Origin of the sequence: Paenibacillus puldeungensis (assembly GCF_042678945.1) — a bacterium.
Lineage (GTDB): Bacteria > Bacillota > Bacilli > Paenibacillales > Paenibacillaceae > Fontibacillus > Fontibacillus puldeungensis.
The window spans coordinates 172,194-229,864 of record NZ_JBHTLM010000005.1 but is presented as its reverse complement, the minus strand read 5'-3'; the positions used below and the strand labels follow the sequence as shown (position 1 = coordinate 229,864).

General features: G+C 49.5%; 43 protein-coding genes (2 of these 43 cut by a window edge). 25 read left to right on the top strand and 18 right to left on the bottom strand.

The window, feature by feature from the left end:
* From ACFQ3W_RS09605 to ACFQ3W_RS09580, 6 genes are all read left to right on the top strand, one after another.
* Positions 1-1,783, top strand: partial view of a DHH family phosphoesterase gene (locus ACFQ3W_RS09605; protein ID WP_379319001.1) — the 3' portion only. 200 nt of this gene lie to the left of the window's left edge; only the last 1,783 of its 1,983 coding nucleotides appear in the window; the start codon falls outside the window, past its left edge; it ends in the stop codon at positions 1,781-1,783.
* A complete protein-coding gene (gene rplI / locus ACFQ3W_RS09600; protein ID WP_379319000.1) occupies positions 1,780-2,223 on the top strand; it encodes a 50S ribosomal protein L9 in 444 nt (147 codons plus the stop codon). The genes ACFQ3W_RS09605 and rplI overlap by 4 nt, the downstream gene beginning before the upstream one ends.
* Position 2,224: 1 nt before the next feature.
* Positions 2,225-3,586, top strand: coding sequence for a replicative DNA helicase (gene dnaB, locus ACFQ3W_RS09595; RefSeq protein ID WP_379318999.1), 1,362 nt, complete (start codon positions 2,225-2,227; stop codon positions 3,584-3,586).
* Between the two features lie 492 nt (positions 3,587-4,078).
* Positions 4,079-5,734: a pyridoxal phosphate-dependent decarboxylase family protein gene (locus ACFQ3W_RS09590; protein ID WP_379318998.1), complete on the top strand. Its 1,656-nt coding sequence runs from the start codon at positions 4,079-4,081 to the stop codon at positions 5,732-5,734.
* A gap of 95 nt (positions 5,735-5,829) precedes the next feature.
* The gene (locus tag ACFQ3W_RS09585) at positions 5,830-7,497 is read left to right on the top strand and encodes a methyl-accepting chemotaxis protein (RefSeq protein ID WP_379319064.1); all 1,668 of its coding nucleotides are present in this window, start codon (positions 5,830-5,832) and stop codon (positions 7,495-7,497) included.
* A 397-nt stretch (positions 7,498-7,894) separates the two neighbouring features.
* The gene (locus tag ACFQ3W_RS09580; RefSeq protein WP_379318997.1) at positions 7,895-9,181 is read left to right on the top strand and encodes an adenylosuccinate synthase; all 1,287 of its coding nucleotides are present in this window, start codon (positions 7,895-7,897) and stop codon (positions 9,179-9,181) included.
* 643 nt (positions 9,182-9,824) lie between these two features.
* On the opposite strand, the gene ACFQ3W_RS09575 is transcribed toward ACFQ3W_RS09580, so the two are convergent.
* Positions 9,825-10,457 carry a TetR/AcrR family transcriptional regulator gene (locus tag ACFQ3W_RS09575; protein WP_379318996.1) on the bottom strand — a complete coding sequence of 211 codons (633 nt, stop codon included), beginning with the start codon at positions 10,455-10,457 and terminating at the stop codon, positions 9,825-9,827.
* 158 nt (positions 10,458-10,615) lie between these two features.
* On the opposite strand from ACFQ3W_RS09575, the gene ACFQ3W_RS09570 reads away from it, so the two are divergent.
* The 3 genes from ACFQ3W_RS09570 to ACFQ3W_RS09560 all read left to right on the top strand — a co-directional run bounded on the left by ACFQ3W_RS09570 (position 10,616) and on the right by ACFQ3W_RS09560 (position 15,019).
* Positions 10,616-12,319, top strand: coding sequence for an MFS transporter (locus ACFQ3W_RS09570; protein WP_379318995.1), 1,704 nt, complete (start codon positions 10,616-10,618; stop codon positions 12,317-12,319).
* 173 nt (positions 12,320-12,492) lie between these two features.
* Positions 12,493-13,224, top strand: a complete 732-nt coding sequence (locus ACFQ3W_RS09565) for a hypothetical protein (protein WP_379318994.1) — start codon at positions 12,493-12,495, stop codon at positions 13,222-13,224.
* Positions 13,225-13,462: 238 nt separating this feature from the next.
* The gene (locus tag ACFQ3W_RS09560) at positions 13,463-15,019 is read left to right on the top strand and encodes a peptidoglycan DD-metalloendopeptidase family protein (RefSeq protein WP_379318993.1); all 1,557 of its coding nucleotides are present in this window, start codon (positions 13,463-13,465) and stop codon (positions 15,017-15,019) included.
* Positions 15,020-15,484: 465 nt separating this feature from the next.
* On the opposite strand, the gene ACFQ3W_RS09555 is transcribed toward ACFQ3W_RS09560, so the two are convergent.
* The 4 genes from ACFQ3W_RS09555 to ACFQ3W_RS09540 all read right to left on the bottom strand — a co-directional run bounded on the left by ACFQ3W_RS09555 (position 15,485) and on the right by ACFQ3W_RS09540 (position 21,768).
* Entirely contained in the window at positions 15,485-16,540 is a 1,056-nt protein-coding gene (locus ACFQ3W_RS09555) for an efflux RND transporter periplasmic adaptor subunit (RefSeq protein ID WP_379318992.1), read from the bottom strand.
* A complete protein-coding gene (locus ACFQ3W_RS09550; RefSeq protein WP_379318991.1) occupies positions 16,537-19,650 on the bottom strand; it encodes an efflux RND transporter permease subunit in 3,114 nt (1,037 codons plus the stop codon). The genes ACFQ3W_RS09555 and ACFQ3W_RS09550 overlap by 4 nt, the downstream gene beginning before the upstream one ends.
* A 70-nt stretch (positions 19,651-19,720) precedes the next feature.
* Complete coding sequence (locus ACFQ3W_RS09545) at positions 19,721-21,085, bottom strand: sensor histidine kinase (RefSeq protein WP_379318990.1); 1,365 nt, start codon at positions 21,083-21,085, stop codon at positions 19,721-19,723.
* Positions 21,082-21,768, bottom strand: coding sequence for a response regulator transcription factor (locus ACFQ3W_RS09540; RefSeq protein ID WP_379318989.1), 687 nt, complete (start codon positions 21,766-21,768; stop codon positions 21,082-21,084). The genes ACFQ3W_RS09545 and ACFQ3W_RS09540 overlap by 4 nt, the downstream gene beginning before the upstream one ends.
* 287 nt (positions 21,769-22,055) lie before the next feature.
* On the opposite strand from ACFQ3W_RS09540, the gene yycF reads away from it, so the two are divergent.
* From yycF to ACFQ3W_RS09515, 5 genes are all read left to right on the top strand, one after another.
* On the top strand, positions 22,056-22,769 hold the full coding sequence (yycF, locus tag ACFQ3W_RS09535) for a response regulator YycF (protein WP_379318988.1): 714 nt from the start codon (positions 22,056-22,058) through the stop codon (positions 22,767-22,769).
* Position 22,770: 1 nt separating this feature from the next.
* A complete protein-coding gene (walK, locus tag ACFQ3W_RS09530) occupies positions 22,771-24,603 on the top strand; it encodes a cell wall metabolism sensor histidine kinase WalK (RefSeq protein ID WP_379318987.1) in 1,833 nt (610 codons plus the stop codon).
* Positions 24,600-25,892 (top strand): YycH family regulatory protein, encoded by a 1,293-nt coding sequence (locus ACFQ3W_RS09525; protein ID WP_379318986.1) that lies wholly within the window; start codon positions 24,600-24,602, stop codon positions 25,890-25,892. Before walK ends, ACFQ3W_RS09525 begins: the two co-directional genes overlap by 4 nt.
* Before the next feature lie 309 nt (positions 25,893-26,201).
* Entirely contained in the window at positions 26,202-26,951 is a 750-nt protein-coding gene (yycI, locus tag ACFQ3W_RS09520) for a two-component system regulatory protein YycI (protein ID WP_379319063.1), read from the top strand.
* Between the two features lie 8 nt (positions 26,952-26,959).
* On the top strand, positions 26,960-27,766 hold the full coding sequence (locus ACFQ3W_RS09515) for an MBL fold metallo-hydrolase (protein ID WP_379318985.1): 807 nt from the start codon (positions 26,960-26,962) through the stop codon (positions 27,764-27,766).
* A gap of 511 nt (positions 27,767-28,277) precedes the next feature.
* Here ACFQ3W_RS09515 and ACFQ3W_RS09510 read toward each other — a convergent pair.
* The 6 genes from ACFQ3W_RS09510 to ACFQ3W_RS09485 all read right to left on the bottom strand — a co-directional run bounded on the left by ACFQ3W_RS09510 (position 28,278) and on the right by ACFQ3W_RS09485 (position 34,917).
* Entirely contained in the window at positions 28,278-29,594 is a 1,317-nt protein-coding gene (locus tag ACFQ3W_RS09510) for a 6-phospho-beta-glucosidase (RefSeq protein ID WP_379318984.1), read from the bottom strand.
* A gap of 6 nt (positions 29,595-29,600) precedes the next feature.
* Positions 29,601-30,596, bottom strand: coding sequence for an N-acetylglucosamine kinase (locus ACFQ3W_RS09505; RefSeq protein WP_379318983.1), 996 nt, complete (start codon positions 30,594-30,596; stop codon positions 29,601-29,603).
* A 6-nt stretch (positions 30,597-30,602) separates the two neighbouring features.
* A complete protein-coding gene (locus ACFQ3W_RS09500) occupies positions 30,603-31,595 on the bottom strand; it encodes a LacI family DNA-binding transcriptional regulator (RefSeq protein ID WP_379318982.1) in 993 nt (330 codons plus the stop codon).
* A gap of 97 nt (positions 31,596-31,692) precedes the next feature.
* Positions 31,693-33,081: an ABC transporter substrate-binding protein gene (locus tag ACFQ3W_RS09495; RefSeq protein WP_379318981.1), complete on the bottom strand. Its 1,389-nt coding sequence runs from the start codon at positions 33,079-33,081 to the stop codon at positions 31,693-31,695.
* A gap of 61 nt (positions 33,082-33,142) precedes the next feature.
* The gene (locus ACFQ3W_RS09490) at positions 33,143-34,030 is read right to left on the bottom strand and encodes a carbohydrate ABC transporter permease (protein ID WP_379318980.1); all 888 of its coding nucleotides are present in this window, start codon (positions 34,028-34,030) and stop codon (positions 33,143-33,145) included.
* Entirely contained in the window at positions 34,030-34,917 is an 888-nt protein-coding gene (locus ACFQ3W_RS09485; RefSeq protein ID WP_379319062.1) for a carbohydrate ABC transporter permease, read from the bottom strand. The genes ACFQ3W_RS09490 and ACFQ3W_RS09485 overlap by 1 nt, the downstream gene beginning before the upstream one ends.
* Before the next feature lie 694 nt (positions 34,918-35,611).
* On the opposite strand from ACFQ3W_RS09485, the gene ACFQ3W_RS09480 reads away from it, so the two are divergent.
* Complete coding sequence (locus ACFQ3W_RS09480) at positions 35,612-35,842, top strand: DUF5316 family protein (protein WP_379318979.1); 231 nt, start codon at positions 35,612-35,614, stop codon at positions 35,840-35,842.
* Between the two features lie 75 nt (positions 35,843-35,917).
* Here ACFQ3W_RS09480 and ACFQ3W_RS09475 read toward each other — a convergent pair whose 3' ends face one another.
* Both ACFQ3W_RS09475 and ACFQ3W_RS09470 read right to left on the bottom strand, forming a co-directional pair.
* Entirely contained in the window at positions 35,918-36,673 is a 756-nt protein-coding gene (locus ACFQ3W_RS09475) for a hypothetical protein (RefSeq protein WP_379318978.1), read from the bottom strand.
* Positions 36,674-36,843: 170 nt separating this feature from the next.
* Complete coding sequence (locus ACFQ3W_RS09470) at positions 36,844-37,050, bottom strand: hypothetical protein (protein WP_379318977.1); 207 nt, start codon at positions 37,048-37,050, stop codon at positions 36,844-36,846.
* A gap of 689 nt (positions 37,051-37,739) precedes the next feature.
* Between ACFQ3W_RS09470 and ACFQ3W_RS09465 the strand changes: the two genes are divergently transcribed.
* The 5 genes from ACFQ3W_RS09465 (at position 37,740) to ACFQ3W_RS09445 (ending at position 44,187) form a co-directional block, all read left to right on the top strand.
* Positions 37,740-39,005, top strand: a complete 1,266-nt coding sequence (locus ACFQ3W_RS09465; protein WP_379318976.1) for a S1C family serine protease — start codon at positions 37,740-37,742, stop codon at positions 39,003-39,005.
* Positions 39,006-39,135: 130 nt separating this feature from the next.
* Positions 39,136-40,815 carry a glycerol-3-phosphate dehydrogenase/oxidase gene (locus ACFQ3W_RS09460; protein WP_379318975.1) on the top strand — a complete coding sequence of 560 codons (1,680 nt, stop codon included), beginning with the start codon at positions 39,136-39,138 and terminating at the stop codon, positions 40,813-40,815.
* Positions 40,816-40,899: 84 nt separating this feature from the next.
* The gene (locus ACFQ3W_RS09455; protein WP_379318974.1) at positions 40,900-42,327 is read left to right on the top strand and encodes a CAP domain-containing protein; all 1,428 of its coding nucleotides are present in this window, start codon (positions 40,900-40,902) and stop codon (positions 42,325-42,327) included.
* Between the two features lie 167 nt (positions 42,328-42,494).
* A complete protein-coding gene (locus ACFQ3W_RS09450) occupies positions 42,495-42,662 on the top strand; it encodes a CxxH/CxxC protein (RefSeq protein WP_379318973.1) in 168 nt (55 codons plus the stop codon).
* Positions 42,663-42,798: 136 nt separating this feature from the next.
* Positions 42,799-44,187, top strand: a complete 1,389-nt coding sequence (locus ACFQ3W_RS09445) for an alpha/beta hydrolase family protein (protein ID WP_379318972.1) — start codon at positions 42,799-42,801, stop codon at positions 44,185-44,187.
* Between the two features lie 36 nt (positions 44,188-44,223).
* Here the strand turns inward: ACFQ3W_RS09445 and ACFQ3W_RS09440 are convergent, their stop codons facing one another.
* Positions 44,224-45,099, bottom strand: coding sequence for a hypothetical protein (locus tag ACFQ3W_RS09440; protein WP_379318971.1), 876 nt, complete (start codon positions 45,097-45,099; stop codon positions 44,224-44,226).
* A 41-nt stretch (positions 45,100-45,140) separates the two neighbouring features.
* Positions 45,141-45,701 (bottom strand): TetR/AcrR family transcriptional regulator, encoded by a 561-nt coding sequence (locus tag ACFQ3W_RS09435; protein ID WP_379319061.1) that lies wholly within the window; start codon positions 45,699-45,701, stop codon positions 45,141-45,143.
* 357 nt (positions 45,702-46,058) lie between these two features.
* On the opposite strand from ACFQ3W_RS09435, the gene rlmH reads away from it, so the two are divergent.
* Both rlmH and ACFQ3W_RS09425 read left to right on the top strand, forming a co-directional pair.
* Positions 46,059-46,538, top strand: coding sequence for a 23S rRNA (pseudouridine(1915)-N(3))-methyltransferase RlmH (gene rlmH / locus ACFQ3W_RS09430; RefSeq protein ID WP_379318970.1), 480 nt, complete (start codon positions 46,059-46,061; stop codon positions 46,536-46,538).
* Between the two features lie 351 nt (positions 46,539-46,889).
* Positions 46,890-50,708: a YobI family P-loop NTPase gene (locus ACFQ3W_RS09425; RefSeq protein WP_379318969.1), complete on the top strand. Its 3,819-nt coding sequence runs from the start codon at positions 46,890-46,892 to the stop codon at positions 50,706-50,708.
* Positions 50,709-51,287: 579 nt separating this feature from the next.
* Here the strand turns inward: ACFQ3W_RS09425 and ACFQ3W_RS09420 are convergent.
* Entirely contained in the window at positions 51,288-51,521 is a 234-nt protein-coding gene (locus tag ACFQ3W_RS09420; protein ID WP_379318968.1) for a hypothetical protein, read from the bottom strand.
* A 66-nt stretch (positions 51,522-51,587) separates the two neighbouring features.
* Between ACFQ3W_RS09420 and ACFQ3W_RS09415 the strand changes: the two genes are divergently transcribed.
* Together ACFQ3W_RS09415 and ACFQ3W_RS09410 are read left to right on the top strand one after the other, a co-directional pair.
* On the top strand, positions 51,588-53,831 hold the full coding sequence (locus ACFQ3W_RS09415) for a U32 family peptidase (protein WP_379318967.1): 2,244 nt from the start codon (positions 51,588-51,590) through the stop codon (positions 53,829-53,831).
* A 73-nt stretch (positions 53,832-53,904) separates the two neighbouring features.
* Entirely contained in the window at positions 53,905-55,644 is a 1,740-nt protein-coding gene (locus ACFQ3W_RS09410) for an ABC-F family ATP-binding cassette domain-containing protein (protein WP_379318966.1), read from the top strand.
* A 102-nt stretch (positions 55,645-55,746) separates the two neighbouring features.
* Here the strand turns inward: ACFQ3W_RS09410 and ACFQ3W_RS09405 are convergent, their stop codons facing one another.
* Positions 55,747-56,340, bottom strand: coding sequence for an isochorismatase family protein (locus ACFQ3W_RS09405; protein ID WP_379318965.1), 594 nt, complete (start codon positions 56,338-56,340; stop codon positions 55,747-55,749).
* A 140-nt stretch (positions 56,341-56,480) separates the two neighbouring features.
* Between ACFQ3W_RS09405 and ACFQ3W_RS09400 the strand changes: the two genes are divergently transcribed.
* The gene (locus ACFQ3W_RS09400) at positions 56,481-57,365 is read left to right on the top strand and encodes a TetR/AcrR family transcriptional regulator (RefSeq protein WP_379318964.1); all 885 of its coding nucleotides are present in this window, start codon (positions 56,481-56,483) and stop codon (positions 57,363-57,365) included.
* Between the two features lie 160 nt (positions 57,366-57,525).
* On the opposite strand, the gene ACFQ3W_RS09395 is transcribed toward ACFQ3W_RS09400, so the two are convergent.
* Positions 57,526-57,671, bottom strand: the 3' end of a protein-coding gene (locus ACFQ3W_RS09395) for an AraC family transcriptional regulator N-terminal domain-containing protein (protein WP_379318963.1). Its footprint extends 781 nt past the window's final position; the window shows 146 of its 927 coding nt (coding positions 782-927); its start codon lies beyond the right edge, outside the window — the gene reads right to left on this strand; the stop codon is at positions 57,526-57,528.

Below are 57,671 nucleotides of genomic sequence, written 5' to 3'. Positions count from 1 at the left end.
TTTAACCTACCGGGTGAAACGGGTAGAGGGTGAGGTAGTCAGCCACCTGCCGTTCGGGATTATGCTTTACAGCGAAGAACGGACGGTGGAATGGCATAACCGCTTCGTCTGCGGAATGTTTGGGCGGGACACGGTGGTGGGTCAGCCTTTGATGGAGCTGCTGCCGAGCTTGCCGCCGCTGGGACGGGATAAGAAGGATGGGACCGGCGGCAGAACGACCGTGGAGGTCACGGTGAATGATCGGCATTATGAATTAACCGTAGACCCTAACGAGCGCTTGATTCACATTCATGACATGACGGAGCTGGCGTTATTGCGGAACCGTTATGAGAATGAACGAGCCGCGCTCGGGATCGTGCTGCTGGACAATCTGGATGAAGCCGCCCAAGGCATGGACGACCAGCAGCGCACAGCGCTGATTGCCCGGGTTGCATCGGTGATCACAGAATGGGCTAAGCAGTACCGCGTTTATCTGCGGCGGCTGTCCTCTGAGCGATATCTGATGATTCTGAATCAGAAATCGCTGAACGAACTGGAGCAGAGCCGGTTCGTCATTTTGGATGAGGTCCGCGAAATGACCGCGGACCTGAAGGTGCCGATGACGCTCAGCATCGGCCTCGCTTTTGGCACCGAGCGCTTCAGCGAGCTGGGCGAACTCGCCCAGTCGAGTCTGGATATGGCGCTCGGCCGCGGGGGGGACCAGGCCGCCGTGAAGGCCGGCCAGCGGTTGTCCTTCTATGGCGGCAAGTCCGGCGCCATAGAGAAGCGGACACGCGTGCGCGCCCGCGTCATCGCGCATGCATTGCGCGATTTGATGCAGGAGAGCGACCGCGTCATCATCATGGGCCATCGCGTGCCGGACCTCGACGTGATCGGCGCCTCCATCGGCGTGCTGAAGGCCGCCGATATGTACAACGTCGAGGCCCATATCGTCCTGGATGGCCCGAACCCGGGCATCGAGCGCCTGATGGAGCGCATTCGCAAGGAAGAGTCGCTGATGCGGCGGTTTATATCGCCGGAGCAGGCGCTCGACATGATGACGCAGCATACGCTGCTCGTCCTAGTCGATACGCATAAGGCTTCCATCACCATGGAACCGCTTCTCGTTGAAGAAGCCCGGCGCGTTGTAGTGGTGGACCATCACCGCCGGGGCGAAGAATTCGTCAACGACGCTGTGCTTGTTTATCTCGAGCCATATGCTTCCTCTGCCTGCGAGCTCGTCACGGAGCTGCTGCAGTACATTCACGAGAAGGTCGAGCTAAGCCCGCTGGAGGCGACCACGCTGCTGGCAGGGATTACGATTGACACGAAGCATTTCGCGCTGCATACGGGCTCGCGGACGTTTGAGGCGGCGGCATTCCTCCGCCGCAACGGGGCGGACACGGTGATGGTGCAGCGATTGCTGAAGGAAGACCTGCAGGAGTATATCGCCAAGGCGGACATCATCAAGCATGCCCGCATGATTCATGGGCATATCGCGCTCGCCGTAACGGAGCCGAATCGCAAAATTCCGCAGCTGTTGATCGCCCAGGTGGCGGATACACTGCTGAATATGACCAATGTTAAAGCTTCGTTCGTCATCAGCGAACGGCCGGACGGCTTGATTGGCATCAGTGCTAGGTCGCTCGGGAGCATGAACGTGCAGGTGGTCATGGAGCGGCTTGGGGGCGGAGGGCATTTAACCAATGCTGCTGTTCAATTAGAGGGTACCCAGGCGGAGGCAGAGAAGAAGCTGCTCGCCGTTCTGGATGAAATAGAGAAGGAAGAGGGGTTGTTCGAATGAAGGTTATATTTTTGAAGGATGTTAAAGGTCAAGGCAAAAAAGGGGAAATTAAAGAGGTGTCCGAGGGCTATGCACAAAACTTCCTGATGCCGCGCGGACTGGTTCGTCCGGCAACAGACGGTAATGTGAAGACGCTGGAGCATCAAACTGCTGCAGAACAAAAGCGTAAGGCTCAAGAGAAGGAAGACGCTGTTCAGCTCGGCAAGAAGCTGGAGGAGATGACCGTTCAGCTTAAGGCAAAAGCCGGCGAAGGTGGACGTCTATTCGGGGCAATTACAAGCAAGCAGGTGGCAGAAGCGCTGGAGAAGGCTGGCGTAAAAATCGATAAACGTAAAATTGAAATGCATGATCCGATCCGGACGCTGGGGGTTACCCAGGTTCCTGTGAAGCTTCATCCTGAGGTGAAGTCTACGCTTAAGGTTCAAGTTACGGAGGAATAGGATGAGCGGAGATCTGTTTTTTGATCGGATCCCCCCGCAGAATTTAGAAGCTGAGCAAGCGGTGCTTGGAGCCGTGCTGCTGCAATCGGAGGCACTCATTACCGCGATGGAGCGGGTGCGGACCGAGGATTTTTATGATAAGCCCCACCAAATGATCTTTGAAGCGATGGTTCAGCTTGGTGAGGAAAATCAGCCGATTGACCTCGTAACCCTGACCGCGCGGCTCAAAGATCGCGGTGAGCTCGAGGAAATCGGCGGCGTCAGCTATTTGGCTAAGCTGGCTCATGCTGTACCGACAGCCGCCAACGTGGATTATTACGCGCGGATCATCGAAGAGAAGTCGATGCTTCGTCGTTTGATTCGTACAGCGACGCAAATCGTCAGCGATGGCTACACCGGGGGCGAAGATGTCTCAGGGATGCTGAGCGATGCGGAGCGGCGCATTCTGGAAATTTCTAATCGCGCGTCCGGTGGCGGGTTTATCGCCATCAGAGACGTGCTGATGGAAGTATTCGACCGCGTTGAGATACTTCACCAAAATCGCGGGACGACGACCGGGATTCCTTCCGGGTTCGTAGATCTGGACAAAATGACGTCCGGCTTCCAGCGTAGCGATCTTATTATCGTGGCCGCCCGGCCATCAGTTGGTAAGACGGCGTTTGCGCTAAACATTGCTCAGAATGTAGCAGTCCGCGCCAAAGAGACGGTAGCGATCTTCAGTCTGGAGATGTCCGCGCCTCAGCTCGTACAGCGGATGATTTGCGCCGAGGCCAACCTTGATGCAGGCGTCATGCGGACGGGCGATTTCAAGAGCGATGAAGATTGGTCAAAGCTGACGATGGGGATTGCCGCCTTGTCGGAAGCGGAGATATACATTGATGATACGCCGGGCATTACGGTTGCCGATATTCGGGCCAAATGCCGCCGACTTAAGAAAGAAAAAGGCCTTGGCATGATTCTTATCGATTATTTGCAGTTGATCCAAGGGCGCGGTAAAGCGGGCGAGAACCGGCAACAGGAAGTTTCCGAAATCTCTCGTACGCTGAAGCAAATTGCCCGGGAGCTGGAAGTGCCGGTCATCGCGTTGTCTCAGCTTAGCCGGGGCGTTGAGCAGCGGCAGGACAAGCGGCCGATGATGTCTGACCTTCGGGAATCGGGCTCCATCGAGCAGGACGCCGACATCGTGGCGTTTCTGTACCGGGACGATTATTACAACCAGGAAACCGAAAAGAAGAACATTATCGAAATCATCATTGCTAAGCAGCGGAACGGTCCTGTAGGGACGGTCGAGCTGGTCTTCCTCAAAAACTTTAATAAATTCGCCAATTACGAGCGAACGCATGCGGATGCGTTTGCGGGCTAGGTATAGTAGCGGAGCCGCCTTGAGAATGCCGCAAGCAAATTATATTTAATAGCTAAGAAGGGCCGACGAAAGATCGTCGGCCCTTTTTGTTTTGATTAAAGAGTTTATAAGTTTTCAGCGGAATTGAACTAATTAATCATTTTGAACAAAGTGAGGCAGGCTGTCCGTCTCCTTACTCTACTTGATTCATAGCAAACCTAAAAACCGGCAGTGGAGTGGTGGTGGGGCAAATGTTGTATTTAGTACAACAATCGCAGCGGGAGGGGGGCTAACTTTTGACAAAATAAGTCACATTCCATTTCGTGGAATATATGCCTGCTAACTATCTGTACGCCTTATGGATAACTTGTATAATTTAGAAGTGTAAGGAAATGAAAATGGCGAAAGGGGCGTTAAATGATAGCTCTCAGCTAGGCGGTCAGGTAGTTTATTCAACTGCGATATCTAAAGAGAATGAGATTCAAGTCGGAGCAGTGAGGAGAGAATGCAGAAATGAACAGTAAGCCGGATGTGAGAGACTGGTTTCCGAGCGAGGATGGAAATCCGGTCCAACGCGAACGGATGATGGAACTGATCGAGCAACTGGTTCGCGGTGTGGACGAGTTAAAAAATCCCGATGGCGTCAACCTAAAAGGGGAAAAGCAGAGGGATCCTGATTTTTACGGGCAATTGGCGGCGCAAAGCTTCATTCCCCATGAAGGGGCTCCCCTGCGGGAGGTTAATACCGAGCTGCTAAAGCTGCTGCACGGTCATCCATATCATACCAAGTATTTTTTTACGAATATATTGCCTATGGCCTCGATTCCCGGAATGCTCGGCATGCTTACCGCCATGCTGGTGAACGGGAACAATCTTTGGGATGTCTATGGCCCTGCAGGGGCCGAGGCCGAAGTTAGGGTCACTGCCATGATGTCCAAGCTGGTCGGGTATGACGCCAAGACGAGCGGCGGCTATACGACCTGGGGCGGTCAAGGGGCGGTGTTCTCCGGACTACGGATCGCGATCGCCAAATATGCCCCGGACGCGCTGAAGCGGGGGGTTCCGAACAATTTATACGCTTTTTGCTCAGAGGCGGCGCATTACAGTCTGCTCAAGTCGTTGGAAGCGACCGGAATCGGCAGCGATCATCTCATTAAAGTCAGAACGTTGCCCGACAGTTCGATGGACGTGGCGGATTTGAAACACAAAATGGAAAAGGTTGCAATGACCGGGGGCGTGCCTGTCTACATCGTGGGGACCACGGGCACCACCGATGCCATTGGAATCGACGATATCGGTCAAATTCGCGCTGCTGCGGAAGAAACCGCGGAACGGTTCGGTTTGCCATGCCCGCATATCCATGCGGATTCGGCTTTGGGCGGTTTTTTTGCCTTCTTCAATGACTATGATTTGGAGCAAAACCCGCTTGGCTTTAGCAGGGGTGTCCTTGCCATGCTGGCACCGATTCGTCAAAAGCTGCGGATGCTTTCGCTTGCCGACTCGCTATGTTTCGATTTTCAGAAGCTGGGACAAGCTCCTTACGTGTCCAGCCTGTTCCTAGTTAAAAATGCATCGGATCTCCGCCTGTTGGATTTAGGGGCGGACGAAACTCCATATGTGGGACACCGCGGTTACGGCGATTACCACACCGGCTATACGCTGGAATGCTCCCGCATGGCCAGCTCGATCAGCATGTACAGCTTGCTGCTGTCCTTTGGTGTGGAAGGTTATCAGCGGCTGCTGGCGCAATTTCTGGAGGTCAATCTGCGGTTCCGGCAAAGCATGGCCGCAGAAATTCCGCAGGCCGACATCGCGAACCCGGATAATACGGGCATTTCCACGCTGATCCGCATCTATTTGCCGGGCGGACCACGTTTTGCCGAGGAAATCGGCGGCACCTGCTCCGCCCTGGATATCGAGCGGAACAATCGTTTGAATGAGCTGTTGTTCGAGAAGCTGGGGGAACGACGTGATCGGATGTTTTTCGGAGACACCAAAAAGCATCTGCTGGTCGGAACCGCCGAAGGCCGGGAAATCCCGCTTTACGTCAGCAAATTTTTTGTTATTTCGCCGCATACCCAACCCGAGCATGTGCCGGAAATTGTGCAATATTTGAAGGAATGCGTGTCCGAGGTATGCGAAGCGTTTAGCTTATCGACGGCGAAATAAATCAGGGGCGCGCCCCAAAATTACAATCAGGAGATGAACTTGCAGTGAAGGAAAAGATCAAACGCCTGTTTTTTGGGCGTATTTCTTCGAAGATTATGATGGGTACGACAGGGTTGCTCCTTATCGCCATCTTTTGCTTTATCGGGCTGCTCATTATGGTGAATTCCACGCTGAGCGGCGAGCTTAAGAATGAACTTGATCGTCGGCTGCAGAGCAATATACGAGTCGTCCAAAGCGAGTTGGATCGGATCAAAGGCAACAAGTTGGAGATCGACGGGATGGATAATCCGCTGTACAAGGAAACCCGCAAGATGATGGATGATCTGAAAAAAAGCTACAATCTGGAAAACGTTTATGTTTTATCGAATGATGGAGGCAAGGAACACATTATCGCCCTATCTGACACGAAAGACGATTATAACACGGATTATCCGTTCTCCACGGAGATGAAGCGGGCAATCGCGGAGAACCGGGAGACCATCAGTGAAATCTATAAAGACGAGTACGGGATACATAAGTCGATTTTTGTTCCGTTGAAAAATTCGAACGGGAACCCGGCCGGCCTGTTGGGGATTGATCTCAACGCTTCCGTGATTCCCGACACCACGGCAAAGGTGCTATGGTACAGCCTGGCCATTACGCTCCTCGTTCTTGTGGTCGGCTTGCTGTTCGCCTATTGGTTGGGCCGGGTTATCGCGGGGCCGATCCAAAAGTTGATGCACGCAACTGAACGATTCGCCACGGGCGATCTGACCCAGGAGGTTCAGGTTCGGAGCCTTGACGAAGTCGGCCGCCTCACCGAGGCCTTTGGCACGATGAGCGGCAATATGAAGCGGTTGATCGGACATATTTCTACCTCCTCCCGCGAGGTATCGAGCACCAGCTCGCAGTTGATCCACGTGACCAGTGAGTCCAGCGAAAGCGCACAACAGGTGGCGATTTCGATGAACAGCATGAGCGAAGGGATCAACGAAGTGGTGGAATCGATCGGCCACAGCTCGGCCTCGGTGATGGAGATCGAGCAGCAGTTGACCGGGGTCGTCGCCGACGTGAACGAGATGCAGTCTATCGCCGAGAAGGTCAGCAATCAATCGTCCGAGGGGCAAAACATGGTCGATCAGACGCTTAGCCAGATGAATGCGATCGAGAAGGTCATGCGGCATTCGGAAGCGACGGCGGGCCAACTGGAGGAGCGTTCCAGGGAGATCGGCGAGGTCGTCGGCATGATCACGGATATCGCTCAGCAAACGAACCTGCTGGCGCTGAACGCTTCCATCGAAGCGGCACGGGTTGGTGAGATGGGCCGGGGGTTTGCCGTCGTGGCCGGCGAAGTGCGCAAGCTGGCCGAGCAGTCGGCGGAGGCCGCTGCGTCGATTACCGAACTGGTGGTTGGAACGCAGGAGAACAGCCGTCTAGTCATCGAAAGCATCAGTGAGGGCAATCGGGCGGTTGAAGAGGGTCAAAAATGGATGGGCATGACGTACCAGAGCTTCCAGGATATTTTTCAAGGAATCAGCAACTTTTCGTCACGGACCGAGCAACTGCTGAAATCGCTGCTGCTTGTGGAAAACTCTTATCAGAGCATATCCGCGTCAGTGCAGCAAATTTCCGGCGTGACGCAGGAGCAGGCTGCATCTTCCGAAGAAGTGGCGGCGGCGTCCGAGCAGCAAAGCGCGGCCATGCAGGAAATTGCTGCTGCGATCCGCCAGCTCTCATCGCTGTCTGAAGATTTGCAGAAGGCTGTGGCAATCTTTAAGCTGTAACTTGATTATTTAGAGCGGCTAGAGGGGATGTCCCTAAGAGGTCGGGGTTGGCTGTCCCGGGCCTCGGCGGGGGTATCCTCTTTTGTTCGTTTCATGTACAAGCAACAACGTTTTTTTTGAAAATGGGATAATTTCCGAACGATTGTAAAATATAATATAAAAATCGTTCGCTTTTTCATTTGACTTTAAAAATGGAGACTGGTAAACTGATATTGCTGCGTTAAAGCGGAAATGAACCGCGACTTCGCGGCGGCGCGCTTATGAGCGCGTTCAAGATGATGGAAACTGCAGGTTGTTTTTATTACACATCGGCCGGTGATTTACCGAAAGCGGATCGCAGGCTGTCTTTTGCAATGTTCAAATATAGGTGCTTGAGGCACCATGCGGGGGAATGTACATGTCAACGGTAGTCGTTGTGGGAACCCAATGGGGAGACGAAGGTAAAGGTAAAATCACGGATTTTCTGGCGGAAAACGCAGATGTGGTGGCCCGTTATCAAGGCGGCAACAACGCCGGTCACACTATACTTATCGAAGGCAAGAAGTACAAACTCACCTTGATACCGTCAGGCATCTTCAATAAAGATAAACAATGCGTCATTGGGAACGGTGTGGTCATCAACCCGGCTGCGTTAATCGAGGAAATCAACTACGTGGAAGAGAACGGGTTTAGCGCGAAGAATCTGGTCGTAAGCGACCGGGCCCACGTTATTTTGCCGTATCACCTGCTGCTGGACGCATTGGAGGAAGACCGTAAGGGCGACAATAAAATCGGGACGACTCGTAAAGGGATTGGCCCGGCTTACATGGATAAAGCGGCGCGTAACGGGATTCGGATGGCCGATTTGATGGATCCGGAAGAGTTCGAACGGAAGCTGCGCCATATTATGAAAGAGAAGAACCATCTGATCGAGAATGTCTATGGCGGGCAGCCGCTGGATGTGGAAGAGGTGCTGAAGCAGTATCTGGAATACGCGGAAATCATTCGTCCTTACGTTGCCGAAACATCGGTTATTCTAGACGACGCAATCGAAGCGGGCAAAAACGTGCTTTTCGAAGGTGCGCAAGGGGTTATGCTCGATATCGATCAAGGTACGTATCCATACGTAACGTCCTCGAACCCATCGGCCGGCGGCGTCTGCAACGGTGCGGGTGTAGGACCGACGAAGATTCACCAAATTATCGGTGTAGCTAAAGCGTACACGACTCGTGTGGGCGACGGTCCGTTCCCGACGGAATTGAAGGATGAAATCGGCGATTTCATCCGTGAAACCGGGCACGAATACGGTACGGTCACCGGCCGTCCGCGCCGCGTTGGCTGGTTCGATAGCGTCGTTGTTCGTCATACGCGCCGCGTGAGCGGACTGACCGGGCTGTCGCTGAACTCCCTGGACGTGCTCACCGGGCTGAAGACGGTGAAGATTTGCACCGGCTACAAATACCGCGGCGAAGTGATCACCCACTACCCGGCCAGCCTCAAAATGCTTGCGGAATGTGAAGCGATCTACGAAGAGCTCCCAGGCTGGACGGAGGATATTTCCGCGGCGAAAACGCTGGAGGATCTGCCGGAAACGACCCGCAATTATGTGAAGCGTGTATCCGAGCTGACCGGTGTTCCGATCGCAATTTTCTCGGTAGGCCGCAACCGCAGTCAAACGAATCAAATTATGCCGATTTACAAGTAAGTAGGATCGCAAGTAAGATCGGATGGGTTACCGTTGATTTAACTGATATTAAAAATGAGAGTTAACTAAACCAGTCATAACGAATGAAGCCGCTCAGAGGGGCAAGAATGTCTCTCTAAGCGGCTTTTTTGTGCTGATGGTTTATTTAGTGTGAATGACTATGATCGGTCATGAGTAGTCATGCGTGTTTTGTGTGACTGGGACGGTGGTCTAGAGTCGATGGTAATTGCATGGTCTGCAGTCTAGTGTCGGTTTGGCGGCAGTTGGTTGCTTGGTTAGTGATGAAAGGTCGTATGGCGGAGGATGGAGTAGGGTTGTTGTGGATGTAAATATTGGCTCCGCATGTGCGTGCAGGTGTAGACGAGGATGTAGTGATCGGCGTTAATACTAGCTGCAGTAAGATAGGGGTAAAAAATGGCCCTATTTAGCCCAAATCATCGGATTTCGACTAAATAGGGGAGTTTTGTGTACTTATTTTCGGATGAGTTAGTAAAAAGGCGGTTTTTCCGGTCAAAGCTAGTCAATAGGTACATAAAGTACCCTTATTTTTCTGGAGAGCAGGGAATTTGCTTAAATAGGGCCTAAAATTCCCCTTATTTTCTCCGAGCCACCAGCTTGAATCCAGAAAAATGACAATATATCGTCACTTCTTCGGTTCAAACAGATAGTGACTGATCATATCAACCAATTCCTTTTTCAAATGGGCGGTGTCCAGATCTTGCGATTCAAACACGATTACGTCCACGATGCGGTTAATCACTTCAAAAACGATGATCGAGGCTGCTTTGATATCCGTGACTTGTAGCTCGTCCTTCCACTCCTCCATATACGATGCGGTCAGCTCTCGGCTGTATTGGATCTGCTTGTCCGAGAATTCCTTGACTTCCGGGTCGGAATGGTACATCACTTCCAGCTCGGCGTGGAACTCCGTGAATACTTCATGAGCGTCAACCAGGCTGTCAATAAAATGGGAAATGAGCTCAACCCTATTGCCTTCCTTCAGCTTCATAGCTCCAAGTGAAGGGATCAGCCGATCATTGAACTCCTGGTGATAAAGCTTCAGCGCATCGAGAAATACCGCCCGTTTATCCACGTAATAGGAATAAAAGCTCCCCGTAGATACACCGGCCAATGCGGCAATTTCCTTAGTATTCGTTTTATGGTAACCCTTTTGCGAAAAAAGCTCCATAGCAGCTTTGAGTATCGATTGTTTTGTTTTGATGCTCCGGCTTTGTCGAGGCCGTCTTACTTTATCTTTACTGTTATCTTCGTCCACTTGAACCGCTCCTTTAATTCGATTGTAAGAAACAATGCTCTAGACGTCAAATGAAATTGAACCAAAGTTCAATTTTATCGTTGACAAAACTGAACTAAAGTTCATATACTTGCAATGTGAACTATGGTTCATATTTAGAGAAAAAGGAAGTGGAGAAGATGAGTATTCGGCTTTATCGTACATTAGCATTTACCGCCGTCATCATTGGCTTCTTTATGGCTTTGCTGGATGCGACGATTGTTAACGTAGCTTTGCCTGAGATTAGTCGGCATTTTGGAGGGGATGTCGGACAGGTCTCCTGGATTATGAATGGATATAATCTCGCCTTCGCGGTGTTTATACTAACGTCCTCGCGGCTCGCTGACCAATTTGGCCGGAAAAAAGTGTTCCTGATTGGGCTGTTCCTATTCACGATGACCTCACTGTTAGCCGGATTTGCTACGTCTATGGAGGTCCTGATCGCCCTAAGAATCTGCCAAGGCCTAGCAGGGGCCATTATTGTACCGGTCACCGTACCGCTGGCCACCGAGCTGTTTCCGAAGGAGATGCACGGAACGATCATCGGCGCATGGGGAGCGATATCGGGCCTTGCTGCTGCCAGCGGACCTGCGCTGGGCGGCATTTTAACGGAACAGTTAAATTGGCAATGGATTTTTTTCGTAAATGTCCCACTGGGCATCATCAGCATTGTGCTAACGTTGTTCCTCATTAAGGAATCGTACGATCCGACATCCGGTAAAAAGATCGATTATGCCGGAACGGTCACCATTACCGGAGCCATGTTCTGCTTCACCTATGCGCTAATCAAAGCGAACGATTACGGATGGGGATCGCCTGCGATTATGCTGCTTCTGGCTGGAGGCGTAGTGCTTAGCCTTGTATTCTTCCTGGTGGAGCGGCGGGGCAAAGAGCCTATGCTGCCCTTGTCCTTGCTAAAAATCAAACCGTTTAGCGGAGCGGCGCTGACCTTGTTTGTCATTGGCGCAGGACTTACGACGATGTCTTTTCTAACCTCATTTTACTTGACTCGCATTCTTGGCATGACCGAGCTCAAAGCGGGGCTCATTCTTTCCGTATTTGCGCTGTCCTCCATGGTCACTTCGGTCATCTCGGGGCCGTTGTCCAATAAATTCGGAGCCCGCTGGTTCGCCGCGGGGGGTATCGCTCTTTTTATAACAGCGAATTTCTGGCTTAGCCGCTTAACTGCAGGATCAACTACGATGGATGTTATTCCGAAACTAGCATTGGCCGGTTTGGCACTCGGAATGACGATGGCTCCGGTTATGGCTTCGACGATTCGCAATGTGCCGGAAGAGAAGGTCGGGATTTCCTCAGGGATCGTCAACATGACGAAGGCGCTGGGTAGTGTGCTTGGCGTAGCTATCATCGTTACGGTGCTGCAAACGCAAATCACGGGGCAAATGGATCGGGCTCGTGAGGATATGGCGAAAACCATTCAGACAAACGCGGTGCTAACATCTTCGGTTAAACATCAGCTCGTCACGATGACGGAAAAGATGAACACCAAATCGTCATCGCTCTCATCGGCATCCTCAGATGGCTTGATGAAGCAAGTCTCGGCCACGATGGCGAAGGAGACGCAGCTCGCGTTGTCGAAGCTGCCTAAAGCCCAGCAGGCCCAAGCAAAAGCCGCTATGGATCGACAAACGGCGGAGATTCGCCGAATCCTGCCCGGAATCGTCACCGATTATCGGGATGCAGCTGCCCGTTCTTTTAGCCATACATTCGTGTTCTCCTGCTGGCTGCTTCTTATCGGGATTCCACTGGCATTGTTCAGCGACCGCCGCTATATCAAGAAGTCGGCGCTCCCGGTATCATCGGTCCCCGTGGAAACGGACTAAGCACTTATCATCTCAAAATAGATGAAACAGTTATAAAATCTAGTAAATTTTATTTCTTTCAAGGGATTTTCCTACAGGTTATGAGGTTGAATTCTCCTTCTGCCGTCCATACTGGAAATAGAGAGACTAGCATCCGACAACAATTCGGTGATAGGCAGAAGGAGGAAGATTTCATGAAATGGATCGGCTGGTTATTGAGGCTTTGCGCGACTATACTGGCTGTAAGTCTGCTGACTGTACTGACGACAGGATATGTCGTGAATTCGTATATTCAATCTTTATTGGGCAGTTATAACATTCCTGTACCCGAATCAAGCCCTAGCATCGGTGATATGATGAAAGGAATGCTTGGTTTTGGGGGAAAGGGAGTGAAGGATTCACCTGTTCCGGGAAAGGATGTCAATTCCGCACAGCATGATGCCAATGCCAACAAGACAGCGGACAGTACGCCCGGATCCGAAAATGTCGGCAAGCATGATTCCCAAGGGATTGTAGGCGGTGGATCAGGTGGAACGGATTCGGCGAACACGGGGGGAGCAACCCAAGAGGGCGGCTCCGGCAAAAAGAACGGCACGGACGAGCCGGTCCCGGAAGACGCAGTTCCGGCTATGGGCGGACTGTCTTCGCAGGATGCGGCATCTGGTCAAGAAGCGCAAGGGCAGGACCAGCAAGTTATTGTTACGCCTGACGATTTAGCGGCCAAGAAGGATGGGTTGCCGGATAAGGACAAAGAGGAGGTATTCTCTATTCTAATGTCCAAGCTCCCACAGGCGGAAATGCAAACGTTAACTGAAGCACTCGAGGGAGGCCTGACGGAGGCGGAAATGATTAACATTGAGCAAATTTTATCCAAATATTTGGATAAATCTGAGTATGCCAAAGTCATGGGGATTTTAAAAAAATAAGGTGAAAATGTCAGAAATTATGCCTATGTTAGCGGTGTCATTCACAGATTTGTAAAAGGGTCCGTAAAGCCTGGTAGCACAATAGTTAGCTCTAGCTCGCGCTCAGCGCGGGCTATTTGAGCGTCTTCACAAAGTTGAAATCCGCCATTGGGCTGTGTTAAAGTAAACAATGGCGACAAAAGGTTAAAATTTTGAAACCTTTTTTAGTCGAAAAGAGTCGATGGAAAAGGAGATCAGTATGAGAGGTTTCACGGGGAAACATAGGCAGCTGTGGCGCGAAGACTCCTCTAAAGCGGAGAAAAAACATGGCAGCCCGGAAAACGATCTAGAGATGTCCAAGCAGGAAACGAAGGGCAAAGGCAATTGGAGCTTGGTCTACACTACGAAATCCCGCAAGATCGCCTTAGCTGCGATCGCAGCCGTACTGCTTGCCGGTTCTGCCTATTTGGGCGGGCAGCAATATATAAAAGCGAACACGGTGCCCTACTACCGGGTATACGTGGGTGGGAAGGAAATTGGCACGATTGCCAGCGAAGCACAACTACAGGCTCTTTATAAACGTAAAGAGCAGGAATATAGAGAGAAGTACCCGCAGATGGAGATGGCTCTGCATACGGAGGTCATTACCACAAAACAGGAGCGGGCATACAAAGCTGAAGTTCATTCGGACGAAACGCTTAACGAGCTTTACGGAATGCTAACCGGGTACGCGAAGGGCGTGGAGCTCCGGGTTAACGGTAAGGTTGTAGCCATCGTCAAAGACAAGGCGACGGCGGAAGCCGTTCTGAAGCAGGTGAAAGGTAAATACATACCGAAGACCGCACAGAGCTTGGCAGCCAAGGTAAAAAAGACGGGTGGAGTTCAGACGGCGCAAGCGAAACCGAAGGGGCCGAGTACCGTCCTCGAGTCCGCACAGTTTGCTGAGAATATTTCCAAAGTTGACGTGAAAGCCGATCCGAACAAGGTGATGACCACTGATGAAGCCGTGAAGAAGATTTTGCGCGGAGATGAGGAAGCCATTTCGTATGAAGTGCAGGAAGGCGATACGATCTCTTCCATCGCGTCCCGCTTTGATGTCACCCAGAAGGAGCTGTTCCATAACAATCCCGAGGTGAAGGAACTGAGTATGCAAATCGGCACGGTCCTGAATATTAAAGCGATGCAGCCTTCCATTACGGTGAAAACTGTCGAAAGAACGTCCGAAACGCTTCTGATGGAGCCAGAGGTTATTATCCGCAAGAGCGAAAGCATGAAGGCGGGTAAATCTAAGGTGATCTCACTGGGCGCAGCGGGGCTTAAGACGATGTTATATCGTGTTACCAAGGAAAATGGTCAAGTCATCGATGAAGAATGGCTCGGCCAGGAGGTTGTCAAGAAAGCCGCTCCGAAGATTGTCCTGAGGGGGACGAAGGTGATTTTAGGCGAGGGCAGCGGACAGTTCGCGTGGCCGGTAGCCAGTGCGAGAATGACCAGCAGCTATGGTGAGCGCTGGGGCCGGACGCATAAGGGCGTGGATCTCGTTTCCTCCAATCGAAGCATATTGGCCGCTGATGATGGGGTAGTTATCTTTACCGGAGAGAAGACCGGGTATGGAAACTGTATCATCATTAATCATAAAAACGGATACGAAACCCTTTACGGGCATTTGAGCAAAATTAGCGTCAAGAAGGGGCAGGTCGTCGAGAAAGGCACAAAGATCGGCGTCATGGGCAGCACCGGACGTTCTACCGGCACCCATCTGCACTTTGAAATCCATGAGAATGGAAGCCTACAGAACCCGATGAAGTACTTATAAGCTGATATCATGTAAAAAATAGACCTGCTCCTACAGCGTTTTCTGCTCCTTATCGAGCGGCAGACTGCGGGGCAGGTCTTTATTGTTAGTAGAAGGCTCCTCTAAGGCTTGCTCAGATCTGGCGATTCCAGCATCCTTATAGCTAATCTAAATGCATTTCATACAGCTATTTGAACGTCACAACGCTAACGAGGATCAATAAATGCATTTCGTACAACTAAATCAGCCGGTTAGACATACACGCAGCATGCGGGCTGCTTTTAGCTGTATTTTTTACAATTAAAGCTGTCGGAATGCGGATATCGCGTTAATTAGCTGCACTTTTTACATTTAGTTGCTCGTGGTGGAGCGATGTCACCCTTTATCCCTAACCACTGAAAAGGTGCGCGTAGACTGGTGTTAAGGTTGTCTGCCAGAGGGGGGATAGGTGCTGCCAGAGCGCGTACGTTAAAGATCCACTAGGTTTTACCGATCCGCGGGTTCGGCCTTAACCGTTTGCTGGTCCTTTAGCTGATGCTGACCTGACACCACGACCTGTTCGCCGAGCTTTAAGCCTTGCGTCACTTCCTGGTACAAGCCGTTCAGGCGGCCGAGCTGTATGACTCTTTTCGCTACCTTGCCGCCGGTATAGACATACACGTATGTCTCGTTTTCCTCGCGTAGAATCGAGGTAGTCGGGATCGTAAGCACCGTTTGCTCCGCTTCATTGGTCAGCCTTAGCTGCACCTTCGTTCCCGGCTTCAAGGCCCGTTCCGGATTGGCGGCCTGAAGCTCAAGGGTATACGTTCTTTGCTGGGTATCCATCATATCGGAGAAATAAACGATTTTGGCCGTATGCAGCTGATCCGGGCGATCGGCCGCATAAAAAGCTAAGTCTGTTTTGCCTTTTATGAGCTTTGCGTTTTCTTCGGTAATGTTGGCCTTTATCTTCACGGGGTCAATCTGTTGAATTTTCCCGACAGTCCCTTGGGTTACCGTCATTCCGGTTTCGGCCGAGAAATCGGTCAAAATCCCGCTGATCGGGGCGGTGACTTTATAGTTATTCAGCGTGCGCTCAACCTGCTCAATATCGAGCTGCGCGAGCTTAATCTGATCCTTCAGCGGTCGCTGAGCGTCAGGATTGTCCTGGTTGGCAGCATAGCCTGCCTTCCAGTTTTGCTGGGCGGTACGCAGCGCGATCTCGGCCTTCTCTTGTTGCAGCAATACATCGGCGGGGTCCAGCTCAAGCAGCAGCTCGCCTTTTTTGACGTGATCGCCGCGCTTTTTCAAGGCTCTCCGCACGTCGCCGGTGGCTTTAACAAAGACATCCCGCTGTACGGATGAAGTCACCTCGGCTACCGTTTCCTGCGGCTCGGCTATTTTTCTTTTCTCCACCTTGCTGATCTTGACCGACGGTTTCTGCTCCACGGTTTGCGTCTGCGGTTTCTCCGCCGCCGGTTCTGTGCACCCGGTTAGACTAGCTGCGATCAATGCAAATACGGTGCAGCTCAGTGTTAGTTTTATCCAAACTCTTCGTTTCATTGCTCCACGACTCCTTCCCTGTTGTCATCGAGGTTTTTAGGGGGCTGTTTTCTATGCAGCAGTCTCGACATTCGGCTCTTGAACGCTTCGATCATCTCATAGACGACCGGTACGACGACCAGCGTCAATATCGTTGAGGAGACCAGGCCGCCGATGACTACGACCGCCATCCCTTTGGAAATGATCGCTCCGCCTTCGGTTAGTCCAAGCGCAAGCGGCAGCATGGCGACCATCGTTACGACCGCTGTCATCATGATCGGGCGAAGCCGAAGCATCCCCGCTTCAACAAGCGCGTGGCTGACGGTGTATCCCTCTTCGCGGAGCTGCTGCGTTCGGTCGATGAGCAGAATCGCATTGGTGACGACGATCCCGATCAGCATCATGAAGCCGATCAGAGAGGTAATGCTGAGTGATTCCCCGCTGACGAGCAAACCGATTAGTCCGCCGATTACCGCAAGCGGCAGTGAGAAAAGAATAGCAAATGGAGCGCTGATGTTGCCGAAAGAGATAACCATGATCAGGTAGACGATAAATACCGCAGCCGCCATGGCGACGTACAGCTGCGAGAAACTGCTGCCGATCTCTTCGTTGATGCCGCCGACTTCGCGGGACACCCCATCTGGCAGCTCGATCTGGTCAAGGGCTTGTGCAACCTGCATACTGACGCCGCCTTTATCCTGACTATCGATCTTTGCGGTGAGGGTCAAGACTTGCTCCTGGTCGTCGCGGTCGATGCTGGAAGCAGCATCAACCTTGTTCAGCTTGGCGATTTCCTTCAAGTAGACGATTTTGCCATCCGTCGCTTGAAAAGGGATATCCCCGAGCTTGGTTAAAGAGTCTACTCCGGTCTTGTCCAGTTCCAGCGTCGTTTTGTAAATCGTATTGTCGAGCTTCAGATCGCCGATAGGGTCCTTCATCAGCCAACCGGCTACAGTTTGCTGGACGACCTGTGCATTCAGTCCATACTGCCAGGCCTTGGTTTGATCGACCTCGATCTCAAGCTCCTTCTTGGCATCGCTCAGCGTATCTTTGATTTCTCGGAGCTGCGGGAACTCTTTCAAGCGTTCCTTCATCTGTACGGAGGCTTCCTTCAGCTGCTGGAGATCGTCTCCTTTCAGCGAGTATTTGAAATCGGGCGTACCGGTCGATCCGCCCTCCAGCGTTCGGACATCCAGCTCCGATCCACCCGGGAGCTCGGCGAGCAGCCGGTTTTTATACTGATCGCGGATCTGCTTCACATCGCTGCCTTCGCTGACCTCCGTGAAGATTTGCGCTCTATAGGGTGTCGGCTCCTTGGAGTCTTCCGAATAACCGACCAACGCTTCAATGAACGTGAACTGGTTTCCTCCGCTGGAATTTTTGGCGGTGCGAAGAATGTCCTCCAAGTCTTTGACCTTGGCATCCATCGTGTCCAGAGAAGTTTCGTACGGCATTTGCACGACATAGTAAAACTGGCGGGGAGGTTCTTCCTCCGGTACCAACGTGATCGACAGAAATGGGACGGTACCGACGATGGACATGATGAATAAGCCTCCGGCGGCAAGCAGGGTTATGATGCGATGATGCAGCGTCCACTCCATAACCCGGCGGTAGCGACCTGCCAAGCGGCTGGACTCGGCTTCCGCAGGTTTGATTTTGCCCCCTCGCAGTACGAGCAGCTTCGCCAGCATCGGAATGACGGTGAGCGCAACGAGCAGGGAAGCGAGCATCGCGCAAGCCAGCGTGATGGCAAACGGGCGGAAAAGCTGTCCGGCAATGCCGCTGACCATGCCGAGCGGGGCGAACACGCCGACGGTAGTGAGGGTGGAGGACGTAATCGCGGCCGAAACCTCGCGGGTGGCCAGCTTAATGACGGACTCGCCGCGCTCCTGCGCCTTTTGAAGGTGCGAGTAAATGTTTTCGATGACGACGATACTGTCGTCCACGACTCGCCCGATCGCTATGAACATGCCGCCGAGCGTCAAAATGTTCAGCGAGATGCCCAGGTAATTCATCACGAGCAGCGTGATGAGAATCGAAAGCGGAATCGAAATAAGGACGATCAGCGTCATTCGCATGTTCCGAAGAAACAGCAGTATCGTAAGCGCCGCGAGCAGCGCTCCGGTAAGGCCCTCATGAAGCATGCCCGAAATGGAGGTACTGACTTGAACCGAGGTGTCATAGACCGTTTTAAAGCTGATATTCGGTATTTGTTCCTGCCATTTATGAATCAGGGCTTCAACTTTACCTGAAAAATCCACGGCATTGGCTCCGCTCGTTTTATACAGCTGAATGCCGATTGCCGGTTTCCCGTCCAGACGAGCGACGAAGCCCGATTCGGAAATCGATTCGATCTTGCCAAGCTGGTTCAACCGGACCCGGTTCCCCTGCGCGGTCAGCAGGTCGAGATTTTCCAGGGAGTACAGGCTGTTGGTGCCGCTCTTGACTCTCGCCATCAGCGAGTTGCCGTCCAGTTCGACGGCACCTGCCGGTAAGGAGGTGATGCTCTGGCGGAGCTGGCTGGATACTTGCCCGGGCGAAAGCCCGAACGTATTCAGCTTCCCGGCATCCAGCTTAATGCTGAGCGTCGTCTTACGCGCACCGATTTCGTCCATATGGTCGAAGCTGGGGATCGATTGCAGTCCCGGCTTGATTTCGCTCGCGAACTTTTGGTCAAGTTCGGTTTGGCTCATTCCGTTCGTGGCTGAAAGGGCAAAATAATAGGCTGGTGTGGAGGCGAAACCGATCGTTGCAACCTTGGGCACCCCGGCCGAGGCGGGAAGGTCGACCTCCTTGAGCAGGCTGTCGATGTCGAGCTTCTTCTTCTCGGGATCGGAGCCTTCCCTCAGGTTGACGATAATCGTGGCGAAATTGTCGCTTGAGGTGGAGGTGATGGACGTGACTCCATCCACACCCGCGATTTTTTGCTCCAGCGGCTTAGTCACCTGTTCCATGACATCACTCGGCGACCCCGGATACTGGGCCGTAATGAACACGATGGGGACGGAGATGTCCGGCATGACTTCGGTTTTCAGGTTCCCAGCCGCATACAGGCCCCCGCCGAACAGCATGATGATCATGATGATCAGGGCGCCTGTATTTTTCATCGAAAAGCTGGTCAATTTGTTCATGGCAATCCTCCTATCTGAAGGAGAGACTACCGAATAAATGTGAACTCAATATGAATGTATAAGAGGGAGCTTACGGCTTGAAGCTGTGATAGGGGAGGGTTACGGTGATTTCCGTCCCGCGGCCGACCTCGCTGCAAATCGCGATATTCCCATGGTGCAGGTCGACAATTCTTTTGACGATGGCCAGGCCTAATCCGTTTCCGCCCTGTATTCGGCTGCGGGATCGGTCGGCTTTATAAAATCTTTCAAAGATATGGCTCTGATCCTCAGCGGAAATGCCGATTCCCGTATCCTGGAACTTTACGACCACGTGATCCACCTCCTGGTGAATCGAAATCGTGATTTGGCCGCCGTCAGGTGTAAAGCGAATGCTGTTTCCAAGCAGATTGGTCCAGACTTGACCGAGCTGGTCGCGATCACCGGTTATTTTTACGATGGGGAGCTGCAAATCAACGATCAGGCTCTTTGCCGACCACTGCGGCTCAAATGCGACGGCCGTCTGCCTGATTTGCTCGTCGATCCGGAACGTTTCGGGATGGAAGGGATGATGCTCCGACTCCAGCGATGCCAGCTTTAGCAGGTTATCGCTCATTCTGGACATACGCTCGCTCTCCGCAATGATGATATCGAGGTACCGCTCCCGATCTTTAGGGTCCACAGCCCCGTCTTCCTTCAGCGCTCTGGCGAACCCACGGATAGACGTTAGCGGAGATTGGATCTCATGCGACACATTGGACACAAAGTCTTGGCGCATCTGCTCGATTTGCTGGAGCTGCTGCCTCATTTCATCAAAGCTTCTCACCAGCACTCCCAGTTCATCTTTGCGGCGCACTTTCAAGTTGGCATTGAAATCCCCTTTGGCCATGCGCCGGGTCGCTTCCGTCATTTTACGCAGCGGAGAGATGAGGAAGGCAGCCTCGACGATAAAAAACAGGCTTCCCCCGACCATAACGATCCCGATCATCGTGAGGATAATGCTCTCCGTCGGATACATCGGCTCATTGGACGAGTTGGGCTGGAGGAACAGGGCATAGGTATGCCCCTGATGTTTGAAGCTTAACCCGGCGAACACATCGCCATGACCCAGGCTACCATGAATGACCTCTCCCTTCAGTGCCCGTCTGATCCTTTCCTCATCTATTGAGGCTATCGGTTTGGCTCCATACGTTTCCAGGTTCAGGTTCTCATCGTAAATTTCCACGCTGACGGTATCGATCAAATCTTTGATATCGCTCATGACCAAGGCCCGGTCGTTGAAGCCGGTTCGCTCCATAACCCGGATCAGGCTTTGCCCCAGGGTGACCAGGTACTTCTCGGTTTGCTCCTGTACGGACTTCTCGTATATGTATCCGGTAATCATCGCGGAGGCAACCAAGCTCACAATAATGGCAGCGAGGAACATCAGGACGATTCGCACATAGAGCGACTTGATCATGCGGTCACCACCAGCCGGTAGCCCAGACCATAGACGGTTTCGATGCGAAAAGAGGGCAGCGTGCCGGCCTTAGCGGCGAAGCGCTCCCGGAGCCGCTTGATATGTACGTCGACCGTGCGGTCGTCCCCCTCGTAATCCGGTCCCCAAATTTGCTCGATCAGCTGCTCGCGGGTAAAAATTTGTCCCGGATAGCTGCCGAGCTTAAACAAGAGCTCAAATTCCTTGGGAGGAATCGTGAGCTCCTCCACATCGTGGACCACCTTAAAGGTGCTGCGGTTTAGCGTCACGTTCCCGAGCCGAATGCTCTGGGAGGAGGCGATTCTGTAGCGCTTGAGCAGCGCTTTGACGCGAACGACCAGTTCGATCGGCTCGAACGGCTTGACGAGATAGTCATCTGTCCCCAGGTTAAAGCCTTTCACCTTTTGCCCGGTTTCGCCCTTGGCCGTCACCATCAGGAGGGGCGTATCCGGGTACAATTGCCGCAGCTCACGGCACAAATCCCACCCGTCCATCACCGGCATCATGATGTCGAGCACGACCAAATCGACCGCTTTGCGCTCCATCCATTCCAGTGCGGCGGCGCCGTGATCGGCCTGAATCGTCTCAAAGCCTTCCTTGGACAAATATAAACAAATCAGTTCACGAATATTAGGATCATCGTCTACGATCAGCATCGTGGTCATAGGCTGGAGTTCCTCCTTTAGTAGTCTCGCAAAATAACATAGTCGCACATGCTTTTTTAAAGCTATCCAGCTCATCATACATAGATTAACAGCAAACCCCAAACCCATCCAACATTTTCCCTCGGGTCCAATCAAAATCGGCATAATCTATAGCTCTCCCACCTTACCTCCATTTCCCTGTACCTGAGCCTGCGGGTATTGTTACCCATCGATAGATGACCCGGCTTCAGGTATGATAAGATAGAGAAAGATAGGCCAAGGCGGAATAGTTGGGGTGAGTCGAAATCATGCAAGGAAAAATTCTAGTGGTGGATGATGAGAAGCCCATTGCAGATATTTTGAAATTCAATTTGGAAAAAGAGGGCTACGAGGTGATTCTGGCCTTTGACGGGATTGCGGCAGTCGAGTTGGCCTTCTCCGAGCAGCCGGATTTGATATTGCTTGATCTCATGCTGCCAGGCAAAGACGGCATGGATGTATGCAGGGAGGTTCGGGCGAAGCTGGAAACTCCGATTATTATGCTGACGGCTAAGGACGGAGAGATCGACAAGGTGCTGGGGCTGGAGCTTGGCGCGGACGATTATGTCACCAAGCCGTTCAGCACGAGGGAACTGCTGGCAAGGGTTAAGGCGCAAATGCGTCGGCAACAGAAGCCGACTGCCAGTGAAGGGACGGAAGTGAAACAGGGTATTACCCTGTTTGAGTTGTTCATAGATACAGATATGTATACCGTCTACAAAAATGGCGAGCCTCTGGATTTGACTCATCGGGAGTTCGAGCTCGTGCATTATTTGGTGAAGAACGCCGGAAAGGTGATGACCCGAGAGCACCTGCTGCAGGCGGTATGGGGCTTCGAATATTTCGGCGACGTGCGCACGGTCGATGTGACGATTCGGCGGCTGCGGGAAAAGATCGAAAATGATCCGAGCAAGCCGGATTATATACTGACACGGAGGGGACTCGGATACATGATGCGGAGTCCCAAGGCGGGTGGCTTCTAGGATGAATCGGCTGTCTTCCTTCTTTCGCACGATCCAGGTCAAGCTGATCATCATTTATGTGCTGCTCATTCTGATCGCGATGCAATTGATCGGGGTCTATTTTGTCAGCGCCATGAAAACCTCATTGACCAGCAACTTCACTAAAGAGCTGCAGGAGCGGGCGGAGCTGCTATCCGTACTGGCGGCGCAGAACCTGGGTGCGACCGGGGAATCGGCGGATGAATCGATGGAGAACCTGCGCGTGCTGGTTAACAACCTGTTTAACATGAACGGTGCAGAGATTCAGGTGCTGGATGCGAGCGGGAAGGTGCTGACGACGTCCAAGCCTTCGCATGCGGACTATGTAGGGACCAAGAACATGCAAACCGTGGTCAGCCGGGCGCTGCAGGGCATCCGCGACAACGAGGAGTACATCATCGATGAGGACAATGTCCGCAAGAAGGTTGTAGCCAAACCGGTCATCAGCGGAGGCAAAATTGTCGGCGCGATCTACATCGCGGCTTCGATGAGCGATTTGTACAGCACGATGGAACGGGTGAACAATATTTTCATCTCCGGGATGTTCCTGGCCCTCGCACTAACCGCGGTACTCGGCGTCATTCTGGCCCATGCGATTACGTCTCCGATCAAGGAGTTAACGCGGCGGGCTACGGCGGTGGCGGAAGGGGAATTTCAGCAGAAGATGCCGATGCTCGGCAATGATGAAATCGGGCAGCTCAGCAAAGCGTTTAACTATATGACAAGCCGGTTGCGGGACGCACTCGCGCAAAACGAGGAGGAAAAGGAGAAGCTCGCTTCCATTTTGACGAACATGAGCGACGGGGTCATTGCCACGGATGAGACCGGGAAGGTTATTTTGATGAATCGGCGGGCCGGAGAGATGCTGCAAGTGGAGGACGGGCATGAAAACGTTGAAGGTGTAGACATTATGTCACTGCTGCATTTGCCTCCGGAGGAGCGCGATGTGCTGGAGCATGGTATGATGCACTCGATGATTATTAAAAACGGCACGCCGGACGGCAACGAGTTTCTCATTCGTGTGACGTTTACGCCGATTCACCGGCGGGAATTCGGAATCATTGGAACTATAGCCGTTCTCCAGGACGTTACGGAGCAGGAAAAGCTGGAGGCATCGCGCCGCGAATTCGTAGCGAATGTATCGCATGAGCTGCGGACGCCGTTGACGACGATCAAGAGTTATACGGAGGCGCTCGAGGACGGAGCGCTGCAGGACCCTGAGCTTGGGCCGCGGTTCACCTCTGTCATTCAGAACCAGACCGAGCGGATGATTCGCCTCGTGACGGATTTGCTGCACCTGTCGCGGCTGGATTCCAAGGAAGCGCTGCTGCGCAAGCAGCCGACCAGCGTGATGGAGATGCTGGAGGAGGTAGCGGACCGTTTTTCATTCCAAATGCGGGAGAAAGATATCAAACCGACAATTTTTATCGGAAGTGGCGTGGAGACGGCTTGGCTTGACCGGGATCAGATCGATCAGGTGCTGGACAACCTTATTTCCAATGCGATGAAATACACACCGGAGGGCGGAGCTATCTCTATTGAGGCACGCATTAGTGAGGACGGACAGCTTGCCATATCGGTTCAGGACAACGGGATTGGTATTCCGAAGAAGGATTTGGACCGCATTTTCGAAAGATTTTACCGCGTAGATAAGGCGCGTTCACGGAATATGGGCGGGACAGGCCTCGGCCTGTCGATTGCCCGGGAAATTGTTAAAGCACACGGCGGAACCATCTCTCTGCAGTCGGAATTTGGCAAAGGAACGAAGGTTACATTTACTATACCGATGACCAACCAAGGAGGCGAGGCGATGTGAAGGAGAGAATCAAATCGCTGACACTGGCCTTGCTGGTCGTATGCAGTCTGGTACAAAGCTATTTTTTGATCTATCAGCTGCCGGGCAGTGATCCTGTCGTCAAAACGGAAAGCGATTATGTCCGCACGGAAAATATGGGGACTACCGTGGAAGCCGATAAGCTGCTTTTCCCGGCGCAGATAGCGATTCATTTGGGCAAGGAGCGGCATACGGTTTTTTACCCTGATTCGACGTTCTATAATTTGATATATTCACGGCTGAAGGGCCGCCAGTTTGACGGATTTCAGCGCAACAGCATCAAAAATATCGATTGGGCCGACATTCGCAGCAACCATATCGGGATCGAGCTGCAATTCGGCGGTGGCGTTCCGGTGGCTTTGCTGCAAAAGGTGATGCAGATTAAGCCGGATCCGCTGTTTGAAGGGGAAAATGTCAACCGGCTGCTCATTTACAATGCCGGGCCGCAGGACCAGGTGCGCGTATTTTTCTTCAGCTCGCAAGGCGATGTCGTCTACGAGGCGACCAAAGCGGACCTTACAGTGCAGGACGTGCAGCAGCAAGTGGACTTCGGCAAGGATTGGGTGCCGTACACGCTGGAGAACGGGTATTACGTTCCCGAACAGTCGATCGATATCGTAGAAACAGGCCTGAATATTGATGTTTACACCATTGAACAGATGCAGCGCAGCTTGTTTTTTGACCCAAGCATTACTCGTTATATTCGGGAAAAAGACGGCTCGGAGATTTATACGGACAGTAAGCGGAGTCTCCAGGTGAAGCAGGACCGCAATTGGATCAATTATACCGATCCGGCCGCGCCTTCAGCCGGGGAGAACAGTCCGAGCAAAAACGTGCTGTCCGCCGTTGACTTCGTCAACCAGCACGGCGGCTGGAACGGGAAATACCGGCTGAGCCGCAGCGACGGGATGGATGAGGATCGTCATCGGGTTGCTTTTCAGCAATATTTTGGCACGGGGCAGTTCGGAGCTTTTCCGGTGATAGATTTGTCCACCTTCCATTACGGCATGATTACGCTGGAAATGCGCCAGGGGACGATTACCGGGTATGAGCGGTCCCTGATTTACGGATCAGGGGGCACATGGAAGAAGGAAGTAGTTTCCCTGCCGGGCGGCAAGGAGCTGCGGGAGCAAATCAAGCGGCTGAAGGCGGAATCGGGTATCGCCAATTTGTATCCCGCCTACCTGCCTACCCAAGTGCGTGGAGGCATTTTGCTTAAACCGATGTGGATCGCCGAGCTCGAAAATGGGGCGACAAGGGTGCTGAATTGACCGTAGCTGTATGCCAGCTATATAAGTTGAACTAAAGAAAGAGCGGAACAAAGGCAAGAGGGTTCAATATTCTAAACCATACACATTTTAGAATATTGAACCTAGGAGAAATGATTCTGAAGAAGCGAAGCGTTCGCCTTTGTTCCTGGATTTCTACCATAGTATGAACTTAGTTTATTCATAGAAATCCGGGAACAACAGCGATCGTAAGAACATTTCACCCGTCTGCCTCTATACGCACAATCAATAGTTCGACTTATTTAGGAGAAGCGGAGTTGTGAAGTCAAATCTCGAAGGGAGGTTGGGATGATGGATTGGGGACGGGTAAAAAACGTGCTGATCTATGCTTTTTTACTGCTGAACCTGGTGCTCGGCTATCAGCTCTGGAACGATTTGCGGGAGCAGGTGGACTCCAATTTAGACATCGCCTCCCTCGAAAATAATATTCAAAAAGCGATGGATGACAAACAGATTCGGGTGCTCGCCAAAATTCCAAGCGACACGCCGGAGCTGCCGAAGATCGCCTACCGGATCGTTAATGGGGAACAAGGCGGCAAAATGATCAATCTGCAGACAACGGTCGATAGTAAGCTGATATTTGCACCGCGCGATCTTGCCAGCGCCTTGAAAACGAGTCTGCCGGACATCGGAAATTACCGCTATGACGAGGCGGCCAGCAGTTCGAGCGTATTCGTTCTGCACCCGCTGGTCGACGGGAAATGGCCGCTCTTTAAAATTGATCTTAGGCTGTACAACAGCAATCAGAAGATTATTTCCTACCGCCTCCAGGCGATCGAGGTTAGTCAACTTCAGCAGGAGAAGCCTCAGCGGGTGCTATCCGCCTCCAAGGCGCTGGGCAACCTGATTGAGAATTTCCTGCCGGTCGGTTCCGTCGTTACGGAGGTTGAGCTGGGCTATTACGGCGAAGTGTTTGATTCCGACGCCCATCTGCCGGCCGCTCCGGCTTGGCGGTTTATGCTGGAGAGCGGGAAGGAGTATTATGTACAGGGGATTAACGGCGACGTTATTAGTCCGAACACAGAGAAAGCAAAGGAGTAAAGGGAGAAATGGGAATGCGATTTTCAGTGCTGTCGAGTGGTTCGACAGGGAATGCGACGGTTGTCGCCAACGGCGAAGTCATGCTGATGATCGATGCGGGCCTCAGCGCCAAGCGGATCGATGAGCTGCTGATGGAGCGCGGTGTCAGCGCACAGGAGATAAGCGGCATTCTGGTGACGCATGAACACTCCGATCATATTAAAGGGATTGGCGCAGTGGCCCGGAAATACAATATTCCAGTCTATGCGAATGAGAATACCTGGGCTGCCATGGAGAAGGCGGTCGGCACGATTCCAGACGGGAATCGGCTGGTGCTGGGGACCGGGGAGACGCGAGATTTCGGGTCTCTGCGGGTGGAATCTTTTGCGATATCACATGATGCGGCGGAGCCGGTAGGATACTGCTTCTACGATGGGAAAGAAAAGCTGAGCGTTTGCACAGACCTCGGATATGCGAGCGACAAGGTCAAGGAAGCGATCTGCGATTCGGACGTGCTGGTGCTTGAAGCGAACCATGACATCGAGATGCTGCGCATGGGCCGTTATCCATGGAACATCAAGCGGCGGATTCTCGGCGATTTGGGTCACTTGTCCAATGAGGCGACGGGCGAGTTGATGAGCGAGCTGCTGAACGGGCGCTTGAAGCGGACGTATCTGGCTCATCTCAGCCGGGAGCACAACATGCTCGATCTGGCTAAAATGTCCGTGCGCAGTTCGATGGAGGACCGCGGTTGCTTCTACAAGGACAGCGAGTTCAAGCTTTGCGAGACGTATTATGATCGGCCCACTCCGTGGGATGTGCTGAGCGAGCGGTAATTGCGCGGGCGGGGCGTAGTCCGCAGCTATGGTGCGGATGCTGTTGGGCGTAGTGAGTCCCCGGTAAAGCCGCAGTACTGGCTAAGCATTGACAAGCACCGGTAGGTCCGGAAGCCTCGGAAGCCCCGGCCTTAGCAATTAATTGTATTTTGTACATTTAAAATCCGATCAACCCGCGATTTAGAGAAAATAGCTGCAAAAAGTACATTTAAATGAGGCTAGTAGGCGGGGAGACACGATCTGGGCTGTTTTTAGCTGCACTTTTTACAATTAAAATCGGGAAACTGCAAATAATCGGGAAAATAGCTGCACTTTTTGCATTTAGTTGCCGTATGGTGCGGATGAATGGTATAGATGTCTGGATGCGGAGGACTGGTGGGGTAGGCGCCTAGGTGCGAGTTGTTGGAGCAGCGAGGCCAAGGCTATGCGTCGCCCTGCGGCAGATACAATGTGGCATAGAAAAAGGACCTAGCGGTGGGTTTCAAATCACTGCTGGGTCCTTTCTATATAATTATGCCTTATGGAAAAAGTTAGGCAGATACGCCTTGTTCGCTTCAAGCATTTCGTCCAGCATGCGGACCGCAACGTCTACCGAAGGGACGAGCGGGTGGTGGACCATCGCTTGCAAAGCCAAGTCACGGTCGCCGATGACGGCAGCATCGATGGCGAGCGACTCGTACGTTTTCACGGCATGAATGAGTCCTTTGGCCATCGGCGGTACTTTCGTGAGCGGCAGCGGGAGCGGACCGTTCTTGGTTACGACGCAGTTGACCTCGATGCTGGCATCGTCCGGCAGGAAATCGATGATGCCGCGGTTGGCGACATTCAGGGTCTGGATGTCGTTCGTCCCGTTATAGAGCGAGCGCATCAGGTTGACCGCCGCCTCCGAGTAATAGGCGCCGCCGCGCTGCTCAAGCTGCTTCGGCTTCTCCTTCAGCTCGGGATTGCCGTAGAGCTCGAACAGTTCCTCTTCGACTTGCTTGACGACCTCGGCGCGGTTTTTGCCCTGTTTCAGGGAACCCAGTTGCTCTTCGAGCATCGCATCGGTCATGTAATAGTACTTCAAGTAATAGGAAGGCAAGGCGTGCAGGGAGCGCAAAAATTCAGGATTCCATTCATTGGCCGGTACGTTCTTGGCGCTATAGCCAGCTGTGTCCGCCAGCATCTCATCCAGCTTGTCTTCGCCTTCAACGTCGATCCGCGTAATCCAGTGCAGGTGATTGAGGCCGACGAATTCCGCGTAAATGCGGTCCGGGGCAACGTCATACTTGGATGATACCTGTTTAAGTAGCCCGATGGGGGCATTGCAAAGGCCAATGCTTTTTACCTTGGAGTATTTCAGTACGGCTTCCGTCACCATGCCTGCCGGATTGGTGAAATTCAGCATCCAGGCATTCGGAGCGAGTTCCTCGATATCCCGGCAAATATCGAGCAGCACCGGGATTGTCCGCAGCGCCTTCATCATACCGCCGGGGCCGGTCGTTTCCTGTCCGATGACGCCGTATTTCGGCGGGATGGACTCGTCGCGGGCGCGGGCGTCCAGCATGCCGACCCGTATTTGCGTGCTCACGAAATCGGCGCCTTCAATCGCTTTTCGGCGGTCGGTCGTCAAATAAACCTTGATCGGCAGCCCGGATTTTTCTACCATGCGTTGCGCCAGGCTGCCGACGATGTTCAGCTTGCGCAGCCCAGGTTCAATATCGACGAGCCAAAGCTCGCGAACAGGCAGCTCATGATAGTGAAGAATGAAGCCCTCTACCAATTCCGGTGTATAAGAAGATCCACCGCCGATCACGGCGATCTTTAATCCTTGCTTAGGTTCTGCCAAGATCAATCACTCCTGTCTTGTCGTTATCTTGATATCAGCAAACTCACGGTAATTCACCATTTTTGCATAAATTCCTTGATCTATCTCAAGTCCATCTACTTCTAAAGCAGCCCAAACTGCGCCGACCACAGGTTCGGTAGTTAACGTAACGATCGAAGCACCCGGCGCAATCGCCCGGACTGCTTGCTCAATCGGCCCCCGAATCCAGCCGCGATCCCCGCGGGTTAGCAAGCTGCCGGCGAGCACGACGTCGAACGTCTCCGTTTCCATTCCGAGCTTGCGAATGACCGCAACCGCAGATTTCCCCAATTCCACGCCTTGCCTGTGCAAAATTTCCACCGCAACCGCGTCATTTTCCGCAGCCGCCGAGAACAGCAGCCTCGCGGCATCGACGGGCACATGCTTGCCCAGGTCCAGAAACTCTTCGTACATGTCGGCGACTCGTTCATATCCCAGCAGTCTCAGCAACTTTTCGGTCAGTAGGGTTGGCTGTTCCCGGCCCTCCCAGGCCCGAACGACAGAGCGAAAAACCTCCACGCTCAGCGCACCACCGCCGCCAAAATCCCCGTACATGTAATCAAAACCGCCGATTTGCACATGTTTGCCTTGCGGGTTGCGCCCCGCGGCGTTCGTGCCGGTGCCGCAAATCAAGGCCACGCCATAGGGGCGGTTTGTGCCTGCTCTTAGTCCGATCATCGTATCGCAATTGATCGTATATGACGTAAATCCAACCCGCTGCACCAGCGGATGGAGAATGCGGTAATCCGCCTCGCGGTCGGCTCCGGCAAGCCCCAAATAGGCGTGACGGAGGTCCCCCATGCGGAGTCCAGCCTCGTCTAAAGCCATATAAGCCGCTTCGCGAATGCTAGCCTCGGCCCTGGCCACACCCATCTGGTGATTTCCGTTGCCGCTATGGCCTTTGCCGAGCACATTGCCGTATTCATCGGTCACCAGGGCATAGGTTTTGGTGCCGCCCGCGTCGATCCCCATGTAGTAAGCCAATAGTCGTCACTCCTTGTTAGCGGTAGTTTCCCGTATGATCAGCTCCGGATCAAACCGCTGGCTGGAGCCGCGTTTCATACGTCCGTCGATGCGCTTGAGCAGCATATCCGCAGCGGCTAGCGCAATTTTGTCGGCCGGCTGGCGGACCGTCGTCAATGGAGGCCGGAGCTGCGAAGCGATATAGTGATCGTCATAACCGACGATAGCCACCTGCTTCGGTACAGATACGCCGGCTTCCATTAGGGCGTTGAGGACGCCTAGAGCAATATTGTCGTCACCGGCGAATACGGCGTCAGGCAGCTTGCCTTCATGAAGCCAACGTTGACATGTGTCGTACCCGAACCCAATTCCAAAATCTCCGTGCACAATTTCAAACGGCTCGAGCCCCTTTTCCTGTAAAGCCTGCATAAATCCACTCCGGCGCTCCCGCGTACTGCGGAACATCTCTTGTCCGCAAAGATGGGCGAGCGAGGTGTACCCGAGGTCCAGCAGGTGCTTGGTGGCTGCGTATCCGCCGTGATAGTTGTCGATGGTGACGGAGTAGGCGTCATTTTCCGGCTTCTGATTGTCGATCAGCACGTAGGGGATGGAGCGACGCTTCAGCTCTACAATGAAATTGTCCTCCTCGATCGGGGAGAGCAGAATCAGCCCGTCCACGCGATCCTCCTGAATCAAGTAATGATTCTCATCAGAACCGATGCCAGTAGAAACCGAGATAGCCAGATAATAACCGTGCAGGGCTAACACCTCATTCAGTTCCTTCACCACCGCGTCAAAAAAAGAATCCTGCAGCGTCGTCACAATGACGCCGATAATTCCCGTCTTACCCCGCGCGAGGCTGCGGGCTGCCGCATTCGGCCGATAATCGAGCTCTTTCATGGCCTCGAGCACCTTTTGCCGATTTTTTTCGCGTACGCTTTCCGCGCCGTTTAATACCCGGGAGACCGTTACGACGGATAACCCGGATTTTTTAGCTACATCAAAAATGCTTACCTTCATCTCAATTTCTCCTTGCGGCAGATTTTCCGCGCCTGAATTTCTTTTCCTAAGTATATCAGGCACGGTGTGCTGTCCGCTAAACATATGAAGTTTTCGATTACTTCCGCTGCAAAATTTCGGTGACCTTCTTCTGAATGGTCGGCATGACTTCCGCTACCGTTTTGTGCCCTGTCTCGATCGGCTGCATTTCGTTAATGAACATATCGTTGATCTGCGAGTAGTTTGTGATCAGGTGGTTATAGGACTCAAAACCGTATTTCGTTGCGCCCTCGTATACCTTCTTCACATCCTCCGGATTGATGCCTTCAAAATGCTTGTAATACACTTCGGCTGCTTTGGTATTGACCGGCGGATTGCCACCGCTCAGATCAATCGATTTCTCCTGAACCTCATCGGTGAGCAAATATTTAATCCATTCAAAAGCTTCCTTCGGGTGCTTGGAGTCCTTCAAAATCATCAGCGGGTCCACGAACAGCGTGCTGCGGACTTTGTCGTTGCCGCCCCACGGCACTGCAGCCACGCCGACCTTAAATGGAAAATCGTTCGCGCCGGCCAGGTTCCAGGAGCCGCCGACAGACATGCCGATTTTGCCTGCGACGAACGGGTCGCCATTTTGACCGGCTACGCTTTTGCTCCATTCGGAGGTCGGGGACACCTTATCCTTGAACACCAGGTCAAACAGCTTGTTGTAAGCTGCGATAACTTCCGGCGAATCAAAGTGCGTTTCGGAAGGGACGCCGCCGTTCGTCCAGGTATCCTCAGAGTATGGCTCCGCCCCAAAGTACAGCGGCCGCATATCGCGCTCGGCCCAAGTAAAATCCACGCCGTATTGCGTTTTGGCAATGTCCTTGGAGACGACCGTCAGCTTCTTCGCATTCTCGACCATTTTGTCGAATGTCCAGCTCTTGTCTTCATAATCGCTTGGCGGGTAGGGAAGCTTGGCGGCGTCGAACATGTCCTTGTTGTACAGCATCAGCGTCACGTACATGTTGACCGGAATGCCGTACGTTCTGTCCTTGACCTTGTAAATGTTCATCAGATGATCAGGAATGCTGTAGTCGGCGGCGTTGAAGTTTTCCTCCTTCATCAAGTCGGTTAAATCGAGCAGCATGCCTTTGTTGTAGTACTCGGCAAAACCGCCATAGCCGTAGTGGCTCGTCACATCGGGCGAATTGCCGCCGGCGATGAGCGTTTGCAGCTTGCTATCAAACTGCTCGTAAGGAGCTTTTTCCACTTTAACCTTAATGTTCGGATGCGCTTTTTCAAATTCCGGGATTAACTGCTCGATAAATGTCCGGTCGGGAGAATCAATGGTGTAGTGCGTGATCGTGACCTGTTCGGACTTTCCGCCGCCGTTATTACCACCTGCGCCAGGGGCAACATCGCCGGCCGATTTGCCGCCGCTGCAGCCGGACATCACCATTGCTACCAACAGGATCGTACTGAGTAGTGCGGTAAAACCTCGCTTTTTACTGCTTTTTCTCATAAAGCCATTTCCTCCTTAAATTCAAAAATTGAACTTTGGGCCGCTTCTGATTAGCGGCAGGTTATGACTTGATGCCTGTAAGTACAATGCCTTCTACGAACTGCTTCTGAGCTACGGCAAACAGCGTGACGATCGGCACCATCGCAAGCACGGACGCCACCATCAGCAAATGCCACGGCGGAATGCGGAACCGCGACGAGGTGAGGGAGGCCATGCCGACCGGGAGCGTAAACAGATCGGAAGAGCTTAAGTAGAGCACGGGTGTCAGCAGGTCATTCCAGCTGTATATGAAAGCAAAAATCGCAACGGTTGCGAGTGCCGGACCCGAAAGTGGCAGGGCAATTTTGTACCACATGCGCACCTCGCTGCAGCCGTCGATACGTCCGGCGTCGAACAGCTCCTCGGGCAGCGTGGAGAAGAACTGGCGCAGCAAAAAGATATTGTATGCCGATCCGAAAAAGGACGGCACAATCAGCGGCAGGAAGGTGTCGATCCACTGCAGCTTGGAGAACAGCACGAACTGCGGAACCATTATCGCCGGATAAGGCAGCATCATCGTGCTCAGCAGGAGCATGAACCAGAAGCTATTGCCTTTGCCCTTGTATCTGGCGAAGCCGTAGGCGACAAGCGCCGAGGAGAGCAGGGTGCCGAATACGGTAACGATGGCAATGATCAAGCTGTTTTTGTATAGGGTGGCAAACTGCAGCGTGTCGAAAATTTCCTTATAGTTGCTAAAGCTCCAGGCCTCCGGCAGAAAGGTAGGGGGGAACTTCAGCATTTCCCGGTGCGATTTGAGCGATGTGGAGACCATGAAGAACAGCGGCAGCAGCATAAGAAAAGTGGTAATAATCAGCGTAATAAAACTGACGATCTTCACCGCATCCGGTTTGCGACGGGATCTAGATGCGCCGGGTGCAGAACCGGTGGTTGTGGCCGGAAGACTGCTCATTAGCGCCCGCCTCCTTCATAGTGAACATAACGTTTGGACACCTTCATGACGATAGCGGTACAAAGCATGACGGCGATCAGCAGCACCCAGGCGAGAGCCGAGGAATAACCGGCGCGGTATTCTTTAAAGGCGCTGGTATACAGGTTATACACGTAAAACCAAGTGGAGTAGTTAGGCCCGCCCTGCGTCATGACAAAAGCTTGCGTAAACACCTGGAACGAATCGATGATGCCCATAATGAGCTGGAACAGCAGCACTGGGGAAATCATCGGCAGCGTGACGTTCAGGAAAATGCGGAACCGACCGGCCCCATCGAGCTTGGCGGCTTCAACCAGACTGGCGGGAACCCCCTGCAGACCAGCAAGGAAAAGAATCATGCCCGAGCCTGCGGTCCAGAAGGTCATGATGATTAACGCATACAGCGCGGTATCCGGGTCCATCAGCCAGGCCGGACCATGAATGCCAAACCAGGACAAAATGTAATTAAACAGCCCGATTTGCGGATTGAAAATCCAGTACCACAAGAGCGACATGGCCACACCCGACACCATACTCGGAAAATACATCGCCGTCCGGAAGAACCCGCGGAGTGGGAGCTTCTGGTTTAGCAGCAAAGCAAATCCGAGCGCTAGCAGCAGCTGAATCGGGACACTGATGAATGTAAATTTCAGCGTCACCTCGACGGACTTCCAGAACAGGTCGTTGTGAAGCATCTCGTTGTAGTTGGCAAGCCCGACAAACTTAGGCGGGTGGATAATGTCATAGTCCGTAAAGCTGTAATAAAGCGAAGCTAAAATCGGATACAGAGCAAAAACCAGAAATCCGAGAAGCCACGGAGAGATGAACAGGTACATGTAGAGCGTTTGCCGCCGGCCTTCACGATGCATCACAGATACACCAACCCCCTTTTAAAAAGTTTAAGCGCTTTAACTTTTGGCGGACAGATAGAGTGGATAATGTGCATATGTATGGGTCTAGTTTGGTACAAAAGTTAAAGCACTTTAATTTCTTCTGTTGACACCCCTATCATAGAAGATCACTTCAAAATAATCAACCCCTATTTTGCACTTTGGAATCGCTTTCTGTAAGGATACATGACATTTCCTCATGCACTTTGGGCCGTTTTTAGAGAGCAATCGCTTAAAACCAGGGGGTTTTAAGTGGGAATACTACATATATGTTAATTTACGTAACATAAATAAGGTGAAGGGGATTTCGGGGAAAATAAAAATGCCAAATAAGCCCGTGTTAAGGGGCCAGGGATAAATAAAATTGATAGGCTCATGGCAACAAAACTTACATCCGTAAAAGAGAGCTACCGCCGAAGAATGGGCAACCATGGACTGTTGCAACAGTAAATTGTGCTTTTAATGCAGTTCCTTAATTCGATGGCCAAAGTATTTTGCTCCTTTTTAGATTAAAAGTTGAACTGTTATTTCCTGCTTTTAATCACATCAATTAAATTTTTAAACTTATCCTCTTGATGATACCTGTGGAGTTATAGACGTTAATGAAAATATCATGGTAAAATAACTTTATTCTCCATTTTTATAATATTGGTGTTAGATAGGATGTGATTCTTTGATTATTAAAATTATGTTTTGGATAGGTGCATTCTTCCTAATACTTTCAATTGCATTGAGTGGTATAGCTGTAAGTGGAGATCGTATACGTGCTAATTATTATAATGAACGAGATGCCGATCCAGATGGAAAAGAGAGAAGGAGTCGATTAAAATGGACATTAATTTTTTTCCTAGTTTCTGTTGTTTTTATTGCTCCAACATTTATTATATATTTGATTAATAAGTAGTTTTAGTCTCTACTATAAGTGAAAATACCCCAATCTCTTCGACAGAGTTGGGGTATTTTTTGAAAGATAGTCAAATTAAGCTTTATAATTATTTACAAGTGGAGATGGTGTCCATGTAGTTGTGCCACGCTTATATGTTACCTTAGTAGTACATCCCACTACTGTCCCCATGGTACCATTACCGCCTCCAGCAGAAGTTACAGGTTTCCAGGATGATGGAACATCATAGTCAAAAGTAAGACCTGATACTTTCCATTCGATAGAGTCACTAAATCCGACCCCACCGTATGTTGCACCACCTTGTCCTGCAGTTATGGTTCCACTTGTGATAGATACATTTGTATCTAATGTCCATCCTCCAGAAATATGTTGTAGATCCCAATATTTAACTCCTCTTGGATCATACCAATCATCAACGTAAATTGTAGAATAAGCTTTATTGCCTAGAGTTTGATCATCTTCCGATGCGTATTTGGATTCATCATAAGTAAAAGATGTAATTGCTACTCTATTAAGAATAGTTCCATTGGCCTTTTTGGCAGTTTGTAAGAGTTGCGCTGTTCTAAATACTTTTTCATTTCCTTGAGATCCATCATTAATTTGAATATTTGGTACTGGAGAGAGGTCATTTAAAGGTATATCACTGATTCCTTTCTTTGCTCTTTCCTTCAGTTCTTTTAAATTCTTAATTTCTTCTTTACTATAAGTAATAGTAAGGTTCTCTTTGGAGAAAATATCCTGGTTGTTATCTTTACTTTTTGCAAATGCTTGTGCACCAAATGAAGACATGGAAAGAGACACAACAATAGCTAGAGAAATAATTTTGGTCATTTTACCTAATTTAATCAACATTTCTTTATAGTGTATTTTATTACCATAACATAATGATTCTATATAAATTTTGTATTTCCTTCTTATTTCAATGAAATCTCAAGGGTCATTCCTCATTTTCATTTTTTCCTCTAGTAGCTAATTAACTTTGCGTGGAACAATGGAGAGGGCTACACCGGAGGAAACGGCGGCGTCGTCAAAAAACCGTCAATCTCCAGTGCCTTCTTCTCGATTTCTTCCCGCGACAAAATTCCCTTCTCCATCAACAGCTCCATGATCACGCTTAGCGTAAGCAGCTGATGGTAATGCTCCTCCTTCATATCAGCCAATTTAGCCAGTACATTTACCTCATTCATCGAAGCGGATGAGTAGTCCATTTTTGATCCTCCTAAAAGTTTTGTGAGCGACGCTTCCAGAATAAGCTACGAGCAAAACTTACTTCGGAAGCATACGCTTAGTTTTGTGAGCGACGCTTCCAGAATAAGCTACGAGCAAAACTTACTTCGGAAGCATACGCTTAGTTTTGTGAGCGAAACTTCCAAGAGTAAGCTGCGAGCAAAACTTACTTCGGAAGCATACGCTTAGTTTTGTGAGCGACTCTGTTCTGCTAAACCTTCCAAGCACCATTCAATCCTTGTTAGATTAGTTTCCATAAATAAGCCGAGATTTGTTATTGATATTTCCAGAAAGCTATCTCCAAGGTGCCATTTTCATAGACTGCCGAACCCCTAAAAAACCGCCTGAAATCCCGAAAATTCCCTGATAGATAAATGCTTCAGTGTCATCAAAATATGGTAAAATAAATCTATCAATCTATTGGGCTTACAATTAGTGTAGTCGGCAATGAAGTCAAACATTCCTAAAAACAGAAAAAAGCTGTAAAACAACCCAGGAAGGCGGCAACATCTGTGCTGTTTGTCACGTTAAGATAATAGGTAAAGAAACGTGTGGCATATGAGTTTGCCGTACCGGCATAAAGTTGAAAGGGACCTTTTGCTTGGCGGGAATAGACCCATATAAGTGGCGACCGATGATCTTGGGTAAGTGATGGAGGGGGAGAGTACAGATGGGATTGTTTGATGATGATTTTTATTCCACAAAAGTGCCAAAACGCCGCGTGCGCATGTCGGAGGGCGGCGACCAGCACTGGCATGGAGGACACCATAGGCAGGGCTTGTCCACGCTTCAAATCTCACTGATCTCTTCCATTTTGAGCGCGGTCGTGGCTGTATTGCTGTTCAGCTTCATCACCGGGCTACCTTCCTCCAATTCGCGGCATGCAGCCTCAGGGTCGGCAGCCGTAGGCTTGGATTCAAGCGATCCGGATAATCGGATTATTGCTGCGGCCGCCAAGGCTGCTCCGGCGGTGGTTAGCATTTTGAATCATAGCGAGCAGTCGAAGGAGGAGGACCCGGAGCAGGCCGCTCTAGGTTCCGGGGTTATTTTTAAGAAGGAAAAGGGCAAGGCCTTCATCATTACGAACAACCATGTTATCAGCGGCGCCGAAAATCTGGAGGTTGTTACAAGCGACGGGAATTCGCGTAAAGCCAAGGTAACCGGGAAAGATTCGATCGATGACCTCGCCGTGCTTGAGGTAGATGCTGATGGGATCGACACGGTGATAGATCTGGGGGATTCCAAAAAGCTCCGCCAGGGAGAAACGGTCATTGCCGTTGGCAACCCACTTGGGCTTGGGGGTACGCTGACGAGGGGAATAGTTAGTTTTACCAACCGAATGATTCCAGTTTCGCTGAACCAGGATGGCGTTTACGACTGGGAGCAGGAGGTCATCCAGGTCGATGCGGCGATCAATGAAGGCAACAGCGGAGGCGCGTTGGTGGATCTGAACGGACGTTTGATCGGCATCAACACGATGAAGATATCCGATACCGGCGTAGAAGGACTCGGGTTCGCTATTCCAGTAAATGATGTGATGAAAACGGTCGACGACCTGATGCTGCATGGGAAAGTGGTGCGTCCATATTTGGGCGTTTACACGCTCGACCTGAACAACTCCTACGCTCAGATTACCGATGAGCAGAGGAAGGATTTGAAGCTTCCTGATCATGTCACTTCCGGCGCGATTGTGCTTGAAGCCCATGGGCCCGCAAAGGATGCGGGGCTGCGGCTGAATGATGTCATTACTCAGCTCGACAAACAGCCGATTGAATCGACTATGGAGCTGCGCCGATATTTATATGAAGACAAGAAGATCGGCGAGGATATGGAGATCAGCTTTTATCGGGATGGCAAGCTGGAAAGTGCAACGGTAAAGCTGACGGATAAGCCTTCCGATACGGAGATAGAAAACGGATTAGAAGATAACAAATAGACAGCAGCGTACTCGGCATATACCTGCCGATATCGTAAAGAGATTCCTTACATGACAGCCGTGAGACCGGACGACTGAGGTGTAGATGGAATCTCTTTTTTTGGTTGTCAACATGAGAGGGGAAGCGGTAATGGCATTTTCGTTTTCTGGCAAGGGGAGGGGCAGCATCCTTGAGCAAATGACACAGGAGCATCTGGACGTCCTCGTCATAGGCGGGGGGATTACCGGGGCGGGGATCGCGCTGGATGCGGCAGTCCGGGGAATGAAGGTTGGACTCGTGGAGATGCAGGACTTTGCCGCAGGAACGTCAAGCCGTTCGACCAAGCTGGTCCATGGCGGGCTGCGCTATTTGAAGCAGCTGGATTTCGGCGTGGTCGCGGAGGTAGGCAAAGAGCGGGCTATCGTGTATGAAAATGGGCCACATGTGACGACGCCGGAGTGGATGCTGCTGCCGTTTTATCAAGGCGGAACCTTCGGCAGATGGAGTACATCGCTTGGGCTGCGAGTATATGACTACCTCGCCGGGGTCCGGCGGGAGGAGCGCCGGCACATGCTTTCCGCCGAGGACACGCTTGGAAAAGAGCCGCTGCTGAAGGAAGCAGACCTAAAGGGTGGAGGGTACTATGTCGAGTATCGAACCGACGACGCCCGGCTGACGATTGAGGTGCTTAAGGAGGCGGCTGCCCGGGGAGCCCTGGCCGTTAACTATGCGCGGCTGCAGCGGTTTACATATACGAAGGGCCGGGTTTCAGGGGCCATGATCAAGGATGAAATCAGTGGGCGAGAATGTGAGCTTCGTGCGCGAACCATCGTCAATGCCGCCGGACCTTGGGTGGACACGCTGCGGGAGCTTGATCGCTCCAGGCAGGGGAAGACGCTGCAGCTTACCAAAGGCGTGCACCTAGTCATTGACGGGCAGCGATTCCCACTAGGGCAGGCGGTTTATTTTGATACGCCGGATGGGCGCATGGTGTTTGCGATTCCCCGCGAGGGCAAAACGTATGTTGGCACAACCGATACAGTGTATCAAGGGGATATTGCCCGTCCGCGCATAAACGAAGCCGATCGCCAGTACGTAATCGATGCGATTAATGGCATGTTTCCTACGCTGGCAATTACAGCGGAGGATGTCGAGTCCAGCTGGGCGGGGGTGCGCCCGTTAATTCACGAGGACGGAAAATCCCCCTCGGAGATTTCCCGAAAAGATGAGATTTGGCAGTCGGCGTCGGGTCTCATTACGATTGCTGGCGGCAAACTGACGGGCTACCGTAAAATGGCGGAGACCGTAGTCGACCGCGTAGCCGCCAAGCTGCAGCAGGAGCAGGGTTTAAGCTTCGCAGCTTGCTCCACCCGGCGGCTGCCGATTTCCGGTGGACAGGTGGGCGGCTCGGTGGCGTTCCCGGAATATATCCGGGCCAAAACCGCGGAGGCTGTCGCCGCTGGAGTTCCGCAGGAGCTGGCCATTAAGTGGGCCGAGAAATACGGCTCGAATGCTGACCGTCTTATCTTGCTGGTGAAGGAAATCCTTCGCAGCCAGGAGACGCTCACCGGGGCGGACGCTGACGGATTGCCGCTTGAGGTGTCGGTGCCGCTAAGATATGCGCTGGAGGAAGAGATGGCGGTGAAGCCGGTGGATTTTTTTATTCGCCGTACAGGCGCATTGCTGTTTGATATCTCCTGGGTTCGGCAGTGGAAGGAGCCGGTGCTGAGCTTTATGAACCGTTATTACGGCTGGGCGCCCGAGCGAAGACGAAGATATGCAGATGAACTGGAGCAGGCGCTAGTCGAAGCAGTTGTGCCTGAGAAATAGAAATGTTGGAAGGAAAAAGGAATTCCCCGGGTTCTGTCGAATTATAGACTGATTTATTTGCAGCTAAGGAGAGTGACAGAGCCGATGAACAAGCTTATCAAACGGGGAATTAGCAGTTTAGCGATTCTAGCGATTGCGGGATCGACGATGTTGGGGGCAGGGCATTCCGCCTTGGCCAAGGCGGCCAATTTCTCGGACGTGCCGAGCACCCACTGGGCCTATTTTATGGTACAGTGGTCCGCTGAAAATGCAATTACGGACGGGTATCCGGATGGAACGTTTCGTCCTTCCCAGGCTGTAACGGAAGCGGAATTTTTAGTGATGCTGCTGCGAACCTATCCTGAGATTACCGTCGACGATAAACAAGCGGGTGAACCGTGGTATGCGCCATATTACAAGCTGGCATCCGAGGTGAATTGGCCGGTTCAGGAACAGCCGGACAAGCATATGACACGCGGTCAGGTGGCTTGTTTGATTGCCGCTGTGTTGGGACAGCCATCCCTAACGGAAACGGAAGCGGCCCAGCTGCTGCTGAATGAGGGAATCGCGCAGGGCAAGCCAGGTAGCGGCAGTGGAGTCATGGGTTTTGCTTCAAATGACAAGTTGTCTCGTTCGGAGGCACAAACCTTCCTATACCGCTTGAAGAAACAACTGCCGAAGGTGACGAACCCTCAGCTGATCAAACCGCAAATCAAGCTGCAAGGGATCGTGCTGGGCGACTCGGAGGCTTGGCTCGTTCAGACGCTGGGGCAGCCGGACCGAAAGGATTACATTAACGACAAGATGGAATGGTATATCTACAAAAGGGACTATAAACATTATGCCCAAATTGCAGTCGCTGACCAGAAGGTGGTTGCGCTCTTTTCCAATGGAGAGGGTTGGCAGTTTGAAGCCGGGGATACCCGCGGATTAACCGATTTAGGGACGCGGGCGGAGCAACTGTGGGGCAAGACGGACGAGCCGGAAAACCATGAAGCGGTATACACCTTAAGAGGAAGTGAACTTCATTTGTATCTGGATTCCCATGAGGGCGACCGGGTCGATGGAGCGCTGCTGATGGATCAGGCTTACGCTGAAGCCTATGCATCCTCCGAGCCTTCGGCGGAATGGCTAAGTACGCAGGAGAAGGAAATCTTCGACCTGACAAATGCGTTCCGGCTCCAAAAAGGTCTTAAAACGCTAACCTGGAATGAACCGGCTGCGGTAGCCGCCAGATTGCATGCTCAGGACATGGCGGATCGGAATTATTTTGAGCACAAGAGTCCGGAGGGACGTTCGGCCGGTGACCGTATGGCGGCGCAGGGACTGGTCGCTTTCCGGGCCTGGGGTGAAAATATTGCCGCCGGATACACCGATGGCATCGAAGCGCATTATGGCTGGATCAACTCGGAGGGTCACCGGACCAACATGCTGGACACCGACTTTACGACACTTGGCACCGGGGCGGCCGTTAGTGACAAGCCCAATGATTACGGCAAGTATTATGGGCAAAACTTTTATACGCCTCGCTAAAGCCTTGAGTGAAGGTAGGCATAATCATCGATTTTTAAGGAGGAATCGTCAGGTTTGTTTGACCTGGCGGTTCCTTTTTTTAGCGGAGTATGGTAGAACAGATAAAGGACAACCTGTATTATACAGAGGGCACCCGTAGAGCGGGAAAGAAAGGATGCTTTGAGCGTATGTACGTAGTATGCAAAGATCATGTGGAATTAGCAATCGATATGTTTGTTGATGAATTTGAGGATGCGCCGGATGTCGTCGATTTAGAGCACACGAAGTTTATCGACTGGGAGCCGCCAGTCAAGTGCCAGGAATGCGAGAAAGAGGCGCGTTTTTTGATTGTGTGATTAATTTGATAAACCTTAAGTGGGTATAGCGATAAAGTATAGAGTACGGTGGGACGGTTTCCAGGCCTGAGCGGGGGGAACACGTCCTTTTTTGCATATAGGGAAGCCTATCAAACTTAAGGTGAGGTTACTGATTATGGGAGCATTCCTATTTATAGCGGCGGTAGTGATAGAAATTGCGCTAGCGTTTTTTAGCATCAAGACTCGATCTCCACAGCAAAAAACTAGGGATATGGTAAGGGTTGCAGCATTCGTCGGTTTCGTTCTCCTATGTGCGTTATCCATTGTCGACTGGGGCGTTACTTATTATGCTTTCGCTGGCCTATTGCTGTTGTTGGCACTCATCGGGGGAGTCAGGTTCATTGTACGGGGCAAAAGATTACGGGGCAAAAGACGGCCGCCGAAGGCGTTCAAGCCAGCGCGTGTTGTGTGGAAAGCCGTAGGCATGACGGGGCTGATCTTAGTAGTGGCCTTGCCGGCGATCCTGTTTCCGCTGTATCCGTCGATCGAGACGACTGGCCCCTATCGGGTGGCTACTGCAACCTATACATACACCGATTCAAATCGGGTGGAAACCTATACGAACACCGGTGAAAAAAGAAAGCTGAACGTGGAGCTATGGTATCCGGAATTGGCTGATGCTGAAGCTGTAGTTAGTACCGATGCTAATGTCGAAGCTAATGCTTATTCCGGTGCCGGTGTTAAGCAAACATTTCCGTTGATCGTTTTCTCGCATGGCTCGTTTGGCGTCAAATCAAGCAATGAGTCGCTGTACCTTGAGCTGGCTAGTCACGGGTATGTGGTGTGCTCTATTGACCATACGTATCAAGCTATGTACACTACCGATGACAAAGGACATACCACCAGAATCGACTCGGGTTTTATGAAGGAGATTTCAAAAGAGGACGCGCATAACAACAAGCCGCAAAGCGTCGCCTTTTATCAAAAATGGATGAACATCCGTACGGGTGATATTAAATTTGTGATTGATCATATTAAGGATGAGACCCAAAACACGAATGCTGATTCGGTATATAAGCTGGTGGACTCCACAAAGATCGGCGTCATGGGTCACTCCCTCGGCGGGTCCGCTGCGCTTGGCATCGGCCGGATGCGGCAGGATGTAGGTGCCGTGATTGCGCTGGAATCGCCGTTTATGTACGATATTGAGGGTGTAAAGGATGGCGAGTTTGTCTTCAACGGTCAGAAATACCCTGTGCCTGTACTGAACGTTTATTCGGACTCTTCCTGGGGGCATTTGAGCGAGTGGCCGCAATATAAGGAGAATTATGCTATGCTGACCGATCCTCCGGCGAACGCTTTTAACGTACATATCAAGGGTGTCGGCCATTTGTCGCTGACTGATTTTGCGCTGACCAGCCCGATCCTAACGTGGGTGCTTAACGGGAAAATATCAACCACCAGCACCGAATACTGCCTGAAGACGATCAATAAAGTCTGCCTCGAGTTTTTTGACAGCTATTTGAAGGGCGAAGGGCAGTTTACGGCGGGTGGAGAGTATTAAGTCAGGAGTTTTTAAGGACGACTCAAAACGGGCTATTCAAATTATTTCTTCCGGTTCTTTAATATGCTTGAGAAGGACAACCACGATCACGATACCTATAAGGTTAAACGCGGGAAAAAGAATGATCTCGATCGCAGTCATTTGCACGCCGGCGATCATTTGGCCGATGATCATGGCTGTTAAAGCCGTCAGCATGGTAAGCCCTTTGACACAGATCACCGAAGAAATCAGCAGGCCGAAAGGTTTTCGCTTAAGGAGCAATATGGCGGAAAGGATGGAAACCGGGACGACAAAGCCAAGATCCAGGGCCTGAATGACCAAGGTTGTATAATGGTCCAAACCGGCAGGGGGAGCACCGTCCGTTAAGGATGGAAGGACTTTTCCCAGCCACATCAAACCGATCGCCGTCCCGATAAATAGGAGATATCCGGCTACAGTTTTGACCGGAAGCTGTCGACTGAAGCTATTTTGCAAAACTTTCATATCAAAAGCCATCATGGTAAGCAGAAACGAAAAAAAACTAAGCGACATTAGGCCGACGTCTATGAGGAAAAGGTTATTGTACATGGAGGTAAAAGAATAGGAAGCGTAAGTATAAAGGAAATAAGCCAACGTCCCGGCGAGCAAAATTTGTCCCTTGAGAAGGCGCTTTTTTAGCAGAATTAGTGATGTGGCCAGCAATGGAACGCCTACAAGCAGGGTAACCACATCCTGAGCGATAGCTTGAGACGCCATGGATACGGAATCGTTGCGATACAACCCGGCTCCATAAATCTCGACAGTTTGTCCATATATGGATGTGAATTCATGTCTTGAAGAATCCATGCTGGAGAAAATCCCAGTGGCAGAGGCAGCCACAGATAACAGAATGATAAGTATGCTCAGTGCGGTAATTTCTTTTTGAAATTTCATAAGGAACCCTCCAACCATGTTTTAGTTTCACATCGGCACGATTAATTTAAAGCTTGTATGCAAAATTCAAGAAAATCATCGATCAACCGCCGCTTATGTTCTTCCTCCACTTTTTCCGTAATGATCCTTAGAATGAGACCAAACATCGATGTCCATATGATTTGTGCTGTGATTTCAATCTGGTCGTCTTCGATAAATCGATCCTGAGCATGGTAAAATGCTTGAAGGGATTGACGGAGCACTCCTAAAGCTGGCCGGGCGGTCGATGCCCCTTCAAATAAAACGGCTGTATGGTCTAGAATAGCGGGTGACTCATTGAGCATAATCATTTTGAACTCGTCGCCCATGGTGGTCATCCGTTCGATATATTTGCGCATTCTCATTTTCAGTTTTTCCTCGGGGCTGCCCGTGGGTGGGAATGAAGAAAGATCTTCTGTCATTTGATGGTAGGTACCCATGACAATCTGGTTTAATATTTCCTCTTTGTCTTTAAAATAGTGATAAACAATAGCTGGGGAGTACTCAATTTTATCTGCGATTTTGCGAATGGAAATGTTTTCGATCCCTTCGTCTTTCATGATTTCTCTAGCTGCTTGAAGGATTTTTTCGCGTTTTTCATTTTTCTCTCGTTCTTTGCGCTCTTGAATGCCTATGATAATCGCCTCCTGAAGGGATGGTAGGTTGGCTGATGAAGCTAGCCGGACTCATTTGTTGGGTGGTAGTCATGGGATGTTGAAGAACATTGAACATTGAAAGCCGAGCATGATGTAGTTTCCGTTGAACAGCGTTCAATATTAATACAGTGTTCAACTTAATATTAATGTAAAATAAGCATAGGAAGCTCGTCAAGGTCGGAAAGATAAAGCATGTGCAGAATTTACCTTAGTCGTTGCTAAATTTCACGGGGATGTCAAATATTAAGCCGGATCGCCGGATTTATTGGAAAGTAGGAGGTCATTATGTTTATTCAAATTATTGCCGTCGGCAAATTGAAGGAAAAGTATTTGGTACAGGGGATCGCGGAGTATGCGAAGCGGCTTACGCCGTATGTGAAGTTTCAAGTTCTCGAAGTCCCCGACGAGAAGGCACCGGAGACGATGAGTGAGGCGGAGGTACTTGGCGTGAAGGCGCGAGAGGGCGAGCGCATTCTGGGTTTGGTGAAGAGCGATGCGCATGTCATCGCTCTGGAGGTGGGCGGCGAGCTGTGGAGCTCGGAAGAGCTCGCCGCCTGTTTGGACAGGCTCGGCACGTACGGGACGAGCCATGTCGTGTTTGTGATAGGCGGGAGCCATGGGCTCGCCGATAGTGTACTCAGCCGCGCGCAGCAGCGGCTGTCGTTCGGGCGCATGACGCTGCCCCACCAGCTCATGCGCCTCGTCCTCACCGAGCAGATTTATCGCGCGGTGAAGATCAATCGGGGGGAACCGTATCATAAGTAACGGCGAATTTCTTTACATGAAATATGGGAAGTGAGTTGAAAATTTGCTGCCACTTCAATGTAACGTACAGATCTGAAGGAATGAATGGAAATATGTCGAATTTAAATGAGTGGAGTAATATCTGAAAAAAAAGCGCAGACCTGAATTACAACTAGTATGAATTATTAAATATACAAACCATTGCGGTGTGAAGGGATTGGAAATTAATTGTTAGATTTAATTAAACCGAAACGCATGTAGCTCTGAGGATTAACGGCGATTGGGCCCAAGTATTGTCGTGGTGGATGAAATGAGGAATTCGTATCCATAGAACAGAAGTTAGCGATGATGCGAGACGGAGGGTAAGTATATATGTCTGAAAGAAAGCAAATATTTCAAAAACTTACACCAATTCGTAATGCTGAAATAGGCATTTACAGCGAAGCGATGGAATTTGTTTTTGAAAACAGAGACTTGCGAAATGTTGCTATTTCTGGTGCTTACAGTGCTGGGAAAAGTAGTGTAATAGAGTCATACAAAGAATTGCATCCTGACAAGAAGTTCATCCACATCTCGCTGGCGCATTTTCAATCGGCAGAGGAAACTGCTGCTACAGTAGATTCAGCAACTAATAGCGCACCTAAACCAGAAACAATAAAGGAATCTATTTTAGAGGGTAAGATCCTTAACCAGCTCATTCATCAGATTTCACCAAACCGTATCCCGCAAACAAATTTCAAAGTCAAACAAAAAGTTGTACGAAAGAAACTGGTTTGGTGGGTAATAGCTTCCATCTTTTTTATACTTTCGTTTCTCCATCTCTTCTTTTTCAGCGGTTGGAAAAGTTATGCGAACAACGTTTCACCAGCGTGGATTAAAACCATTTTGAGATTGACTGCGGAGAATAGTTCTCCTCTAGTAAGTGGGGTCATTTGTGTTGCGCTGGCGGCAATTCTACTGTACCACATTATAAATTTGCAGATCAACAAAGGCGTTTTTAAGAAGATTAGTGCAAATAAGTTCACTATAGAAATTTTTGAAGGCAGTGATGATTCGTATTTCGACAAATATCTAAATGAAGTATTGTATTTATTTGATCAATGCGCGGCGGATGTCATTGTCTTCGAAGATATGGACAGATACAACGCCAATCGCATCTTTGAACGTCTCAGGGAGGTTAATTATCTTGTAAACGTTCAGAGAAGCAAAGAAGTAGATGTAAAGCCGCTCCGCTTCTTCTACCTCCTGCGGGATGACATTTTCATATCAAAGGACAGAACTAAGTTTTTTGATTTTATCATCCCAATAGTTCCTGTTGTCGCTAGCTCTAACTCATACGACAAGTTTATCGAGCATCTCAGCGATAACGGTGTGCTGGGGCTGTTTGACGAATCGTTTTTGCGTGGTCTTTCTTTGTACATTGACGATATGCGGTTGCTAAAGAACATCTGCAATGAGTTTTCAATTTATGATAACCGGCTGAACATTACAGAGTTGAAACCTGATAAGTTGATGGCGATTATCGCCTACAAGAATCTTTTCCCGCGGGATTTCAGCGAATTGCAGTTAGGCAGGGGATTTGTTTTCACGCTTTTTGACAAGAAGGAGCAATTTATTGCAGCGAAGATCATCCAACTGGAAGCGGAGTTGGCGGCAGCAAGGGCGAGACTGGAAGCGACCAAAAATGAACATCTAACTTCCGTTCATGAGCTTGATTTGGTTTTCCAAGAAAAAAGAAGCATGTTGAGTAACTACAGCTATCAACAGCGGCAAACGCAATCACAACAGATTGAAACTGAGTATACAAATCGAAAAGAAGCACTTGAGAATCGAAGTGCTGGTCGGCAGCCCGCTTTAGAAGATGATATTACTCGTCTTGAGAGCAAAATTGCACGAGTTAAGAATGAGGCATTGCAGGATATTATCACCCGTGAGAACATTGACGAACTGTTTGCGGTAACGAGCAAAAACAATATTGGAGTTATCTCAGATTTCAGTGACATTCGTGGGAACGACTACTTTGACTTGCTCAAATACCTCATTCGTAATGGTTACATTGATGAATTTTATGCCGATTACATGACCTATTTCTACGAACACAGTCTGAGCAGGACGGATAAGATATTCCTTCGCAGCGTGTCCGACCAAGTCAAGAAGGAACCTGTCTACCAATTGAAAGAACCGCAAAAGATACTCATTCATCTAAAAGTTTCTCATTTTGACCAACCAGAAGTCTTGAATTACGATCTACTTTTCTTTCTTCTGCAAAAGTTCGCTGTCAATGAAACTACCATACCTTATCTTACCGCCACTCCTACATTTCCGACAATTGAGGCTGGCATAACAAAAGAGCAACAATGCTTAATGGCTATGGTACAACAAATACTCAGCACAAAAGATTATTTCTTCCTGCAGAGCGTATTTATCGACATACAAGACGAAAAACTCAATCTTCTTGTCAATTTTCTAAATTCAGCAAGGAAAGATTGCCTTACAAACATACTTATCAGAAAGACTGATTTCGCTGGAGGATGTCGAGATGATTTTGTTTTCAGAACACTCATAATCACTCCAGACCGTGATCTCACAAACGATGACGAGTTTACGAACGCGTTGTCCGCTTTCGTTTCCAATCATCCGTTCATCTTTGATAGAGCCAGTGTTGAAGAAAATAGGCTGAAAGCCATGTTTGGGGAGGATGTCAGGAAGAACCTCTTGATTGTTTCGCTCATCGAACGCTTCAAACTGCTCAAAATACGCTTTTGTAGTATTGACTATCAAACCACAGACACAAAACTGTTCGATGAGGTGTATTCCAACAACCTATATAAATTATCATTTTCCAATATTGCACACTTGCTAAAAGTTAAGTATGATCTCACGGAATCGGACGACCTCAAATATAAGAATTATACCTTGATAAGTGCACGACCGGACAGCCCGCTCGCGGTGTATGTCGAGAGTGAAATCGACTGCTATATCGAAGAAGTTCTCATGCACTGTGACAAGCGGATTGAAGATGACGAGACGGCGGCCAAGGCGATACTAAACAATGACGAAATATCCACCGAAAATAAGACGGCTTATATTTCTGTTCTCAAAACAGAGATTCAGGCTCTATCAGACGTTGAAGAGGAGTCACTTTGGAAACAACTGATTACGTCAAATCTTGTAACACACACTGAAGAAAACATAATCAATTATTTCGTGCAATGCGGAAATAGTCTTACAGACGACTTGGTTCAGTTCATTGACGCTGATGAACAGACATACAATTTCTCCAAGGTTCGAAACCAATATGATAAAGAGACTCAGAGGGCATTCTTCAAAGCAATAGTTAGATGCGATTCTTTAAGTGATGCTCACTACGAACAGTTTCTTGCAACACTTGAATGGCATTATAAAAATGGTTTTGATGTTGAAGACATCTCTGGAAAGAAGATGGACATTCTCGTTGACAACAATGTAATTCGGATGGGCGAAGCCAACCTCACCTTCATCCGAGCGACTTATCCCGACAATCTGATTCAATATATCATTGTGAATATCGAGGAATATTGCGACTTAATTGTAGCGTCAGAGTTATTTAATTCTGACGAAGCGATTGAACTGCTCGTAGAACACATTTCCGACGAGTTCAAACTGAGGTTGATTGAGAATATTGAGGACGAATTTACGGCTATAAACTCAGCCTATACTGATGCGGTTAAATCGTATATTATTCTGAACAAATTCCGCAAAGAAGATTTACCGTACTTCGTTTCGCATTACAAAACAGAAGGCGAGAAAACGAAAGCTGCGATTATTTCAAAGACTATGGACTGGTTGGAAACGCCTCTTACAGAACCACTGCCAATTTCGAGGGAGCTTTTCGAGGATATCATTTCGTCTGATAGAAGCATGACCTCAGAAGAAAAATCAACTCTGTTTTGGTGCCTGCTTCCTACACTAGACAAAGCCCAGTGCAAGCATTATCTGAGCCAGCTTGGTCTAGATGATGATTTCCTTAGCTTGTTTGAACAAAAGCGACCGAAAATTCTGATTAACGATACAAATAAGCGAATACTCGAAGAATTTCAAAGCAAATACTGGATTACCAAGTTTGAAGTCGACGACAGAGATGGCAACTATTACCGAGCGTATGGTCGCAGAGTACTTACAGGTCCCGAAAAAGATGATGTTATGGATTAGTGGTTGGAAATGGACGGCGTCCTTGGCTACGACTTTATGAAGGCGGCGGGTGTGGTCATTGATGACAGAACTCAGACGCTAGGGATAGGGGTCTCATATTCGCAAAGAAGGCACCCGCTTTGGGTGCCTTTCGATTTCGCCTCATGGATGTTACGCCGAACCGTATCATAAGTAACGGCGAAAAAATTGTAAATTGGTTGGATACGGGAAAAATACAACCTTTCAAATCAAAGTCTAGTAACTGAAGTGCCTCAGCTTGACCTGGAGCCCCTGGCGAATCTAGAAAAACATGTGAGATGGGCGATGTATCGACACCTGAGCATATTCACACACCACCTTATCCCACACTTTAACAAGCCACACAAAGGAGAATGTCCATCGTAGATGTTCTCTTTTTCATTACGCATGATATTACAGTCTGACTCACATACATCTGTTCCATCTTATCTTCACCACCGTTTTTGAAATTGTATTGGTCTAATGGCATGCTCAATCAATTCATGGCCTCCATCTGCCGGTATGCTTCACCTAGGCCAATTGAATCATAGTAAGCCCGCGTCACATCCTCCATGCGCCGGGTCACAGCATCATGCTGCTCCATCGGATAAACTCAAGGATAGCTATGGTGATGGCCTGTTCGCGCGTTGCCTCATGCACCTTGATCTCTACGCCGTAGAGCGTATAGCAACCTGTGCCCCCGTTGAATAGCTTGTGCTTCATTGCAATCGCCTTGATTGCTGTGACGGGACGGATCACTTTCATCGGTCCAAGCGTCTTGAAGCCCTTCTGGATAATCTCCTCCAGCAGCTCCATGTCACGGAGAACGTATCACAAGTAACTACAAATTTTTTTTGATTTATGGGTCATAAGGAGGAAAAAATGACTGAATTACTAGCTCCAGCAGGAAATATGGAGGCTTTAAAAGCTGCAGTTTCTAATGGTTGTGATGCAATATACTTAGGAATGCAAAAATTTGGTGCACGTGCATACTCATCTAATTTTGATTTAGAATCGTTAAAAGAGGCTGTTACGTATGCGCACCTGAGGAATGTTAAAATCTATGTTACCATGAATACCATCGTTTTCGAGAACGAAGTGGAAGAGATGAAAGAGCAGATCCGCCAATTAAATGAAATCGGTGTGGATGGCATTATCGTCCAGGACCTGGCTGCTTTCGATTATATCGTTAAAAACTTTCTTGATATGGAAGCACATTGTTCAACACAAATGGGAATAGACGATGTAGACGGAACTTTATTATTTAAAGAACTTGGTGCTAAAAGAGTTGTTCTGTCCCGTGAGGTTGAGATTGAAAAAGTAAAAGAGATCAAAAGAATAGCGGAAATCCCTTTAGAAATTTTCGTTCACGGCGCTTTATGTGTATCTTATTCGGGAAACTGTCTCATGTCAGGATTAAGCGGCTATCGATGCGCAAATCGCGGAAGATGTGTGGGTTCATGCCGTAAGGAGTATGAACTAATGGATAAGACAACAGATACATCTTTAGGGAAAAGCTATATTCTATCTACCAAGGACTTAAACACAATCGATTATACCGATGATTTAAAAGAAATCGATTCTTTAAAAATCGAAGGTCGAATGAAAGATCCTACGTATGTTGCGAATGTTGTATCCAAATATCGCATGGCCTTGGATCATAAAATAACCGAAGAAGATAAAGAAGATCTGAAAAAAACATTCAATCGAACCTTTACGAAAGGATATTTATTTCGCGAAGATAAAAGAAATATTACAAACATCTTAAGACCGAATAACTTTGGTTATGAAATTGGAACAATCAGCAAGATTGTTAAAGATACGTATGAAATAACACTTACACGTCCTCTAAATCAAAACGATAACATCCGGATAAGTCACAACCATGAGGATGTTAATTTAACGGTTGCAAAACTGTACGATAAAGATGGCGAATTCATCAACAAAGCAGATCGTGTCTGCTATATCAAAATCAAAGAAAAGTTGTCTATAGGAGATTTAGTATATAAAACGAAGGATTATTTCTATACCAAAGAATTAGAAGCATCACTGGAAAAAGAATTTAAGCGGTTTAACCTAGATATCCGAGTATATGCAAGTCCGGGTTCAAAGCTTTTCATAGATGCAGAGGGCTTAGGCTTTCATTATTTTTATGAGAGTGAGGAAATACTAGGCGAAGCCATTAATAATCCAACAACAAAAGACCAGGTAATCAAGCAATTTTCAAGATTAAATGATACGATATTCGAGCTTAACCATGTGGATTACGAGGAATGCAATGCGTTTATTCCAGCTAAATTGTTAAATGCAGCAAGAAGAGATATTGTCCTGGGCTTGTATGACTTAAAGCTTAACAGCCGAGAGAAAAGAACCAAGGCTGTGGACGCAAAAGAAAAAATAAGCTTTGCCCCTGTAAAACCATACCTTACGGCCTCTGTAACAACGAAGGAACAGTATGATGCTTGCGTGAGCTGTGGAATTCAGGAAATATATTTTGAAAACGTGGTTAGAAGAAATCAGAATCATTATAAGGACAAAGAAGGGCAGCTGCTGATCGGAGGATATGGCGGGGTTTATCACTACAGAGCAACGAATCCGTTTGTTACGGACTATTCTCTAAATGTTGTTAATGCTACTAGTTGCTATGAATTATATAAATTAGGTGCAAAACGAGTCACTTTATCTTATGAATTGAATAAGAGCCAAATTGAAGATTTAATGAATGCCTATTATGAAGAAAATGATGGCTATCCAGCACTGGAAATGATTGTATATGGCAAGGCTCCTTTGATGTTTACCAAATATTGTCCGATGAAAAAAATGGATCAATGCAGAATTTGCAAAACGAAGAGTTATGAGTTAAAAGATGAGCACGGAACGTTCCCTATCCTTTCCCATGAGGATTGTACAACGACGCTCCTTAATGGGAAGACGCTTAATCTTTTAGATGATCTCCAGAACCTCAAAGGAATTGAGGCGTTCCGATTAAACTTTACCGTTGAATCCAAAGAGCAGGTTGTGAATATCATTCATACGGCCTCAGGCAAATTAAATGGCTCAATGAATCATGCTGTTTTTAATCAGGACACAGACACAAGAGGACATTTTAATAAAGAGATTGTGTAGGTATGCTCGAAATCTATGTTCTGCAATACATTTAATAACGGTCACCATTTTAGCTATCAAGAAAGGTAACACTATGATAAAAGTTGATAATCTATCCTTCTCGTTTCCGCAAAAAGAACTCTATACCAACATTTCATTTACGCTCGAAGAGGGACAACACTGCGCCTTTATCGGAACAAGCGGCAGTGGGAAAAGCACGCTGATCGATATACTCATGGACCCGGAAAGACATTTATTCGAGGGCAAATTGGAGATCGACCCGGATTGTACAATCGGGTATGTCAGTCAGTTCCCGCAAGTCGAGCACAATAAAGAAATGACCGTTTTTGAATATATCGGAGAAAAATTTATTAAGATCCAAGATGAAATCACATCGATTTATGCGGAAATGGCAACCACATCGGATATGGATTCGCTGCTGGAAAAGTATCAATTGGCTTTAGATGCATTCGATTCGATGGATGGGGATAATTTCGAAAATAACATCAATAAGCAGCTCAACCTGGCCAACCTCATGAAGCTAAAGGACCTTAGCGTATCTGCTCTGAGCGGCGGGGAATTCAAACTTATTCAAGTCATCAAAGAAATGCTGGGCAGTCCTGATTTGATGATCATGGACGAACCCGATGTGTTTTTAGACTTTGAAAACCTAAATGGGCTTAAAAAATTGATCAATTCCCACAAAGGAATGCTGCTGGTCGTTACGCACAACCGATATCTTTTGAATCATTGTTTCAACAAAATCATACACCTTGAAAACACGGAGCTCCAAGAGTTTGACGGGCGATATATCGAGTATAACTTCTCGTTGCTCCAGACCAAAATCGAGCTGCAAGAAATCGCAGTCGCTGAAGCAGAAGAGATCGAGAGATACGACAGCATCATCGATAATCTTAGAGCGATTGCAACTTATAATTCAGAAGCTTCAAGAGGTAGAGCGTTAAAAGCTAGAGTGAAGTTTCAAGAAAGATTGGAAGCACGTAGAATTAAAGCGCCGTTTGTTGATATTAAGCAACCGAATATTAATTTTGGCATTCATAATGAAATTGAAGATACCGTTGTTGTAAAAGTCGATGATTATAGCGTTGCCTTCGATGAGCTGCTTTTAGAAAATGTTAACTTTGAGATCCAATCTACGGATAAAGTAGCCATTATCGGTCCAAACGGTACCGGGAAAACGACTTTGCTCCGAGAAATCTTTAAAAACAATCATGAGTCGATTGAAATCAATGCTGATGTTAAAGTGGCTTATCTATCTCAGCTTCAAGGCGAAACGCTAAAAGACTCCAATACCATAATGGATGAATTCATCGATGCCGGGTTTAAAACGTACGATGAGATCAGATCGTATCTTTCAAACTTTGATTTTGAAGGAGAGATCCTTGATCAAAAGATCGAATCTTTGTCTGGTGGAGAAAAGAACATGCTTCAATTGGCCAAAGTGTCTGCCAGCAAAGCAAACTTACTGCTTCTTGACGAACCGACAAGCCATTTGGACATCTATACACAGATCGCACTGGAGAAAGCCATCGAAGACTATAAAGGTGCGATTCTGATGATCTCTCATGATTTCTATTCGGTCGTAAACGGCATGGACTATGTGTTAATCATTGACGATAAAACGATTAGAAAAATGAGCATGCGAAAATTTAGACAGATGATTTATGCGAGTCATTTTAATAGAGACTATTTGGAAACGGAACAAAAGAAAAAGTCGGTTGAATTGAAAATAGAACTGGCTTTAAAAGATAAGAATTTTGAACTTGCAAAAGGTTTGGTCGATGAGCTAGAAGAGATCATTAAGCTGCTTTAAATGATAACTCTCATGAAGACGGCGGACAGGGATCAATAAAAAGACACTGATGAATAGAACACAAAGCACTTATTGGATTCCCCGGGATTTTTACCACTCCCATTATGTAGATGCCGGATAAGATTGAAGCGCGGCGCAAGCAAGAATGTCCTCGGTTGAGCGGATTCTGCCAATACGCGGGAAGATAACCTTAATTACGTGTTCATGTTCCTCCTCGCTGAAGCCGGTCATGGCATCTGTCGCAAAAATTACCTGATACCCATGGGCGAAGGCTTCACGCGCAGTGGTATCTACGCCGATACCAGAAGCAATGCCGCAAAGCACGATCGTCGTGATGCCCCGCCGGCGCAACTGCAGATCCAAGTCCGTTCCGTAAAATGCTCCCCATTGGCGCTTGGTAATTAAATGATCGGTTTCAGTGACTCCGATCTCGGGTACAATTTCATCCCATCCAGGCACCAGATTGAAGGTTGGGGGGGCCTGATCCAGTAACGGACGAGGCATATCTTTGAAGTCTTTCGTGGATACGCGAACAAGCCCAACGAATGCGCCTGCCTCACGGAATGCTTGAACCATAGTGGCGGCGCGGGTGACGACTTGCTCTGCCGAGTGAGGGGCATACTGGGTTCCAAGCCACTTTTGCAAGTCGATTACGACTATTGCCGTCTTAGGAAATTGAAACAAAAGTTCTTCCAAGATTAATCACACTCCAACTATGAAATTGAGTTTGCCCCAGCGTGACCTACAGTTCAACATTTTGAAAAATGGGTCAATTGACTCTATGTTCATAATTTTGTACTATGAGTTTAAAGTTGTCAAGTGGGGGATACGTGAGGATGAGTGTAACCAAACAGGATATTATTCGTTCGGCTTCTAAGATGTTTAAAGAAAAAGGGTTTCTGGCGACCTCAATTCAGGAAATTGCTCAGGACTGTTCCATTGCAAAGGGCTCGGTGTACAAATATTTTCCGTCCAAAGAAGACTTATTGTGCGCGGTTTTCGACGAGTGCCAGACGGTTTATTTTGATCGGGCAGAGCACCTGAAACAAACCGAGACGGGCACTCCCAAGGAGCGGCTCGTCAATCAAATCGTATTTCGCTTTCAGTATTTTATTGAATACAGTCACATTATGGTTGACTTCATAGATCTTCCTATTACGCAGTACGCAACTTTCCGTTCACTAAGGAATCATGTTCGCGCCCGTATGATGGAGTGGCATAGATACTGGCTACTTGAAGTTTATGGTGAGAGAATCGAATCGTTTCTCTGGGATCTAATTTTTATATACCGTGCGATCCTGAAGGACTATCTGCAGCGCATCATCTTCGAGGTGAAGCAGCTGTCGATAGAGGATACAGCTTGGTTCATCGTCGATAAAATGGATGCGCTAGTCGAACATATGTCTAGGTCAGGTTCGAAGGGGCTACTTGGACAAATCGCTTTCACAAAATTTATTCATTCAGATTCAAAGGACTGGAATAACGAAAAAGAAAGAATTATCGAAGAATTGTTCGGCAGAGTGACCGCGCTGCTTGAGGCTTGGCCCGGCGGGCTCGCTCGGCGGAGGGAGCTGCAAGAGATTGTTCAATTGCTGGGGACGGAGATCTCTCAGACTCAGCCCAAGAGATCGCTCATTCAGGCGCTTTGCGCCTACTTGGAACAAGAACAGGAGCTGAGAAGTTCGGTCATTCAGTTGAAGCAAATTGTCCTGGAAGAGTGAGAAAGCCTTATATTACATAGAGACTAGTTTCTGTATAAGGCATCCGATCGAGTCCCTTTCGATTTCGCTATAAAGGTGTTACGCTGAGCCGTACCACAAGTAACGGCAAGTTTTTGAAGTAATGCTTGTTTTACACGATTATATAGGTCATTTGACAAATTCACGCAAGGACTTCGGAGTCTTTGGTCGAACCGCGAATCTCTTGAACATCTCGCATGGGTGGCCGGCCATACATACGGGCATATTCACGGCTAAATTGGGATGGGCTTTCGTAGCCGACGCGGAACGCCGCATCAGAGGCTTGGA

Bases quoted from the DNA above. Each gene is read 5' to 3' on its own strand.
- rplI (WP_379319000.1), top strand. From the start codon at position 1,780: ATGAAGGTTATATTTTTGAAGGATGTTAAAGGTCAAGGCAAAAAAGGG.
- dnaB (WP_379318999.1), top strand. From the start codon at position 2,225: ATGAGCGGAGATCTGTTTTTTGATCGGATCCCCCCGCAGAATTTAGAA.
- ACFQ3W_RS09590 (WP_379318998.1), top strand. From the start codon at position 4,079: ATGAACAGTAAGCCGGATGTGAGAGACTGGTTTCCGAGCGAGGATGGA.
- ACFQ3W_RS09585 (WP_379319064.1), top strand. From the start codon at position 5,830: ATGATGGGTACGACAGGGTTGCTCCTTATCGCCATCTTTTGCTTTATC.
- ACFQ3W_RS09580 (WP_379318997.1), top strand. From the start codon at position 7,895: ATGTCAACGGTAGTCGTTGTGGGAACCCAATGGGGAGACGAAGGTAAA.
- ACFQ3W_RS09570 (WP_379318995.1), top strand. From the start codon at position 10,616: ATGAGTATTCGGCTTTATCGTACATTAGCATTTACCGCCGTCATCATT.
- ACFQ3W_RS09565 (WP_379318994.1), top strand. From the start codon at position 12,493: ATGAAATGGATCGGCTGGTTATTGAGGCTTTGCGCGACTATACTGGCT.
- ACFQ3W_RS09560 (WP_379318993.1), top strand. From the start codon at position 13,463: ATGAGAGGTTTCACGGGGAAACATAGGCAGCTGTGGCGCGAAGACTCC.
- ACFQ3W_RS09555 (WP_379318992.1), bottom strand. From the start codon at position 16,540: ATGAAACGAAGAGTTTGGATAAAACTAACACTGAGCTGCACCGTATTT.
- ACFQ3W_RS09550 (WP_379318991.1), bottom strand. From the start codon at position 19,650: ATGAACAAATTGACCAGCTTTTCGATGAAAAATACAGGCGCCCTGATC.
- ACFQ3W_RS09545 (WP_379318990.1), bottom strand. From the start codon at position 21,085: ATGATCAAGTCGCTCTATGTGCGAATCGTCCTGATGTTCCTCGCTGCC.
- ACFQ3W_RS09540 (WP_379318989.1), bottom strand. From the start codon at position 21,768: ATGACCACGATGCTGATCGTAGACGATGATCCTAATATTCGTGAACTG.
- yycF (WP_379318988.1), top strand. From the start codon at position 22,056: ATGCAAGGAAAAATTCTAGTGGTGGATGATGAGAAGCCCATTGCAGAT.
- walK (WP_379318987.1), top strand. From the start codon at position 22,771: ATGAATCGGCTGTCTTCCTTCTTTCGCACGATCCAGGTCAAGCTGATC.
- yycI (WP_379319063.1), top strand. From the start codon at position 26,202: ATGGATTGGGGACGGGTAAAAAACGTGCTGATCTATGCTTTTTTACTG.
- ACFQ3W_RS09515 (WP_379318985.1), top strand. From the start codon at position 26,960: ATGGGAATGCGATTTTCAGTGCTGTCGAGTGGTTCGACAGGGAATGCG.
- ACFQ3W_RS09500 (WP_379318982.1), bottom strand. From the start codon at position 31,595: ATGAAGGTAAGCATTTTTGATGTAGCTAAAAAATCCGGGTTATCCGTC.
- ACFQ3W_RS09495 (WP_379318981.1), bottom strand. From the start codon at position 33,081: ATGAGAAAAAGCAGTAAAAAGCGAGGTTTTACCGCACTACTCAGTACG.
- ACFQ3W_RS09490 (WP_379318980.1), bottom strand. From the start codon at position 34,030: ATGAGCAGTCTTCCGGCCACAACCACCGGTTCTGCACCCGGCGCATCT.
- ACFQ3W_RS09485 (WP_379319062.1), bottom strand. From the start codon at position 34,917: ATGCATCGTGAAGGCCGGCGGCAAACGCTCTACATGTACCTGTTCATC.
- ACFQ3W_RS09475 (WP_379318978.1), bottom strand. From the start codon at position 36,673: ATGACCAAAATTATTTCTCTAGCTATTGTTGTGTCTCTTTCCATGTCT.
- ACFQ3W_RS09470 (WP_379318977.1), bottom strand. From the start codon at position 37,050: ATGGACTACTCATCCGCTTCGATGAATGAGGTAAATGTACTGGCTAAA.
- ACFQ3W_RS09465 (WP_379318976.1), top strand. From the start codon at position 37,740: ATGGGATTGTTTGATGATGATTTTTATTCCACAAAAGTGCCAAAACGC.
- ACFQ3W_RS09460 (WP_379318975.1), top strand. From the start codon at position 39,136: ATGGCATTTTCGTTTTCTGGCAAGGGGAGGGGCAGCATCCTTGAGCAA.
- ACFQ3W_RS09455 (WP_379318974.1), top strand. From the start codon at position 40,900: ATGAACAAGCTTATCAAACGGGGAATTAGCAGTTTAGCGATTCTAGCG.
- ACFQ3W_RS09450 (WP_379318973.1), top strand. From the start codon at position 42,495: ATGTACGTAGTATGCAAAGATCATGTGGAATTAGCAATCGATATGTTT.
- ACFQ3W_RS09445 (WP_379318972.1), top strand. From the start codon at position 42,799: ATGGGAGCATTCCTATTTATAGCGGCGGTAGTGATAGAAATTGCGCTA.
- ACFQ3W_RS09440 (WP_379318971.1), bottom strand. From the start codon at position 45,099: ATGAAATTTCAAAAAGAAATTACCGCACTGAGCATACTTATCATTCTG.
- rlmH (WP_379318970.1), top strand. From the start codon at position 46,059: ATGTTTATTCAAATTATTGCCGTCGGCAAATTGAAGGAAAAGTATTTG.
- ACFQ3W_RS09425 (WP_379318969.1), top strand. From the start codon at position 46,890: ATGTCTGAAAGAAAGCAAATATTTCAAAAACTTACACCAATTCGTAAT.
- ACFQ3W_RS09420 (WP_379318968.1), bottom strand. From the start codon at position 51,521: ATGGAGCTGCTGGAGGAGATTATCCAGAAGGGCTTCAAGACGCTTGGA.
- ACFQ3W_RS09415 (WP_379318967.1), top strand. From the start codon at position 51,588: ATGACTGAATTACTAGCTCCAGCAGGAAATATGGAGGCTTTAAAAGCT.
- ACFQ3W_RS09410 (WP_379318966.1), top strand. From the start codon at position 53,905: ATGATAAAAGTTGATAATCTATCCTTCTCGTTTCCGCAAAAAGAACTC.
- ACFQ3W_RS09400 (WP_379318964.1), top strand. From the start codon at position 56,481: ATGAGTGTAACCAAACAGGATATTATTCGTTCGGCTTCTAAGATGTTT.